Annotated in this window: 49 protein-coding genes and 1 pseudogene (2 of these 50 running past the window's edge); 20 read left to right on the top strand and 30 right to left on the bottom strand. The window is 38.8% G+C overall.

Annotation, left to right across the window (positions count from 1 at the left end; translation table 11 throughout):
- The 7 genes from AM608_RS03115 to AM608_RS11995 all read right to left on the bottom strand — a co-directional run.
- On the bottom strand, nt 1–23 hold the beginning of the coding sequence (locus AM608_RS03115; RefSeq protein WP_053580738.1) for an ABC-F family ATP-binding cassette domain-containing protein. Its footprint begins 1,843 nt before the window's first position; 23 of the gene's 1,866 nt are visible here — the first part of the coding sequence; the start codon lies at nt 21–23; its stop codon lies off the left edge, out of view.
- Nucleotides 24–46: 23 nt separating this feature from the next.
- Nucleotides 47–1,357: a (Fe-S)-binding protein gene (locus AM608_RS03110; protein ID WP_053580737.1), complete on the bottom strand. Its 1,311-nt coding sequence runs from the start codon at nt 1,355–1,357 to the stop codon at nt 47–49.
- Between the two features lie 9 nt (nt 1,358–1,366).
- A complete protein-coding gene (locus AM608_RS03105) occupies nt 1,367–2,317 on the bottom strand; it encodes an MlaD family protein (protein WP_009411846.1) in 951 nt (316 codons plus the stop codon).
- A gap of 20 nt (nt 2,318–2,337) precedes the next feature.
- Nucleotides 2,338–3,459, bottom strand: coding sequence for an N-acetylmuramoyl-L-alanine amidase (locus AM608_RS03100; RefSeq protein ID WP_053580736.1), 1,122 nt, complete (start codon nt 3,457–3,459; stop codon nt 2,338–2,340).
- Between the two features lie 149 nt (nt 3,460–3,608).
- Nucleotides 3,609–4,355, bottom strand: coding sequence for a 2,3-diphosphoglycerate-dependent phosphoglycerate mutase (gene gpmA, locus AM608_RS03095; RefSeq protein WP_002672496.1), 747 nt, complete (start codon nt 4,353–4,355; stop codon nt 3,609–3,611).
- A 22-nt stretch (nt 4,356–4,377) separates the two neighbouring features.
- Entirely contained in the window at nt 4,378–7,056 is a 2,679-nt protein-coding gene (locus AM608_RS03090; RefSeq protein WP_053580735.1) for an AsmA-like C-terminal region-containing protein, read from the bottom strand.
- 235 nt (nt 7,057–7,291) lie between these two features.
- A complete protein-coding gene (locus AM608_RS11995; RefSeq protein ID WP_053580734.1) occupies nt 7,292–7,471 on the bottom strand; it encodes a hypothetical protein in 180 nt (59 codons plus the stop codon).
- A gap of 345 nt (nt 7,472–7,816) precedes the next feature.
- Between AM608_RS11995 and AM608_RS03080 the strand changes: the two genes are divergently transcribed.
- From AM608_RS03080 to AM608_RS03070, 3 genes are read left to right on the top strand one after another with little or no spacing between them, the layout of a single operon-like run.
- Nucleotides 7,817–9,235 (top strand): L-serine ammonia-lyase, encoded by a 1,419-nt coding sequence (locus AM608_RS03080; RefSeq protein WP_009417314.1) that lies wholly within the window; start codon nt 7,817–7,819, stop codon nt 9,233–9,235.
- 25 nt (nt 9,236–9,260) lie between these two features.
- Nucleotides 9,261–10,079, top strand: coding sequence for a dihydropteroate synthase (folP, locus tag AM608_RS03075; protein WP_053580733.1), 819 nt, complete (start codon nt 9,261–9,263; stop codon nt 10,077–10,079).
- Nucleotides 10,076–10,852, top strand: coding sequence for a diadenylate cyclase (locus tag AM608_RS03070; protein ID WP_002672484.1), 777 nt, complete (start codon nt 10,076–10,078; stop codon nt 10,850–10,852). The genes folP and AM608_RS03070 overlap by 4 nt, the downstream gene beginning before the upstream one ends.
- 97 nt (nt 10,853–10,949) lie before the next feature.
- Here the strand turns inward: AM608_RS03070 and AM608_RS03065 are convergent, their stop codons facing one another.
- Nucleotides 10,950–11,561 (bottom strand): fumarylacetoacetate hydrolase family protein, encoded by a 612-nt coding sequence (locus AM608_RS03065; RefSeq protein WP_053580732.1) that lies wholly within the window; start codon nt 11,559–11,561, stop codon nt 10,950–10,952.
- Nucleotides 11,562–11,972: 411 nt separating this feature from the next.
- On the opposite strand from AM608_RS03065, the gene AM608_RS03060 reads away from it, so the two are divergent.
- Nucleotides 11,973–14,318, top strand: a complete 2,346-nt coding sequence (locus AM608_RS03060) for a thiamine pyrophosphate-dependent enzyme (RefSeq protein ID WP_053580731.1) — start codon at nt 11,973–11,975, stop codon at nt 14,316–14,318.
- Here AM608_RS03060 and AM608_RS03055 read toward each other — a convergent pair.
- Nucleotides 14,313–14,699 carry an RNA-binding S4 domain-containing protein gene (locus AM608_RS03055; protein WP_053580730.1) on the bottom strand — a complete coding sequence of 129 codons (387 nt, stop codon included), beginning with the start codon at nt 14,697–14,699 and terminating at the stop codon, nt 14,313–14,315. The two genes, AM608_RS03060 and AM608_RS03055, sit on opposite strands and share 6 nt — an antisense overlap.
- Nucleotides 14,700–14,779: 80 nt before the next feature.
- Here AM608_RS03055 and AM608_RS03050 point away from each other — a divergent pair, with 80 nt between their 5' ends.
- Together AM608_RS03050 and AM608_RS03045 are read left to right on the top strand one after the other, a co-directional pair.
- The gene (locus tag AM608_RS03050; RefSeq protein ID WP_053580729.1) at nt 14,780–15,613 is read left to right on the top strand and encodes an FKBP-type peptidyl-prolyl cis-trans isomerase; all 834 of its coding nucleotides are present in this window, start codon (nt 14,780–14,782) and stop codon (nt 15,611–15,613) included.
- Nucleotide 15,614: 1 nt separating this feature from the next.
- Nucleotides 15,615–16,319, top strand: a complete 705-nt coding sequence (locus tag AM608_RS03045) for a phosphatidylcholine/phosphatidylserine synthase (RefSeq protein ID WP_053580728.1) — start codon at nt 15,615–15,617, stop codon at nt 16,317–16,319.
- On the opposite strand, the gene AM608_RS03040 is transcribed toward AM608_RS03045, so the two are convergent.
- The 3 genes from AM608_RS03040 to AM608_RS03030 all read right to left on the bottom strand — a co-directional run bounded on the left by AM608_RS03040 (nt 16,305) and on the right by AM608_RS03030 (nt 21,717).
- Entirely contained in the window at nt 16,305–18,215 is a 1,911-nt protein-coding gene (locus AM608_RS03040; protein WP_053580727.1) for a ComEC/Rec2 family competence protein, read from the bottom strand. The genes AM608_RS03045 and AM608_RS03040 overlap by 15 nt on opposite strands.
- The gene (locus AM608_RS03035) at nt 18,212–19,120 is read right to left on the bottom strand and encodes a C40 family peptidase (RefSeq protein ID WP_053580726.1); all 909 of its coding nucleotides are present in this window, start codon (nt 19,118–19,120) and stop codon (nt 18,212–18,214) included. Before AM608_RS03035 ends, AM608_RS03040 begins: the two co-directional genes overlap by 4 nt.
- Nucleotides 19,121–19,185: 65 nt before the next feature.
- Nucleotides 19,186–21,717, bottom strand: a complete 2,532-nt coding sequence (locus AM608_RS03030) for an ATP-dependent Clp protease ATP-binding subunit (protein ID WP_015783069.1) — start codon at nt 21,715–21,717, stop codon at nt 19,186–19,188.
- Between the two features lie 200 nt (nt 21,718–21,917).
- Here AM608_RS03030 and AM608_RS03025 point away from each other — a divergent pair, with 200 nt between their 5' ends.
- The 8 genes from AM608_RS03025 (at nt 21,918) to rlmH (ending at nt 30,738) form a co-directional block, all read left to right on the top strand.
- Nucleotides 21,918–22,727, top strand: coding sequence for a M48 family metallopeptidase (locus tag AM608_RS03025; protein ID WP_009410124.1), 810 nt, complete (start codon nt 21,918–21,920; stop codon nt 22,725–22,727).
- A gap of 843 nt (nt 22,728–23,570) precedes the next feature.
- Nucleotides 23,571–24,521, top strand: coding sequence for a hypothetical protein (locus AM608_RS03020; RefSeq protein WP_053581822.1), 951 nt, complete (start codon nt 23,571–23,573; stop codon nt 24,519–24,521).
- A 51-nt stretch (nt 24,522–24,572) separates the two neighbouring features.
- Nucleotides 24,573–25,655 carry an undecaprenyldiphospho-muramoylpentapeptide beta-N-acetylglucosaminyltransferase gene (gene murG, locus AM608_RS03015; RefSeq protein ID WP_053580725.1) on the top strand — a complete coding sequence of 361 codons (1,083 nt, stop codon included), beginning with the start codon at nt 24,573–24,575 and terminating at the stop codon, nt 25,653–25,655.
- A 5-nt stretch (nt 25,656–25,660) separates the two neighbouring features.
- Nucleotides 25,661–26,569, top strand: a complete 909-nt coding sequence (locus AM608_RS03010; protein ID WP_053580724.1) for a hypothetical protein — start codon at nt 25,661–25,663, stop codon at nt 26,567–26,569.
- 54 nt (nt 26,570–26,623) lie between these two features.
- Complete coding sequence (gene murC / locus AM608_RS03005) at nt 26,624–27,976, top strand: UDP-N-acetylmuramate--L-alanine ligase (RefSeq protein ID WP_053580723.1); 1,353 nt, start codon at nt 26,624–26,626, stop codon at nt 27,974–27,976.
- A 60-nt stretch (nt 27,977–28,036) separates the two neighbouring features.
- Nucleotides 28,037–29,452 (top strand): S1C family serine protease, encoded by a 1,416-nt coding sequence (locus tag AM608_RS03000; protein ID WP_053580722.1) that lies wholly within the window; start codon nt 28,037–28,039, stop codon nt 29,450–29,452.
- A 303-nt stretch (nt 29,453–29,755) separates the two neighbouring features.
- Complete coding sequence (locus AM608_RS02995; protein WP_053580721.1) at nt 29,756–30,220, top strand: macro domain-containing protein; 465 nt, start codon at nt 29,756–29,758, stop codon at nt 30,218–30,220.
- Nucleotides 30,221–30,264: 44 nt separating this feature from the next.
- Complete coding sequence (gene rlmH, locus AM608_RS02990) at nt 30,265–30,738, top strand: 23S rRNA (pseudouridine(1915)-N(3))-methyltransferase RlmH (RefSeq protein WP_053580720.1); 474 nt, start codon at nt 30,265–30,267, stop codon at nt 30,736–30,738.
- Here the strand turns inward: rlmH and AM608_RS02985 are convergent, their stop codons facing one another.
- The 3 genes from AM608_RS02985 to AM608_RS02975 all read right to left on the bottom strand — a co-directional run bounded on the left by AM608_RS02985 (nt 30,739) and on the right by AM608_RS02975 (nt 33,422).
- The gene (locus AM608_RS02985; protein ID WP_053580719.1) at nt 30,739–31,533 is read right to left on the bottom strand and encodes a 1-acyl-sn-glycerol-3-phosphate acyltransferase; all 795 of its coding nucleotides are present in this window, start codon (nt 31,531–31,533) and stop codon (nt 30,739–30,741) included.
- A 185-nt stretch (nt 31,534–31,718) separates the two neighbouring features.
- Entirely contained in the window at nt 31,719–32,669 is a 951-nt protein-coding gene (locus tag AM608_RS02980; protein WP_053580718.1) for an electron transfer flavoprotein subunit alpha/FixB family protein, read from the bottom strand.
- A gap of 6 nt (nt 32,670–32,675) precedes the next feature.
- Nucleotides 32,676–33,422 (bottom strand): electron transfer flavoprotein subunit beta/FixA family protein, encoded by a 747-nt coding sequence (locus AM608_RS02975; protein WP_053581821.1) that lies wholly within the window; start codon nt 33,420–33,422, stop codon nt 32,676–32,678.
- Nucleotides 33,423–33,579: 157 nt separating this feature from the next.
- On the opposite strand from AM608_RS02975, the gene AM608_RS02970 reads away from it, so the two are divergent.
- A complete protein-coding gene (locus AM608_RS02970; protein WP_053580717.1) occupies nt 33,580–34,239 on the top strand; it encodes a trans-aconitate 2-methyltransferase in 660 nt (219 codons plus the stop codon).
- Nucleotides 34,240–34,254: 15 nt separating this feature from the next.
- Here the strand turns inward: AM608_RS02970 and AM608_RS02965 are convergent, their stop codons facing one another.
- The 8 genes from AM608_RS02965 to lepA all read right to left on the bottom strand — a co-directional run bounded on the left by AM608_RS02965 (nt 34,255) and on the right by lepA (nt 43,649).
- A complete protein-coding gene (locus tag AM608_RS02965; protein WP_053580716.1) occupies nt 34,255–34,989 on the bottom strand; it encodes a shikimate dehydrogenase in 735 nt (244 codons plus the stop codon).
- Nucleotides 34,990–35,057: 68 nt separating this feature from the next.
- On the bottom strand, nt 35,058–36,038 hold the full coding sequence (locus tag AM608_RS02960) for a polyprenyl synthetase family protein (RefSeq protein ID WP_053580715.1): 981 nt from the start codon (nt 36,036–36,038) through the stop codon (nt 35,058–35,060).
- Nucleotides 36,035–37,885: a DNA topoisomerase IV subunit B gene (locus AM608_RS02955; RefSeq protein ID WP_053580714.1), complete on the bottom strand. Its 1,851-nt coding sequence runs from the start codon at nt 37,883–37,885 to the stop codon at nt 36,035–36,037. The genes AM608_RS02960 and AM608_RS02955 overlap by 4 nt, the downstream gene beginning before the upstream one ends.
- 79 nt (nt 37,886–37,964) lie before the next feature.
- Nucleotides 37,965–38,870, bottom strand: coding sequence for a hypothetical protein (locus AM608_RS02950; protein WP_053580713.1), 906 nt, complete (start codon nt 38,868–38,870; stop codon nt 37,965–37,967).
- A gap of 39 nt (nt 38,871–38,909) precedes the next feature.
- Nucleotides 38,910–39,299, bottom strand: a complete 390-nt coding sequence (locus tag AM608_RS02945; protein WP_157466234.1) for a hypothetical protein — start codon at nt 39,297–39,299, stop codon at nt 38,910–38,912.
- A 745-nt stretch (nt 39,300–40,044) separates the two neighbouring features.
- Entirely contained in the window at nt 40,045–40,434 is a 390-nt protein-coding gene (locus AM608_RS02940) for an HU family DNA-binding protein (protein WP_053580711.1), read from the bottom strand.
- Nucleotides 40,435–40,457: 23 nt separating this feature from the next.
- Nucleotides 40,458–41,789: an FRG domain-containing protein gene (locus tag AM608_RS02935; RefSeq protein ID WP_053580710.1), complete on the bottom strand. Its 1,332-nt coding sequence runs from the start codon at nt 41,787–41,789 to the stop codon at nt 40,458–40,460.
- Between the two features lie 63 nt (nt 41,790–41,852).
- Complete coding sequence (lepA, locus tag AM608_RS02930; RefSeq protein ID WP_053580709.1) at nt 41,853–43,649, bottom strand: translation elongation factor 4; 1,797 nt, start codon at nt 43,647–43,649, stop codon at nt 41,853–41,855.
- 316 nt (nt 43,650–43,965) lie between these two features.
- On the opposite strand from lepA, the pseudogene AM608_RS02925 reads away from it, so the two are divergent.
- Nucleotides 43,966–45,149: pseudogene (locus AM608_RS02925) on the top strand (L-lactate dehydrogenase).
- 91 nt (nt 45,150–45,240) lie between these two features.
- Here AM608_RS02925 and AM608_RS02920 read toward each other — a convergent pair.
- Genes AM608_RS02920 through AM608_RS02910 form a run of 3 tightly spaced genes read right to left on the bottom strand, consistent with a single transcriptional unit; the run spans nt 45,241 to nt 48,133 of the window.
- A complete protein-coding gene (locus AM608_RS02920) occupies nt 45,241–46,125 on the bottom strand; it encodes a Ppx/GppA phosphatase family protein (protein ID WP_053580708.1) in 885 nt (294 codons plus the stop codon).
- 7 nt (nt 46,126–46,132) lie between these two features.
- Nucleotides 46,133–47,191 carry a 4-hydroxythreonine-4-phosphate dehydrogenase PdxA gene (gene pdxA, locus AM608_RS02915; RefSeq protein WP_048748041.1) on the bottom strand — a complete coding sequence of 353 codons (1,059 nt, stop codon included), beginning with the start codon at nt 47,189–47,191 and terminating at the stop codon, nt 46,133–46,135.
- A gap of 24 nt (nt 47,192–47,215) precedes the next feature.
- Nucleotides 47,216–48,133, bottom strand: coding sequence for a leucine-rich repeat domain-containing protein (locus AM608_RS02910; protein ID WP_053580707.1), 918 nt, complete (start codon nt 48,131–48,133; stop codon nt 47,216–47,218).
- A 66-nt stretch (nt 48,134–48,199) separates the two neighbouring features.
- Between AM608_RS02910 and AM608_RS02905 the strand changes: the two genes are divergently transcribed.
- Complete coding sequence (locus AM608_RS02905; protein WP_053580706.1) at nt 48,200–49,099, top strand: GYDIA family GHMP kinase; 900 nt, start codon at nt 48,200–48,202, stop codon at nt 49,097–49,099.
- Between the two features lie 328 nt (nt 49,100–49,427).
- Here the strand turns inward: AM608_RS02905 and bshA are convergent, their stop codons facing one another.
- Nucleotides 49,428–50,552: an N-acetyl-alpha-D-glucosaminyl L-malate synthase BshA gene (bshA, locus tag AM608_RS02900; protein ID WP_053580705.1), complete on the bottom strand. Its 1,125-nt coding sequence runs from the start codon at nt 50,550–50,552 to the stop codon at nt 49,428–49,430.
- A gap of 100 nt (nt 50,553–50,652) precedes the next feature.
- Here bshA and AM608_RS02895 point away from each other — a divergent pair, with 100 nt between their 5' ends.
- Entirely contained in the window at nt 50,653–51,081 is a 429-nt protein-coding gene (locus tag AM608_RS02895; RefSeq protein ID WP_053580704.1) for a hypothetical protein, read from the top strand.
- Nucleotides 51,082–51,208: 127 nt separating this feature from the next.
- On the opposite strand, the gene AM608_RS02890 is transcribed toward AM608_RS02895, so the two are convergent.
- The 3 genes from AM608_RS02890 to AM608_RS02880 are packed head-to-tail and all read right to left on the bottom strand — an operon-like array spanning nt 51,209 to nt 55,556.
- Nucleotides 51,209–53,578 carry an ATP-dependent helicase gene (locus AM608_RS02890; protein ID WP_053580703.1) on the bottom strand — a complete coding sequence of 790 codons (2,370 nt, stop codon included), beginning with the start codon at nt 53,576–53,578 and terminating at the stop codon, nt 51,209–51,211.
- 22 nt (nt 53,579–53,600) lie between these two features.
- Complete coding sequence (locus tag AM608_RS02885; RefSeq protein ID WP_053580702.1) at nt 53,601–54,812, bottom strand: metallophosphoesterase; 1,212 nt, start codon at nt 54,810–54,812, stop codon at nt 53,601–53,603.
- Nucleotides 54,813–54,830: 18 nt separating this feature from the next.
- Entirely contained in the window at nt 54,831–55,556 is a 726-nt protein-coding gene (locus AM608_RS02880) for a copper homeostasis protein CutC (RefSeq protein WP_053580701.1), read from the bottom strand.
- Nucleotides 55,557–55,739: 183 nt separating this feature from the next.
- On the opposite strand from AM608_RS02880, the gene AM608_RS12395 reads away from it, so the two are divergent.
- Together AM608_RS12395 and AM608_RS02870 are read left to right on the top strand one after the other, a co-directional pair.
- Nucleotides 55,740–56,318 carry a hypothetical protein gene (locus AM608_RS12395; protein WP_253273505.1) on the top strand — a complete coding sequence of 193 codons (579 nt, stop codon included), beginning with the start codon at nt 55,740–55,742 and terminating at the stop codon, nt 56,316–56,318.
- 1,140 nt (nt 56,319–57,458) lie between these two features.
- Nucleotides 57,459–57,671 carry the beginning of an AGE family epimerase/isomerase gene (locus tag AM608_RS02870; RefSeq protein WP_053580699.1) on the top strand. Its footprint extends 957 nt past the window's final position, so 213 of the gene's 1,170 nt are visible here — the first part of the coding sequence; it begins with the start codon at nt 57,459–57,461; the stop codon falls past the right edge of the window.

The following is a 57,671-nucleotide window of genomic DNA, read 5'->3' as shown; positions in this document are numbered from 1 at the left end:
TTTTCTACGGATAGTAAGTTCATTTAATTTAGATAATAAATTAAAATTAATTTGTGATGTTTCTATCTGCTTGGCTATACGCCCAAGGGGCTCCGTTGTTCTCTATATTAGTCATCATCACATTGAGTTCGGTAGGGGCTGCCGATTCTTCCATTACCAAATACTGCCTCATATCCATAATAATAGATAACGGACTGATACTCACAGGGCAGACCTCCACACAAGCATTGCAAGTGGTACAAGCCCATAGTTCTTCAGGAGTAATGTAGTCGCCTAAAAGTTGCTTACCGTCAGGTTCAAAAGTACCGTGTTTGTCGATATTGCGCCCTACCTCTTCTAAGCGGTCACGTGTTTTCATCATAATCGCGCGAGGAGAAAGCTTTTTACCAGTGAGGTTCGCCGGACATTCATCGGTACAACGCCCACACTCGGTACAAGTATAGGCGTTCATCAGCTGTAACCAAGTGAGGTCGGTCACGTCCGAAGCTCCAAACTTATCAGGAGGGACTGTGTCTTGTGGTGTTGCAAAAGGGTCGACATTGGGGTCTAACATTAGTTTCACCTCTTGTGTTACCGCTGGGTTTACCCTAGAAGCTCCTAACGGACGAATAGGTGCGTAGTACGTATTAGGGAAAGCTAACAGTATGTGTAGATGTTTGGAGTAATACAAGTAGTTTAAAAAGCATAAAACCCCAGTAATGTGTAACCACCAACAACTGCGTTCTACAACTATAAGAGTGCTTACCGAAGCGTTTTCTAACAAGGGGCGTAACCATTCGCTCACAGGAAAAGAACCTGCTTGCACATAGTGGGTTACGTGTAATGTTTGTAGCTGACCATCGGCAGCGTTCATCAGTAGGAAAAGACTCATCATTGCCATTTCGGCATAAAGGATATTGCTTGCATCTTTTTTTGCCCACCCTCTGATTTCTGCCTTGCGAAAGCGTGGTAGTTTTAGTACGTTTCTCCTTATCCAAAATACGGTTACTGCTACAATCACTAAGAGAGCCAATACCTCAAAAGAAGCTATCAAGAAGTTGTAAAACGCCCCTAAGGGGGCAAATATGCGGTGGGTTCCTATGATACCGTCAGTAATAATCTCTAAAAGTTCGATGTTGATAATCAAGAAACCTGCATATACAATAATATGCAACACACCCACTATGGGGCGCACCAACATTTTTCGTTGCCCTAAGGCGAGCCACAACATATTTTTGAGTCGCTCTTTGCGGTTGCCAGAAGTGTCTTCCAGCTTGCCTAAACGGATATTCCTAATGAGTTTCCGTAGATTATAAATAAAAAAGCCTCCTCCTATACAGAGAAGTATTATAAATACTATGTTAGGAAAGAAGCTCATCAATACAGTTTATTCTCCTTTTTCTTCGTCTTGAGGCTCGTATGTTTTAGCTTTTTTACCAAAAACGGAGAAATGAAGATAACGCTTAGGATTTAAACGAAGGTCTTGTAAGAGCAATTCGAGCTGTTTAGCCGATTTGTCTAAATCTTTATAGAGCGTTTCGTCTTTTAGTAATTTTCCAATAGTACCCTTGCCTCCTTCTACTTCAGCCAAAAGAGTATTGAGGTTGTTAAGAGTTGTTTGTGCATTGGCAATTACTTTATTAAGTTCAGCTTCCGAAAGCTGTCCTGATACTTTTGATAGATCGGTAGTGATTTTATTAGCATTGCTTAAAGTAGCATTCAAATTGGCTTGATTAGCTACCAACATCTTATTGAGGTTTACTGATGCCTGATTTAGGTTGTGCATTGTCGCGCTCAGTTCGGCAATGGCAATTTTTAAATTGTTAGTAGTTTTAGCATCTAAAACACTGTTCACCCCTGTAAGAGTGGTATCGGCTTGTCCTAAAAGGCGATTGAGCTTATCTTGTGTAGGTTTGATTGACGAAGAGATAGAGGCGAGCATATCTTCTTGTACACGTGCTTCTAATACATCTCCCGATACGGCTATAGGAGCATTATCGAAGGCGGGAATAATTTGCAGTCCTGCACCTCCAAGCAAACTGTTGTAAAGCTCGGCTACACTATTCTTAGAGAACTTAAAATCGTCTGAACACTCCATCGTAATTTTTATCTTGGCACTTTTCTCTTCTAAGTCCACTGCTTCCACACTCCCTACTTTCACCCCATTCACAGTGATTTGTGTACCTGTTTTTAACCCTCCTGAATGAGGAAAATAAGCGTAATAAGTATTCGTTTTATTAAATAATGATTTAGACTTCAAGAAGTTAAAGCCTATATAAAAAGCGGCAATACCCGCCACAACTATAATAGCTGTTTTTATTTCTCTGGATAGTTTCATCAGTTTCTATTTGAATAAGTTTACTTTTCTATTTGTTTAGCTCTTTCCACTGTAATGCGTTTCTTTTGGTAAAAAGCTACGATATAAGCATCTTTATACCCTTTTTTTTTTGCTTTGTTCAGTAGCTCAAGGGCTTCTCTGTGCTTCGAAGTATCACCATAGTAATACACATATACACGCCCGTCTTTTTCAACCGATATAGGCGAGAGTCCTTTGAAATTAAAAGCCTTTGTTTCTAAATTTTTAGGGCTTGATGATATCTGTACTTTATAGCTCAAATCGCTGTTGTTGATAGTGCTATTACTTGTACTTTGTCTTGGGGTATTACTTTTTTCTCTTACTTGTGAAATACTGTCGTCAGGGGTAGTATAAGAACTTTTGTCTTCTATCCATTTCTTGTAAGCGAGTATCGCCTCGGCAATGTTCTCTGCAAATTCTTCTTGCCCCTTAGCCGAGGTAAGGAATTTGCGTTCCTCGTTGTTAGTAAGGAATGCTGTTTCTATAAGAATACTGGGCATATAGGTTTGGTGCAAGACGATGAATCCCGCTTGGCGTACGCCTCTGTTAGTGCGTTTCATCACTCCTGTGAGTTGGTTTTGCACTAACTTAGCTAGCTGAATGCTCTGCTCCAAGAACTCTTCTTGCATAATAGATAACCCTATTACCGATTCAGGTGAGTTAATATTGTACTTAGCGTATTTCTTTTTGTAATCATCTTCCAAGTAGATTACTGAGTTTTCGGCTTTGGCAACCTCAAAGTTCTGCTGGTTGGCGTGTAGCCCTAATACATACGTTTCCGCACCGTCTACTTGTGTTTCGTGAGCGTTGCAGTGTACTGAAACGAATACATCGGCTTTGTTCCTGTTGGCAATAGCTCCACGCTCATAAAGGTCAATTAGCACATCGGTTTTGCGAGTGTAAATCACCTTTATGTCAGGGTAAGCCTCTAACTTTTTGCCTACTAATAATACTATTTTCAGCACCACATCTTTCTCAAAGATGTTTTTCTGTACTACTTTACCGGGGTCTTTACCTCCGTGCCCCGCATCTAAAACTACTTTAAACACAGGGTTCTTCTGTCCATAAAACAGACTAAAAGTACTACTGCATAGTGAAAAAAGAAAAATGTATATAAATTTCATTAATATATGTTCTGCTTAAAATTGGTGCAAAGGTAATTATTTTACTCGAATATACAAAAAGCGTGACGTTAAAGTTTCATTTTTAAAAGAATAAAGGAGGTTATCTGCAATAAATAACCTCCTTCTTCTATCAATATATCAAGCAAATTTTATTTTGATTTACCTTGATTTGCCACGCTGTTGATAGCGGCTGCAATAGCTTCTTGGTCGCCTAAATAATAATGTTTGATAGGTTTCAAATTAGCATCGAGTTCATATACCAAAGGTACTCCCGTTGGGATATTGAGCTTTAAGATTTCTTCTTTTGAAAGCCCGTCGAGATATTGTACCAAAGAACGCAAGCTGTTACCGTGTGCTGCGATAATCACACTCTTGCCTGCTTTAATGTCTGGCGCAATTTCGTTAAACCATATAGGCAACATACGGTCATAGCAATCTTTCAAACTTTCGCCTGCTGTTTTTTCTTCTTTGGTAAGTGAAGCGTAACGACGGTCATGTGAGGGGTGACGTTCGTCTGATTCTTCAATAAGTGGAGGACGAACATCGTAAGAGCGTCTCCACAAAAGTACTTGGTCTTCACCGTATTTAGCAGCAGTTTCAGCTTTGTTCAAACCTTGTAGCGCTCCATAACTCTTTTCATTGAGTCTCCAGCTTTTGTGTGTAGGCACCCAAAGGTCGCCCATTGCCTCTAAAGCATTGTTCAAGGTTTTGATAGCTCTTTTGAGCACTGAAGTATAGGCAACATCAAATTTGAAGCCTTCTTCTTTCATTACGCGTCCTGCTTCACGTGCTTCTTGTACGCCTTGCTCTGTTAAATCTACATCTTGCCACCCTGTGAATAAGTTGAGCTTGTTCCATTCACTTTGCCCGTGGCGTAAAAGTACTACTTTATACATATATATTTAATTAATTTTATTTTTATTCTTCTCCTTCTTTTTTACCCAAACCTCTGAGGAAATTGCCTATTTGTTTTTTGGCTTCTTTTTTAGCCTCTTCTTTGGCTTTCTCTTTCACTTTAGTCATTGTGCTGTCTTTGTTCTTCATCAGTCCTCCCACGGTTTTGGTTATTTCGCCTGCTGTACCCGAACTTGTTTTACCTCCTAAAGCCTTTTGTAGTGCGTCAGTGCCTTTAGCGGTAAGGTTGTTAATTTGGTTTTTAGCTATTTGGGTAGCCAAATTTTTTACTACGGCTTTAGCATCGGTGCTTACTTGTGGTTTTTTGAAAGTTCCACCTACGGTTGCTACCACAGGCAAGTTGTTTATCTTTTTCTGGTTTTCAGGAGTCAGTTTTGCTAACAAACCTTCTGCTTCTTTACCCAACATTTGAGGCGGTACATTAAAGGTGAGCTTGTAATTCATCTGTTGGTCAAATCCGTGAGAACCTGCTACCTCTATGGCTACATCTTTATATTTAATAGTAAAAGGCTTGATTTTCACTTTTCCATCTTCAAAATCAACCGCTGCTTTCACATCTTTCAGGTTGAGATTGGCTAAATTTAAACCTGTAAATTGGCTGTCTAAAGCTGAGAGTAGGGGAGAACCGTGGCTGTCAATCTTGGAGTCAATAAGTGCTGCGAATAGGTCGCCCGAGATACTGTTAATTTGAGGAGTTAAATCGTTTTTCAAATTACCTTTTACGTTGATAACCGTATTCACTTTTCCTTGTACAGCTTTAGCAATAGGCGCTATCTTTTCGAGCATAGTAATTTGCGTAAAAGCATCGGATATGTTAAGGCGGTTGAGGTTCAAGTCTACGTCAAAGGTAGGTACTTTTTCTTTGGTCGATACATCTCCTGCAAGAGCTATATTTCCTCCAAAAATATCCGATTTTAAGTTCTCTAAGGTTACTTTTTGGTCTTTTATAATCAGTTTACCCGATACATTACTTAATTTCAAATTGTCGTATAACACCGTATTGGCTTTTGCAGTAAGCGCACAATCTAAGAAAGCAGGCACTTTTATAGCCGCTTCTTTTGTAGGGGTCTTATTAGCTTTAGGCGCTTCTTTGGTTTCTTGTTTCGCAGGAGCAGACGATTCTGTTGCGGGTTGCATAAAATCGTTTACTACTAACTTGTTCGAAGATAGATTAAAGTTTCCTTTGAGGATTTCTTTTCTGAAAGCAAAACCGTACAGATTATCTATCGTTCCAGTAAGGTGTAAGTCGCTATCACCTGTGCGAGCATCAAATTTTGAAAGCCCAATGTGCGACGGATTAAAGGCTACGTTTAAGTTATCAATATGGAAAGGTTTTACAAACTCCTCACCTGCATATACAAACTGAGAAAGCGACAAATTACCTTGTGCTTTAATCTTTTGATAATTCTTAGCCTCTACCGATTTCATATCCAATTGTGTCGCTATATCAGCACGTAAGATTCCTGCCAACTTCTTGTTTAACGAAATAGGGTATGCTTGCGATAAGTTTGCCAAGTTGATAGTCCCTTTTACTGCCATATCCACAAACGGGTTTACTACCACATTGCTCACATTGGCACGAGCCGAAAAATGGTCTTGGTCGATGCTCATCGTAAATTTGTTGAGGTTTACTTTGGTATCGTTGGTAATACCCGTAGCGTTGTTTACTTTTAGGTCGATAGTGATGTCACGCACCGTTTTAGGCAGGTTCGGATATTTAAAAGAAGCATTGTCTGCATACATTTCAAGTCCGAAAGTAGGAATTTTATCACCTACCATATCACCTTTGGCAAAACCTTTCAAGGTCAGATTTCCTGTGGTCTTTACATTCTCAATGCTTTTAGAGTACTCTTCGGGAATGAGCGCTAAAAAGTTTTGAAATGAATTGGTAGGGGTGCTAAAAGTAAGGTCGTAATGTTGTCCTTCCTCCAATAACTGAATAAAACCATCGAATACCAAATCCAAACGATTTACAGTAGCTTTGTTTTGCTTGAAAGTATATTTCTGATTTTTGAGGTCGATGCCCAAAATAGCCTGCAAGGTGATAGGCACTCGCTTCATAAAAGTACTCTTACCCATTGCAAAAGTTAGGTTGGCTTTCGTCTGAGTGTCTAAGTCCAATACCTCTTCGGCAAAGTTTCCTTTCCCGCTGTGGTAAATATCGGCTGCTTCCATAAAGAGGTTGCCGTCGTCCATTTTGAAAGTAAATTTCAGGTTTTCTACATTGTACCCCTGAATATCTAGCTTGATAGGTGCTGACTCTTCCTCAGGTTTATCCGAAGGAATAGCTATATCATAGTTGCCTTCTCCCTCCTTGTTAAGGTGTATATACACCGAAGCATCTTTCACATTAGCTCCTAACAAATTGTAGTTGCCCGCTAATAAATCTTTGATGCTAAGCGTTACATCTATATGTTTAGCAGCAAAAAGTGTATCACCTACGAAAGGCTCTTTGTTTACCAAAACAAAATCGTTGAGGGTAACGCGTGCCTTAGGAAAGTTTTTAAACAGACTAATATCAACATCTTGTAATCCGATGTTCGCCTTTAAGTTTTCATTTGCCATCTCAATAACCTTTTCCTTGATAGTATCTCTAAAGAAAAAAGGAATAGCAATCATTGCGATGATGAGGAGTAGTAGGGTTATACCTCCCCATTTCAGTATTTTTTTAGCTATTTTCATTCGTGTTTTAGCAATTATGTTTTCTGAGCGCAAAGATACGAAATAATTAACAATTAGCAATAAATTCTGAAATAATTATTTTGTTCTTTGTTTTTATAGTCTACCAGAATTGGTCTGCGGATTTTCACCTTGCACTTTACCAAAGTTGAAATCCACCAATATCCTCTTTTTTAACTCTCTCTTAGCTTTAACTTTCCTTTGCTTTAGCGTCGCTTTTCCTTCGTCATTTGTTCGTTCATTGTTCGTTCATTGTTCGTCTTTTCTTCGTCTTTTCTTCGTCTTTTCTTCGTCTTTTCTTCGTCTTTTGTTCGTTCATTGTTCGTCTTTCCTTCGTTATTTGTTTATCTGCCCGTGCGGCTCGCACCGTCATTTGTTCGTCTTCTGTTCGTCTTTTGTTCGTCTTTTCTTCGTTCATTGTTCATCTTACTTTTTCCGTTATTACACTCCCTCTCCTTGGGAGAAGTCTCCGAATAGGAGAGTATGTGATTGGGGAGAGGATATTATCTTCGTCTTACTTTTTTCCGTTACTACACTCCCTCTCCTTGGGAGAGGGTTGGGGAGAGGATATTCTGTCCACTGATTCTTCGTTAGAGGTTTAGAGAAAATTTTATTAATCATTTTTGTTCAATTTCTACACCCAAGCTATACTTCTTTTACTTCACTAATTTAGTGTGTTTTATCTAATATGCTAATTTTCAAATTTGCTAATTTGCTAATTTCTCTCTATTTTTGCATTCTTATAAAGTCTTATAACGAAAAAATGGAGCAGATAAGTGTATTCGATATGCTAAAAATAGGGGTAGGTCCTTCCAGCTCTCACACTTTAGGTCCTTGGCGTGCTGCTGAGGCTTTCCTTAAAGAATTGAGAGAGAAGCACCTCCTAACCCGCACAACCAAAGTGCACGTAGATTTATACGGCTCACTCTCTCTCACAGGCAAAGGTCACGCTACCGATTTGGCAGTAATGTTAGGTCTCAGTGGTGCCGACCCTGAGTATGTGCCTATTGAGAGTTTAGATGTGATTATTACGGCTATTACTAATAATCAAGAGCTCTATTTAGGTAATGAGAGCATCATTAGCTTCAATCCTAAGGAAGATATTATTTTCAATAGAGATTTTTTGCCTTTTCACCCCAATGGTCTTACTTTTACAGCTGAAGGCGAGGGGTTCAGTTATGCTTCTACTTTCTACTCAGTAGGGGGTGGTTTTATAGTAAAAGAAGGAGAACAAGCAACAGTCAAGGAAGATACTCAGCGAAATTTCCCTTTCCCTATTGATAAAGCTGAGCAACTGATTAGCTATTGTTGCCAAGAAGGAAAGAAAATATCCGAAATCGTCTATGAAAACGAAAAAGCCTTGCGTACTGAGGAGCAAATCCATAGCGAACTGATGCGTATATGGCATACAATGTTGGAATGTACTTATATAGGTTGTCATACCGAGGGTGTACTCCCTGGCGGTTTACACGTGCGCCGTCGTGCTTATGATATCCACAAGAACCTCATAGGGGTAGTCACCTACGATAGTCCAGAGAATTGGCTGAACTCTATCAAGAAAACGAATATCAAGTTTCGCGAAATCCTTAAATGGGTGAGTTGTTTTTCGCTGGCAGTTAATGAAGTGAATGCTTCGTTGGGGCGTGTAGTTACGGCACCTACCAATGGTAGTGCAGGGGTGATTCCCGCCGTGTTGCTCTACTACATAACCATCGAAAACCAACAAGCTACTGAGGAGCAAATTCAACAATTCCTATTGGTAGCGGGCGAAATAGGCAGTCTCTTCAAAAAAGGAGCAACCATCTCAGCAGCTATGGGCGGTTGTCAAGCTGAAATAGGGGTATCTTCCGCAATGGCGGCAGGTGCGCTCTGCGAACTCTTGGGTGGTTCTCCTGAGCAGGTACTCATCGCTGCCGAAATAGCAATGGAACACCACTTGGGGCTTACTTGCGACCCTATTGGCGGATTGGTGCAAATCCCTTGTATCGAGCGCAATGCTATGGGGGCAATCAAAGCAATTAACGCTGCCGAATTGGCTATCGAGACCGACCCTAAGAATGCGAAAGTACCCTTAGACAAGGTTATCAATACTATGTGGCAAACTGCCAAAGATATGAACTCTAAATACAAAGAAACCTCAGAAGGGGGCTTAGCGGTAGCTGTAAATATGGCGGACTGCTAATCTAACAACTAATAACTAACAATTAATGACAATAAACTGTAAAGGAGAGCTTCTCTCTATGGATACCCCGCGAGTGATGGGAATCCTTAATCATACCCCCGACTCTTTCTACGAAGGAAGTCGTGTAACCGAAAAAACACTCTTACAACGCGCAGAAACAATGCTCGTTTACGGCGCAGATTTTATTGATGTGGGTGGTTATAGCACCCGCCCCAATGCCCCCGAAGTCTCACAAGCTGAAGAACTCAGTAGGGTAGTGCCCGTAGTGCGCTCTTTGGTGCAACATTTCCCCGAGATACGTATCTCGGTAGATACTTTCCGCAGTGAGGTAGCACGCCAATCGCTCTTAGAAGGGGCTTGTATTATCAACGATATTTCTGCCGGACTCTTAGATGAGCAGATGTTGGCTACAGTAGCGCAATTTCAGGTGCCTTATATTGCGATGCACCTCGTAGGTACACCCCAAACAATGCAACAGCACACCGATTATGAGGATATCATCAGTGATATGCGCTACTATTTTTCTGAGCGCAAAGCCAAAGCTTTGCAAGCGGGGATTAACGATTTTATAGTAGATGTAGGCTTTGGTTTCTCTAAAACCTTAGACCAGAATTATGAAGTGTTGAAGCACTTAGAGCTATTCCATAGCTTTGGTTGTCCGCTATTGGTAGGTTTTTCCCGCAAGTCGATGTTGTACAAATTGTTAGAAACTGACCCTGCTGGTGCGCTGAATGCTACGACAGTAGTCAATACCATAGCCCTGATGAAAGGGGCACACATTTTGCGGGTACACGATGTAAAAGAAGCTAAAGAATGTGTAACACTCTTTGAAAAAATACAATGAAACTATTCGATATTTTAGACTTTACAATCGTCGATGCGATTGACATAGTGCTGTTTGCAGCCCTCTTGTACTACCTCTACCGATTGATTCGAGGCACGGTAGCCATTAATATTTTTATGGGTATTGTGATTATCTACTTGATATGGAAGATTACCGAAGCTTTGCAAATGCAGTTGCTCAGTAGTATATTAGGTCAGTTCATTGGGGTAGGAGTCTTCGCACTGATAGTTGTATTCCAGCAAGAAATACGTCGCTTCTTGCTCACCATTGGTTCTACCAATATCACTGCACGCAACAAGCTACACCGTGCTTTTCACTTCTTCAAAGAGAAGGAAATTCTGCTTAATATTGAGAGTTTGATAAATGTATGTCAGAAGTTAGCCAGTACCAATACAGGGGCGCTTATCGTTTTGGAGCACAATATGCCTCTCGACTTTGTAACCCAAACTGGCGACAAGGTGAATATAGAGTTCTCCGAGCCTATTATCGAAAGTATCTTTTATAAGAATAGTCCGCTACACGATGGAGCTATCGTGATAAAGGGTAACCATATTATAGCTACAAGGGTAATACTGCCTGTTGCAAGTGAAATCAACTTACCTAAACGCTATGGTTTGCGTCATCGTGCCGCCATTTCTATCACCGAGAAAACAGACGCTACTGCCTTAGTCGTTTCTGAAGAAACCGGACACATTTCCTACTTCAAGAATGGCGCCTTTGTAAAGTTCAAGAATAACGATGAACTCATCAAAGCTGTACAATCCGATTTTTAATTGCTTGTTGCGCTACAACCTTTTTCAGATAGCGAGCTTCAAGCATTCACTGGCTTTGGGCTTTTAGGGCTAATCGTTAAATTTGCTAATTTCTAAATCATCTAATTTTTAAACTAAATCCTTTCTCTCCCATTAAAAATCCTTCTAACACATCACCTGTTGTAACTTTCCCTGCACCTTTAGGTGTTCCTGTAAAGATAAGGTCGCCTTTGCGAAGGGTAAAGAACTGCGATACCTCCGAGATGATAACGTCAAAATCTCTAAGCATTTGTGTTGTATTGCCCTTTTGTACAGTAGAGCCATTTTTGTCTAAGTGAAACTGAATAGAGGAAGAACTCTCAAAAGTTTCTTTAGAGACAAACTTTCCTACGATAGCTGAGCCATCAAAAGACTTCGCCAGCTCCCACGGTAGTCCTTTTTGACTCAATTCCACTTGCAGGTCGCAAGCAGTAAAGTCAATGCCCACAGCAATCTCGTCGTAATACTTATGTGCAAATTTTTCCGAAATACACTTTCCATTCTGGTTGATTTTGAGTACTAACTCTATTTCGTAGTGCAAATCCTGTGTAAAATCAGGAAGGTAGTAAGGAATCTCAAGGTTGTGAATAGCCGTATCAGGCTTCATAAATACCACTATGGGCTGAACCGTTGTTTTATCAAATTTTTCGATAGTCTCGCGGTAATTTTTACCTATACAAATAATTTTCATATTTATTTTAATGTGAGTTTGATATAAAAATACTTATTTTCAATCGCTTTTACGTTGTTACAATTCCTTTTTATAGGAATAAGGTCTATGAGGCAAAAAGCGCCTTTCTTTATTATTTATAATTTGGTTTTCTCTCCTTTGGGAAGGGTTTTATTTTATAAAATCTGTGAGAGGTTTTAAAGTAACAAAACACCTATTTGTTCAATTTGAAAAATAGTTTATTGTGATAAGAATACGCTTCATATGCAATGATTTCCCATTACTGAAATATAGCTTATAGATTGCAAAAGTAAAAATAAAAACTGTATTATGTTTGTATATTTAAAAAAAAGTAATACATTTGCCCGAGTTTTTTATAACAAAACAAAAACGATTGTGAAATAAAACAAATATTATTTTAAGATATAACCAATGAAAAAAGAAGATGTTTTAGAAGACTATGGCATCGCTGTTCTCAGTAGAGAATGTAGCTTGATGGGAAAGAAAGAAGTGCTTACTGGTAAAGCAAAATTTGGTATTTTTGGTGATGGGAAAGAAGTCCCCCAAGTAGCAATGGCGAGAGCCTTTCAGTATGGAGACTTTCGGAGTGGTTATTATCGAGACCAAACCCTTATGATGGCTCTTGGGGTACATACAGTTGAAAATTTCTTTGCTGGACTGTATGCTCACGCTGATATAAAAGCAGACCCCACCAGTGCCGGACGCCAAATGGGTGGACACTTTGCTACTCATAGTTTAGATGAAGAGGGAAATTGGAAAGATTTGTTAAAACAAAAGAATAGTAGTAGCGATATATCGTGTACTGCGGGACAAATGCCTCGTTTATTAGGTTTAGCGCAAGCCTCTAAAGTATATCGTGAGTTACCAAATGCTGAAAGTAAAGGCTTCTCGAATCACGGTAATGAAGTAGCTTGGGGTACTATTGGTAATGCAAGCACCAGTGAAGGACACTTTTTTGAAACTCTTAATGCTGCGGGCGTAATGCAAGTGCCAATGGTAATTTCGGTTTGGGACGACGAATATGGCATTTCAGTCCCTAAGGAATACCATACTACTAAAGAGAGTATCTCTGAAGTGATGAAAGGCTTTCAACGAGATGCTAACCACAAAGGCTTTGAGATATTCGTTGCTAAAGGTTGGGATTATCCCACTTTGTACGATATTTATCAGAAAGCAGCTAAAATTGCTCGTAAAGAGCACGTGCCTGTGTTGGTACACGTAAAAGAACTTACACAACCCCAAGGACACTCTACCTCAGGCTCTCACGAACGTTATAAAAGTGCTGAACGTTTGCAATGGGAAAAGGATTTCGACTGTATTACCAAAATGCGTGAATGGATATTAGCGAAAGGATATGCTACTGAAGAGGAATTGCAGACAATAGAAGAAGCAGCTAAAAACCGTGTACGTGATGGCAAGAAAAAAGCTTGGGAAGCGTATATGAAACCTATGGAAACAGAACGCAAGGAACTTTTACAATTACTCAATAGCATACAACCTAAAAGTATCTTTGCTACTGAACTATCTCAGATTCCAACTCTTTCTCGTAAGGTAATAATGAATGTAGCACGTAAAGCATTGCGACAGTTCTTAAAAGAGAATAAAGAAGTATCGAACTTGCGTACTTGGATAACTAACTATATAACAACTAATGAACCTAAGTATAGCAAACACTTGTATACTGAAGGAACTCATAATGTTATGAAAATAGGAGAAGTAGCTCCTATATATGAGCCAGATGCTAAACTTGTTGATGCAAGACTGATCTTACGTGAGAACTTTGATGCATTACTTACCAAGTACCCTAACCTTTTGATATTTGGCGAAGATGTAGGTAATATAGGCGATGTAAACCAAGGTTTGGAAGGTTTACAAAAGAAACACGGAGCTATAAAAGTAGCTGATACAGGTATTCGTGAATCGACTATCGTAGGACAAGGAATAGGCTTGGCTATGCGTGGTTTACGTCCTATTGCCGAAATTCAGTACTTAGATTATATTCTCTACGGTCTTCAAACTCTTAGTGATGATTTAGCTACCTTACATTATCGTACCTTTGGTAGACAATCAGCCCCTTTGATTGTTAGAACACGAGGGCACCGTTTAGAAGGAATATGGCACGCTGGTTCACCTATGGGGATACTTTTACACGCTCTTCGTGGTGTGTGTATTCTTACTCCTCGCAATATGGTGAAGGCAGCAGGGTTCTACAATACACTCTTAGAAGGTAATCAACCTGCGGTAGTGGTGGAATGTCTTAATGGTTACCGTCTGAAAGAACCAATGCCTACGAATCTCACCGAGTTTAAAACGCCTATTGGAGTAGTCGAAACACTTCGTGAAGGAAAAGATATTACAGTCGTATCTTATGGCTCTACTTTGCGCATCGTGTGTGAAGTTGCCGATGAGTTAGTTTCTATGGGTATTGATATAGAGATTATAGATGCACAATCCTTAGCACCATTCGATGTGCGTCACGATATAGTGAAGAGTATACAGAAAACCAATCGACTGTTGGTTGTAGATGAAGATATGCCTGGGGCTACTTCGGCATATATTTTGCAGAAGATTGTAGAAGAGCAAAATGCTTATCAGTATTTGGATAGTGCGCCACAAACCTTAGCAGCAGGTAATCACCGCCCTGCATACGCAACCGATGGTGATTATTTCTCTAAACCTAATGCCGATAGCATTATCGAGAAGATATACAGTATAATGCACGAAGCTAATCCTGAAAAATATCCAACCTTGTTATAATTCATTATCTTCTTGAAAGTCATTCAAGAGATTATCAATAGCACGGCGGTCTTTTTTAGTAGGGCGACCTTCGCCTTTCTCGCGATAATAGTCTTGCGCAAGTTTTTGTATTTCAGCTTGTTCAAAAGCCTCAGGAGGCGTGTTGTCTTGGCGATAAAGGTCTACTAACTTAGCCCCCACACGGCTCTCAGGGATATCTAAAACCTCTATTTGGTAGTTGATTTGGTTCTTACGCACTACTATTTGGTCGTTTTTATAAATTTCCCTTGAGGGTTTTCCAGTCTCACCATTCACTTTGATGTGTCCTTTTTTGCAGGCTTCAGTAGCTATATTACGTGTTTTGAAGTAACGCACACACCATAAGTACTTATCAATTCGCATTCTTTTGTGAATTTAGAAAAATAATAAGTGCAAAAATAATAAATAATTGTATCTTATACTAAGAAATAAAGAAATTTTATATGATGAATAAATTTATATTTGCTATTAGCACAATAGGTTTGCTATTTGCTGTTTCGTGTAAGAAAAATGAAAACTCTAATGTAACACCTCCACGTGATGTTACAGAGGTGAGAAATGAGAATAATCAAAGTATTGAAACATTCTTGAAAACGCATACTTACACTTTTTCAGTAACAACTACTATTTCTGAAACGGTTACCTTTGCAACAACCTCTAATACTACAGCGTCTATCTTCAATGATAGCAAGCTAAAACGATTGGAATTAGATGTCTATGATGCTAATAATACTCTTGTACGTCATACGCTTTACTATCTTATTTTGCAAGAGGGGACAGGAACTACCACTACTATTGCTGATTCAGTATATGTGAATTATAAAGGACAATTATTAGATTTAAGTGTATTTGATGAAACAACAACACAATCTACTTCTAATTGGATAGATCTTATAGGTAATATTGTTACCAACAAGCCTTCAGGTACTATTAGAGGTTTTAGGGAGGGTGTTGCTCAATTAAGAGCATCGGCTACAGGACTTACAAATAATAGCGATGGTACTCTAAATGCTCCTACTGATGGAGGAGTTGGAGTTTTCTTTATTCCTTCAGGTTTAGGCTATTTCAATAACAGCCAAGCTAAAATACCTGCTTATTCACCTTTAATTTTTACAGTAAGACTTATTGCTACACGTCGTGCCGACCACGATCACGATGGTAAACCTTCTATAAATGAGATTGTGCGTAATGAATATGGCGTGGTAACTTATCCTGATTGTGATGCTAATAAGGATACTTCATACCTTCCAGATTATTTAGATGCCGATTGTAAGTAGAATGAAGAAATATATTCCTAATCTTATCACTTTATCCAATCTCCTTTGCGGAACAGTAGCAATTGTCTTTGCCGTAAGAGGAGCGATTGATTGGGCTGCTTTGTTTGTGGCAATAGGCATCTTCCTCGATTTTTTTGATGGTTTCTTTGCTCGTTTGCTACACGTAAAATCCGAAATAGGCTTACAGTTAGATTCCTTAGCCGATATGGTTACTTCTGGAGTAGTTCCTGGCATTGTGATGTTTCAGTTGTTGAGTAATAGCACCTATGTATTACAAACTGAGGAGACTTTTGCTATGTTGTTGCCTTATGTTGGTTTCCTTATTACTTTAGCTTCTGCCTATCGATTGGCGAATTTTAATATAGACACACGGCAGACATCTGGCTTTATAGGGCTTCCTACTCCAGCTAATACAATGTTTATTCTTTCTTTGCCTCTTATATTACAATATCAGCCTACTGAATTATTCGATAGTTTATTGCATAATATGTGGGTCTTGTTAGGGATTACTTTGTTGAGTGCTTACTTGTTGAATGCTGAAATAGCACTCTTTGCGTTGAAGTTTAGCGATTATTCTTTTAAAAATAATGCGTTGAAATATATATTCTTAGCACTTTGCGTCATTTTACTTCTAAGTTTAAAAATAATCGCTATTCCGCTAATTATTTTATTGTACATTATTCTTTCCTTACTACCTAAGCGATAAATCTCGCTTCATTCTATCCAAATTGATTTTAGGTTTTTGTAAGAAAATAACACTATCAATAACTATTTGCTTGGATTTTGGGTATACCCCTAAACTATCCATTAGCAAGTAGTTTTTTTGTTTGAAATGCAATATATAAGGTATCTTCTTAAGCTCGATATTGCTGATACCTTTATTTTTTATGTAGTTCATTACTACAGGGTCAGGAGAAATTGTATCTGTTTGATAGATACTTAGTTTATCACCTTGTCTAATAGTGATTACTTTCTGTTTATATTTGCTGAAAACTAGCATTTCTTCAGTAGTTTCTAATTTATATTTGTAATAGAAAAGTACCCCTTGAAATAAAATAACAGATAAGAGAAGTGCTACCAATACTTTGTATTTCCTATAATGTACAAAAACAATGAGTATGAATACCGTCAATAAGGAAGAAAGAAGTAGGGGAGTAGTAAAAGGTATGTTGCGTATGATAAACATTTCTTGATGGGCTATAAATGCTACCAAAAAGTTCATCAAAGCGATTAATTTTTCTAAGACGAAGACTATGGCATAAGGCAGAATACCAAAACTTCCCAAACATAAGGCAATGATACCTCCTATGAGTATAGGTTGTAATAAAGGTACTACTACCAAGTTAGAAACGAAAAACAATATGGGAAATTGGTGAAAATAGTACAAACTGATAGGTAAAACTACTATTTGAGCAGATAATCCTACCAAAAATAGTGACCATATCCATTGTAAGTATTTATTCTCAGGTTGCCACCATTTGCGCATCACAGGGTAGAATTTCATTATAGAAAATACCGCTGCATAACTCAGCTGAAAGCCTACATCATACAAATAGTAAGGATTGATAAGCAACAGAAATAACATTGAGAGCATTAACGCATCAAACCTGCCTTGTTTTCTTCGCATAAGAGTACTCAATCCTATAAAGCTGAACATTACAGTAGCCCTCAGTACCGAAGGAGAGGCGCCTGCTATGAAAGCAAAAGTCCATAAGCCTGCTAATAGTATAAAGTATCGCAATGGACGATAAAAACCTAAATTAGGCATCTTTTGCAGTAATAAAAGGAGTATAGCAGTAATAATCCCTACGTGTAATCCCGAAATAGCTAAGATATGCACCGCTCCCGCATCAACATAATGTTGATAGACTTCGTTATCTAAATCAGTGCGTTTTCCTAAGAGTAGTGTTTTTAACAGAGCAGAAGACTCTTGATTAAAATATTTGTCTATTACAATAGCTAAATGAGAGCGTGTTCTCGCAATACTCCCCATAAAACCTGTTGTATTATTTTTTACAACAGAAAAAGCAACTACTTCTGTTCGCCCATATACACCTTTTCGTTCCATATACCGTTTATAGTTGAATTGATATGGATTTTTAGGAGGAGATATAGGAGTATATTTGCCTACAAAAACCAATCTATCTGTTGGAGCTAATGTTTTCACATCATCGGTAATTGTTTTAGAAGGAAAAAAGCACAGAATTTTTCCTTCTGTACTTGTATGGTTAGCCGTTAAGAGCTCGGCTTTAAAGGTAGTACCGTAATCTGTTTGTGAAGTTTGCTCTATTATGTCAGCTTCTAAAGTGTAATATTCATTGGCATTTAGTTTTTGTGTGTAATGCTTAGGGTTATAGGTGGGGGTATGAAGGATAGTTATCAGTATACCCACTGCTACAGAAGTGAGACCTACGTGTATTACAATTCCGTGACGAAAAGTATATCGTTTGGTAGCTAAAAACTGATGTATTGCCAAAGTGAGCAGTAAGCATATACAACTACTTATTGCAAATAAAAAAGAGGGAGCTATTACATCAGTAATAGCAATCCCTCCTATGAGTCCTAATAAGATAGTTAATATGGGAGTATTTACAAATCTCACATTACACGTTTTGCCATACGAAATGTTTTCTTGTAATATTCATCACTTAATGAAGAAATCACAACTCCTCTTTTAGAGGAAGAGTGTATGAATTTAATATCTCCATCTATATCTACTACCATACCTACGTGTGATATTCTGCTTTTCCTAGTCGTTCTGAAGAAAAGTAAATCGCCTACTTTTACATCTTCCAAGTCAATTTTTGTTCCTTGTGTAGCCATTTCTTGTGAGGAGCGAGATAATGGTACTGAAATAGATTTGAAAGTAGTACTTACAAAACCAGAACAATCCATACCATTACGGGTAACACCTCCGTGTCTGTAAGGAGTTCCTAAATATGAGAAAGCTGTATCTAATAATACTTTCTGTTGTTTGGTATCTACTTTACTTTTAGAGAGTGCAGTAAGCGCTATATCGGTAGTTTCATAGCTCTCAGGTTCCTCAAATAGTTCTTCGTCTTCTAAGTCGTCTTCCAATTCAGTGTCTGCGAGAGTATTTTCAGCGTATTGTTTTAAGGCTTTATTACCGGTGTGTTTTTTAGGAGCATATCTCTTACTCTTAGCAACAGCTATATCTGCTTTTACAGGCTTTTTCTTTTTATCAGTTATAGCTAAAGCTCTCTTAACAGGAGCTTTTTTTACAGACTTTTTGGCAGAATGATGAGCTACACTGCGTTTAGGAGGTAACTTATGACGTTTTTTAGTTGTTGTAGCCACTCTAGTAGTAGCTTTTCTCCCTTTCTTAGGAGGAGAAAATGTTTTCTTTTTAGGCTTGCTCTTATTTTCCACAGCCTTTGTGGTAGCTGTATTTACAACTACACTCTTTTCGGTATTCTTTACTGCCTCTGAAAAGGAAGATAAGCTGAGTAGTAGTGTAAATAAACCTAAAATTCTTAATACGTACATAGTAATTTGAGCGTTTAAATTCTGAACTTTGAGGAAACACCTAAAAGTTCAAAAGGTTGATGTTATTAAATAAGTTCTTTTTGCGTTATTATGAGGTTTTCTCCTTTCTCATCTAAATCAAAGTGAATGCTATCCCCTTCGTGCACTTGGTTAGATACTATTTCTTCGGCTAATATGTCTTCTACATATTTCTGAATAGCGCGTTTCAAAGGTCGAGCACCATATTGTTTGTCATAGCCTTTATCTGCAATGAATTCTTTTGCTTTCTGGCTGAGTTGTACCCCATAGCCTAAATCGTTGATACGTGAGTACAGTTTAGAAAGCTCAATATCAATAATTTTAAAGATATCTTCTTTGCTAAGAGGATTGAAAGTAATCACATCGTCAATACGGTTTAGAAACTCAGGAGCAAATACCTTTTTCAAAGCATTTTCGACGATAGATTTCTCATTGGCTTCGGATTGGGCTATTCTTGCTGAAGTGCCAAAACCAACACCTTGCCCAAAATCTTTTACTTGACGAGCTCCTATATTAGAGGTCATAATGATGATAGTATTTCTAAAATCAATCTTTCGTCCTAAACTATCAGTTAAGAAACCATCGTCAAGCACTTGTAAAAGCATATTGAAAACATCGGGGTGTGCTTTTTCTATCTCATCTAAAAGCACTACAGAATAAGGTTTGCGACGTATTTTCTCGGTGAGCTGACCGCCTTCTTCATAACCTACATACCCTGGAGGAGCTCCTATGAGACGAGAAACTGAGAACTTCTCCATATACTCACTCATATCAATGCGTACCATTGTTTCTTCTGAATCGAAAAGTTCCTTGGCAAGCACTTTAGCGAGTTGTGTTTTCCCAACTCCTGTTTGTCCTAAAAAGATGAAAGAGCCTATAGGTTTATTTGGGTCTTTTAAGCCTGTACGATTGCGTTTGATAGATTTCACTACCTTTTCTACCGCTTCATCTTGACCAATGATTTTAGATTTCATTATCTCGGATAATCCTGAGAGTTTGCTCATTTCAGTTTGAGCAATTCTGTTTACAGGTACGCCGCTCATCATTGAGACTACATCGGCAATATGGTCGGCGGTTACTACATCACGGTGTTGTTTAGATTCTTCGTCCCATTTCTTATTCATTTCGACTAATGAATTTTCGATAATTTTCTCGTTATCGCGCAAACGGGCAGCTTCTTCAAACTGCTGACGTGAAACAGCTCTGTTTTTGGCTTGAGTAGCTTGTTCTAAACGTTCTTCCAATTCCACGATATATTGTGGAACTTTTACTTGCATAATATGTATTCTTGCACCAGCTTCGTCTAAGGCATCAAGAGCTTTATCGGGCAAATAACGGTCGGTAAGATAACGATTGGTGAGCTTTACACAAGCCTCAATAGCCTCATCGGTATAGGTTACGTTGTGATGTTCTTCGTATTTTCCTTTTATATTACGAAGGATTTGTATGGTTTCATCTACGCTTGTTGGTTCGATGATTACTTTTTGGAAACGGCGTTCTAAGGCGCCATCTTTTTCAATAGATTGACGATATTCATCTAAGGTAGTAGCTCCAATACATTGTATTTCACCACGTGCTAAGGCAGGTTTAAACATATTAGAGGCATCTAAGCTACCTGAGGCACCACCAGCTCCCACTAAGGTGTGAATTTCATCAATAAAAAGAATGATATCTTTATTCTTTTCGAGTTCACTCATTATGGCTTTAAGGCGTTCTTCAAACTGTCCGCGATATTTAGTTCCAGCCACTAAGGAAGCTAAATCGAGTGTTACCACACGTTTGTTATACAATACTCGTGCCACTTTTTTCTGAATAATGCGCAAAGCTAATCCTTCGGCGATGGCACTTTTACCAACACCAGGTTCACCGATGAGTATTGGGTTATTCTTCTTACGGCGACTCAATATTTGGGATACGCGTTCTATTTCCTTCTCGCGACCTACTACGGGGTCTAAACTACCTTGTTCGGCTAAAGCAGTTAAATCTCTACCAAAGTTATCTAACACAGTGAGTTTTCGTTGCCCATATTGCCCCCCTTGATTGGGTTGCTGACCTTTGTAACCCGATTTGTTTTCGTGAGGTAAACTATAGTCTCGGTCGTATTCGTCAACTTCATCGGTGGGTGATGAGACTTGATAATTATCGTCGCGTATGGGTTGGAATTTATCTCTTGCTACTTCATAATTTACGCCTAGCTTGTTGAAAACTTTAGTAGTAGGGTCGTTTTCGTTACGCAAAATGCTTAGTAATAGATGAGCTGTATTAATCATATCATTCTGGGAGCGTTTTGCTTCTAAGTAAGTAGCCTGCATTGCTCTTTCGGCTTGTACGGTGAAATGAACGGCATTGAAGTTAGGAGGGTTGAGACCACGTGCAGAAGTGAGCGTGTGGATGTTTTGGCGCAGTCTTTCCATATCGATATTTAAACTGTGCATTAAATCGATTGCACTACCTTCACCTTCTTGCAATATGGCTAACACAAAGTGCTCAGTGCCTACCGTAGATTGCCCTAAGCGAATGGCTTCTTCTTTGCTATATGTGAATATCCTTTTAACTCTTGGTGAAAAGTTATCGTTCATAAATCTCCTCTTGTTTTGTATTAAATAGTTGGGTAGTAACAAAAACTATTCCATTTCTCCCTGTCAGGAAAAAAGGTAGTCTTCTACACTGCGGGCAAAGGTACGAAAAAAAATATTAATACGAAAGAAAAATATAAAAATATTTTGTTTTAACCATAGAAAAGCATAAATTTGCGCCATTATTATTAAAAGAATTTCAAATGAAAAATTTTATCTTAATTGCAATGTCTATAGGACTATTTTCTATGGGACAAGCTCAAAAAATCAATTTAGGGAAAGCCGCAAGTGCCGTTACAAAAGGAGCACAAGCTTTATCATTTACTAATGAAGATGCTAAAAGGCTTTCAAAGGAATCAGTAGACTGGATGGATGCTCATAATCCGGTAGCAGGCAAAAACAGTCCGTATACTAAACGCTTGAATCGTGTGTTTGGTAAACACCAAAATGAGGACGGTTTGAAGCTCAATTACAAAGTGTATCTGGTAACCGATATCAATGCGTTTGCTTGTGCTGATGGGAGTGTGCGTGTGTTTTCATCGTTGATGGATTTGATGACTGATGATGAATTATTGGCAGTTATCGGTCACGAAATAGGTCACGTGAAGAATGAGGACACTAAAGATGCTATCAAATCTGCTTATATGCGTGCTGCTGCACAAGATGCTGCAAGCTCAGCTTCGGGGGTTGTAAGAAAACTAAGCGACACTGAATTGGGTGAAATGGCTAATGCTATCCTTGATGCTAAACACAGTAAAAAACAAGAATCACAAGCCGATGAATATTCTTACAATTTTATGAAGAAACACGGTTATAATGTGGTGGCTGTTTATACAGCATTTAAGAAATTGGCTTTGCTTTCAGGTGGAGCAACCCAAAGTAAATTCCAAAAGATGATGAGTTCACACCCTGATAGCGAGAAACGTGCTGAAGCGGCTAAAAAAAGAGCTATCAAAGATGGGCTTTGGAAAGACCCAGGAGAAGTTACCTTGCCTAAAACGCCTATCAAATAAACTGTTTTATCAGTAAAAAGTACGATAAAATAAGAATACCTCCAAAAAGTGAATAGCTTTTTGGAGGTTTTTTATTAGTGATTAATGATTAGTGGTTAATGGTTAATTAGGTGGGGGCTTATACAAAGCTTATAGGATAGATGAATAAAGAGTGGGTCTACAGTGGGTCTACAGTGGGTCTACAGTGGGTCTACAGTGGGTCTACAGTGGTTTAAGAATGAACAAAAGACAAATTTAAAATAAGGATATAATGGAGGTAAGAAAGAGACTATTGGGAGCTTTCAACTTTGCCAAAAATACCAAATCAATGACGAGTGACAGTGTGGCGAAAGCCCCCGAACCCCCGAAGGGGGACAAGCTTTAAAAGAAAACCGATGCGAGGTCGTAGCACGATAGGCAGTGCGATCCGCACGGGCAGTCGTAGCACGACAGGCAGATAATGAAAAGACGAACAAAATATCCTCTCCCCAGCCCTCTCCCAAGGAGAGGGAGTGTAGTAACGGAAAAGTGAGACGAAGGAAAGACGAACAATGAACGAAGAAAAGACGAAGAAAAGACGAACAATGAACGAAGAAAAGATGAACAAATGACGAAGGTAAGTTAGAGTTGAAATAGAGATAAAAAGAAGGTTAGTGGAAGGCTTCAACTTTGCCAAGGTTTCAAATTTTGGTAAAATTCATAACACTAAAGCGAAGAAAGAATGGGGTAAATGCGAAAGCTGAGGGGGAAAGGGTAGATTTTGATTTTTCAGATGATTTTTTGAAGCAGTTTGTAATAAAAATAGTACCTTTGCACTTTCAGAATAAAATTGTTTAACAAATGAAAAGAATATTATACCTATGTATGGCAATCGTTTTTATAGCTTGCCATAAAAACAATGACGAAGTTCCCCAACCAGACCCTAATAAACCTACCCCTGATAAGCCAATTCCAGACAAACCCAAGCCTGATAACCCCAAACCTAATACCCCTACGAATGCCTATTTGTATGGCATTACTATAGACGACAGTTGGGATAAAACCAAAGTTACTGTTCAGCAGATTGTGAGTGCTATCAAGGCGATGCCAGTAAAGCCTACGGTGCGCATTGTGATGTCCAAGGGTACAGCGATAGCTAATTACAAACCGCTTTTTTCGGCTGTTCATCAAGTAGCTTATGTGATGGCAACACCTGCCGATTCAGAAGATATGAAAGGTTACAAAACTGTGGATAGTTATGTAAAGAGATTTCAAGATTCGTATAAAGAACTCTCGGCATATACGGATTTTTGGGAAGTGGGCAATGAAATTAACGGAGAAGGTTGGATGGGTGACAACCCTCAGTTTATTGCCGATAAGGCCTATGGTGCTTATAAGTTTATCCGCAGTAAAAATGCGAAAACAGTGCTTGTGAGCTACTATTTTAAACCAGGTGACCAAAAGGTGACGATGGAGGATTGGCTAAAAAGATATATCCCCGAAGATATGAAAAAGCAGTTGGATTACGTGTTAGTAAGCTATTATGAAGATGATAACGACAATTACCAGCCTAATTGGCAAGAAGTATTTAACAATTTAGAGTCTATTTTCCCGAGTGTTAAATTGGGCATAGGGGAGTGTGGCAATAACGATTATAAGAAGTACTCTGTACAGAGTAAAGTGCAAAGAGCTAAGCACTATTATTCGATGCCTAAATATGTAAAGAACTACGCGGGCGGTTATTTTTGGTGGTATTGGGTGCAGGACTGTGTGCCTCATCAAAACAGTGAAGTTTTTAAGGCTATCAACAGCAGTATTAAGCAAACGCTTAAATAATATTGCTTTTTGTGAAGATTTGCGTACCTTTGCACCAAATTAGAACGAGAAATGAAAAAGTTTATCATATCAGGAGGAGGTACAGGCGGGCATATTTTTCCTGCTATCGCTATTGCCGATGAATTGAAAAGACGTATTCCAGATGCCGACATTCTGTTTGTGGGCGCCAAAGACCGTATGGAGATGCAAAAGGTACCACAGGCGGGTTATCCTATTGAAGGGCTTTGGATTTCGGGTATTCAGCGTAAAATTACCTTGCAGAACCTGCTATTTCCCTTAAAATTCATCAGTAGCTTGCTGAAATCTTGGAGCATTATCAAGCGTTTTAAACCCGATGCCGTAATAGGTACCGGAGGTTTTGCTAGCGGTGCTGTGGTGAAGGTAGCTGGCGGAATGGGTATTCCTACTTTCATTCAAGAACAGAATTCGTATGCGGGTATTACCAACAAAATGCTTTCTAAAAAAGCAAAAAAAATATGTGTGGCTTACGATGCAATGGAACAGTTCTTCCCCAAAGAGAAAATCGTAAAAACAGGTAATCCTATTCGCGGTGGACTCTTGGATATAGCAAAGCACCGCACAGAAGGACTGACATATTTTCAGCTGAACCCTGAGCAAAAAACGTTATTGGTATTAGGGGGTAGTTTAGGAGCCAGGCGTATCAATCAGCTGGTAGAAGAGCAGTTGCCTTTATTTGAAAAACTTGGGGTGCAAGTGTTATGGCAGTGTGGCAAACTGTATTATGAAGAGTACAAGAAATATGAAAGCGAACGAGTGAAAGTTTTAGCTTTTATTGACAAAATGGAGTTGGCTTATGCTGTTGCCGATGTAATTATCTCTCGCGCAGGAGCCAGCTCGGTGAGCGAATTGTGTGTAGTGGGAAAACCTGTGATATTTATTCCTTCGCCCAATGTGGCAGAAGACCACCAGACCAAAAATGCACGAGCTATTGAGCAAAAACAGGCTGCTATTTTGATACGCGAAACTGATTTAGGCACTACTTTTGCTACTACTTTTACCGAACTCATAAACGACGAGGCAAAACAGCAGAGCCTGTCGCAACACATTAAGACGTTGGCTTTGCCTAATGCTACTGAGGAAATAGTAAATATTATCTTAGAAAATAAGAATTAAAACAGATGAAGAGACTTTTTACATTTATAGCACTGGGGTGTGCCGCATTTACTTTTGCGCAAAACCAATTGGGAAAACAGTTTTTTATAGATACTAAAAGCGATGAATTTAAAAGAGGCATCGTGGAAGTGAAGGAATACGTGAATTACGACGCATATTTGCAGTTACAAAGAAACCTTAAATCGGGCAATTCGGCAGGTATTAATAGCGATATGATTCGCCAAGCATATATGACGCGAAAGGTAGTTCTGCCGAAAGGGAATTACGTTATTGACAACGATGAACAGCGCTTTGAATTCGAGATAGGCAACAACGGGCAGTTTGTAGGTGAAGGGCAGTTTGAAAACAAGGAAAAAAACCTAAAATCTACCTATATCTTCGCCAATGGGAAGCTCTCGGAAATACACATATTCAATACCGAAGGTAGATTGCGCAAGAAAAACATCTTCAAAGGGAACATTATTGAAGGACACGTGTTTGACCACGCTGGTAAGCTCGCCCAAAAGATAGAAATACACACTAACTTGAAGGAAGGAGCCGACCAAATAGTTACTACTTACCACAAGAATGGCAATCCTAGCAAAGAAGTGAATACTATCAAGAGTACTACAAAGGAATTTTACCAAAACGGGAAGCTGAAATTAGACCAAGTGGATAGCAAAATCACTACTAAATATGACCCAACTGGGAAAATTACTGAAAAATGGTATGTTACTGAAAACGGCAATTGTCGTGAAACTTATGACAAAGGAGTAATTAGCCAAAAAACTTGTGAAGATCGCAGTACAAAAGAGACTACTGTTTCCATCTACAAGAATGGAAAATTAGACAATTATACTGTAACTGATACTAAGAAAAAGGAAGTTCGCAAATACGATGCTTCAAAAAAGCTAATAGAAACTAAAAAATTATGAGGTAATTGAGTGAAGAATTAAAAACTCTTACCTCTTACTTCGCATTTTATACAAATGGATTTACAACCTATACAGAACGTTTATTTTATAGGCATAGGGGGCATAGGAATGTCTGCCCTTGCTCGTTATTTTAATGCCAATGGCAAAAAGGTATGTGGTTATGACCGTACCCCCACTGAAATTACTGAAATGCTCGAAAAAGAAGGCATAAAAGTACATTTTACCGATGATGTAAATGCTATTCCCGCCTCTTTTAAAGACAAGCGCACTACGCTGGTAGTATATACACCTGCTGTACCCAAAGACCATAAGGAATTAAACTATTTTCAGCAAAATGGCTACGAAGTAGTAAAACGCTCGGAAGTATTAGGGTTTATCACCAAAAATACATTCTGTCTTGCGGTGGCAGGTACGCACGGTAAAACCACTACTTCAAGTATTCTCGCCCATTTATTAGTGGAAGCAGGAGCCTCAGTAAGTGCGTTTTTAGGAGGGATTGCTGAAAACTTCAACAGCAACTTAGTACTGAAAGGCAGTGAGTACACTGTGGCAGAAGCCGATGAGTTCGACCGTTCCTTCTTGCGACTCTCGCCCAATATAGCTTGTATCACCTCTATGGATGCCGACCATCTCGACATTTATGGCGATAAAGAACACTTGATAGAAGGTTTTAGAGAGTTTGCAGGTAAGATAAAACCAGGGGGAAGTCTTATAGTGCGCAATGGTTTAGATATAGAAGGTGAGACCTATGGATTGGAAGATAATGCCGATTATACTTTCCAAAATATAACGGTAAAGAACGGTATTTACCATTTTGATTTTCATTATAAAGGAGGCGTCTATAAAGACTATACTTTATTGAAGCCAGGAAGACATAATCTACTCAATGCCTTAGCAGCCGTATCGATGGCGGTAAAAGCAGGATTTGCCCCTGAAAAGTTACTCCCTCATTTGGCTACATTCAAAGGTGTGAAAAGGCGTTTCTCGTATATTATCAAGGGAGACAACTTTGCCTTTATAGATGATTATGCACATCACCCTTCGGAAATTAATGCGTTGTTCCAAGCGGTAGAGGAGATGTACCCACACACTCCTAAAACTATTGTCTTCCAACCCCATTTGTTCACCCGTACACGTGACTTTTTAGACGATTTTGCAAAAAGCCTATCACAGTTTGATGATGTAGTTCTATTGGATATTTACCCTGCTCGAGAGCTGCCTATTGAAGGTATTACTTCACAAGTATTGTTAGACAAAGTGACGGCTAAACAGAAAATATTGGTGAGCAAAGCAGAATTGATACCTTTATTGCTTAAAAAACAACCAAAATTATTACTTGCTGTAGGAGCAGGCGATATAGGAGCTGAAGTAGAGAAAATTAAAGAAGCTTTTACCGTCGGTCATTAAAATGGCACAATTGTTGCCTAATCGTTTTACGATATAAAACAAATTAGTAAAACAAAAAATATGATGAAGAATTATGCAACAATGATAGCTGCTGCCTTTCTCGGCGGGGCTATGACCTTAGGAGGATATAAACTCTTTATAGATAAACACGATGCCAAACAAGAAGCGCTTGATTTGCTTTCACGTCCTGCTTTGGTACAAACTAATCACACCACTCCTGAAAGAACGGTAGCAGGTGAGACCAACTTTGTAGAAGCAGCTAACAAAACGGTGAATAGCGTAGTGCACGTGAAGAACACTGTAAAATCACAAGGAGGCGTTACCTCTATCTTCGACCTTTTTTACGGTAATGCTGGAGGCGAACAAACCCAAGTAGGTACAGGCTCTGGCGTTATCATTACCCCCGATGGCTATATAGTAACCAATAACCACGTGATTGCCAATGCTACTACTTTGGAGGTTACCCTTAACAACAATAAAACTTATACAGCTAAACTTATAGGTACAGATGCTTCTTCGGATATTGCCTTACTGAAAATAGAAGCCGACGAAAAACTACCTTTCCTCACCTTTGCGGACTCCGATAATACGCAAGTAGGCGAATGGGTGCTTGCGGTAGGGAATCCTTTCAACTTAAATTCTACCGTTACTGCGGGAATCATCAGTGCAAAAGCGCGTAATATCAGCGATCGCGGTAGCGATAAAATAGAATCGTTTATACAAACCGATGCCGTGGTGAATATGGGAAACAGTGGGGGAGCTTTGGTAAACCTCAATGGTGATCTCATTGGTATCAATACTGCTATCTCATCTACTACGGGTGTGTATATGGGCTACTCGTTTGCTGTGCCTAGCAATATCGCTAAGAAAGTGGTAGAGGATTTGATAGAATACGGGAATGTACAACGCGGGGTTATGGGCGTACGCGGACAAGGATTAGACTCTGAAGTAGCCAAAAAACTCAATGTCAAAGAAACTGAAGGATTCTATGTAGATTCAGTAGACGATGAGTCAGGAGCAGGAGCTGCCGGACTTAAAAAAGGAGACATCATCAAGCAAATCGATAATGTGAAGATACATAAATACTCTGACCTTAGCGGTCACATCGCTTCTAAACGTCCTGGTGATATGCTAAAAGTAACTTACGTACGCGAAGGTAAAGAACGCACTGCCAATATCACACTTAAGAAAAATACTACTTATGTAATACAATCCTTAGGTTTGGAAGTGAAAAACCTTTCAGATGCTGACCACAAGCGATTTAAAACTAAAAACGGAGTGAAGGTTACCGCTGCGGGTCAGTTTTATGAGTACAATAATATCAATATAGTGGGGAAAGTGTTGCTTTCAGTGAATGGAAAGACCATTAAAGATGTAGATGAATTGAAAAATATAATGTCTACTCTTTCTTCACGTAATCGAAACTCGTTAGAAATCTTGAATGAAAAAGGAGAAAAAGAAAGATTCTTTTTCTAATGATAAAACAATAATGATAATCACTCTTGCATTATAAAAAAGAGATGAGAAAAGTCTCCAATCTCCTTCACATCACAAACTTTGTCAAAGTTTAAGTACTTTGACAAAGTTTTTTATGAATCTAAATAGTGTACTTGTATAATTTATTATAAGTATTCTGTTCCCTTATAAAAGTTTTTAATATAGAACTTGACTTAAATAGTAAAAAAAGAGTTGTTTATTGTGATGAAAGTAATAAAAAATTGTTTTTGTAGTGTTAATAAAAATTAGTTATCTTTGCCAAAATAACAAAAGATTTAAGCGATGATACATTATTTAAAAGCAGATGCTACGGTGCCACAAGCCGAAGGGAACATTGTTATCGCCCATATTTGTAATGATATAGGTGCTTGGGGGAAAGGATTTGTGTTAGCACTTTCCAAACGCTGGAAATACCCCGAAAAACAATACAAACAATGGTATAAAGAAGGTGAAAATTTTGCTTTGGGAGAGGTACAATTTGTGTCGGTAGAAGAGAAGATATGGGTTGCAAATCTCATTGGGCAACACAATATATACAATGATGAAAACGATAACCCGCCTATTCGTTACGAGGCTGTGAAAAGAGGATTGCAAATAATAGCCGATTTTGCTTATGAAATAAATGCCAAAGTGCAAATGCCTCGCATAGGTTGCGGATTGGCAGGAGGCTCTTGGGACAGAATTGAGAAACTTATAAGACAAACACTTTTAAGGAAAAACATCGAAGTATTTGTTTGTGATTTATAACCTTATTTTTATTTTTTACCTTTTAGCTTTTATCCTGAAAAATAATGAACATCAAACTTCTCGTGGTGGGCAAGACCGATAATCCTGCTTTGCAACAGCTTATTGATATGTATGAAAAACGACTTTCGTATTACATCAATTTTGAATTGCAACTCTTGCCCGATATTAAGAATAGCAAATCACTATCGGAAGAGCAACAAAAAGCAAAAGAAGGGGAGCTTATCCTCGGCAATGTAGCCTCGTCTCATCATCTGATACTCTTAGACGAACGTGGCAAAGAGTTTACTTCAGTAGCTTTTGCCGATGAATTGCAAAAGAAAATGAATGCCGGCATCAAGCAGCTCACCTTTGTGATTGGGGGACCTTATGGTTTTTCAAAAGAAGTATACGACCGTGCTAATGGCAAGTTGTCACTTTCCAAACTCACCTTTTCACACCAAATGATACGCCTATTTTTTGTAGAACAGCTCTACCGTGCTTTTACGATTCTCCGTAATGAGCCCTATCATCATCAGTAATTAGGGTTGTGGTGTTGTTACTGTTTTAGGAGCTTCTTCACCGTCTAATTTCTTAACTTTAAGGAATGATTCGTGTTGTTCGATAGCCATTTCTATTTTAGCTACAATTTCTTCAACCGTATCATTTTCGTAATCTATTTGCAAAGGCGATTTGATAATCATCGATTGTTGCACTCCTTTCTTTTTGATGTTTATTCCCTTTTTATCAAACGAGCGACGGAATCCATCGATTACGATGGGCACCACCACAGGTCTGTATTGCTTGATGAGGTGTGCAGTACCCTTGCGGATAGGTTTCCACGGCGAGGTAGTGCCCTGCGGGAAGGTAATCACCCAACCATCGGCAAGGGCGATACCTATGTTTTCTACATCAACTCGGCGGACTTCGCGATGTATTTCTTTACCTTTTTCGCGCCAAGTTCTGTTCACCGGTATAGCTCCTGCGTAACCTAATATTTTGGGCAGAATCCCTGATTTCATAGTCTCGGAAGCCGCCACGTAATAAATGTTGAGTTTCGGGTTCCACAGATAGCCCATATTATCTAAGGTGTTCTTACGTCCTTTAAGACTTGCATTGAACACGTGAAACATAGCCGTTACGTCGGCAAAATAAGTCTGGTGATTTGAAATGAACAGTACATTTTGTGGTGGCAATTCACGAATAACGTCCGAACCCTCAATCTTCAGTTGGTTAAAACCATCATACCTGCTGTGAGTAAGGATACCAAAAACGCGGATGAGCCATCGTTTTACGAAAAGTGTATGTCCGAAAGGGTCTTTTTTAAATAAAGGCATTGTTCAATTTTTTGATTAGGTGATGAGCTAAAAAGTCAATTAGTATAGTAACAAATTAACTCATTAACTCATCAGTTTAGTTTATTGAAAAGTCTCTCTTGCTTTCTGCATAGCATTCTTTGTATTGGTTGTAAATCTTCACAGTTTCTTGGGCATTTCCCAGCCGTGAAAAGTTATTATAAAAATTAAAGTTTAGCTTTTAGTTTTTCTATAAGCTTGGGAACAACTTCAAAAGCATCGCCTACCACGCCGTAATCGGCAGCTTTAAAGAAAGGAGCCTCGGCATCGCTGTTGATAACCAGCTTCACTTTTGAGGCATTAACCCCTGCCAAGTGTTGTATAGCACCTGAAATGCCAATGGCAATATACAAGTTAGGCGCAACGGGTTTTCCTGTTTGTCCTACGTGCTCAGCGTGTGGACGCCAACCCATATCGGCCACAGGCTTAGAACAAGCGGTGGCAGCGCCGAGTACTTCGGCAAGATCTTCGATTATGTACCAATTCTCGGCGGCTCTTAATCCGCGTCCTCCTGATACCACAATAGAGGCATCGTCTAACGGTACTTTTCCTGTAGCCTTCTCGGTAGCGATTATCTTTATATCGAAATCACTATCTGAAAGGGTAGGGGAGAAGGGTTCTACAATTGCCGGAGTAGGATTTTCTTTTACTCCGAAGGCATTAGGAGCTAATCCTACTATTTTTATAGGTGTTGTGATTTTGTTTAAACTTACGGCTTTGTTAGAAAAGGCATTACTCTTAATAGTAAAATCGTTTTCAGGGAGTGAAATGGCGTTAGGTACATAACCTGCTTGTAGAGAAATGGCTAATAAAGGGGCAATATTCTTGGCTTGCGACGAGGCGCTGAAAAGCACCGTTGTACTCCCTTCTTTCTTCACTGCCTGTTGTAATATTTGTGCTACAGCCTTCGCCGAAAAGTGTTGTAGCTTTTCATCGGCTACGTTCAATACTTTATCAATACCATAAGTGCCTAACATTTCAGGATTATCAATGTTGATAGCTACTGCTACTATTTTGGTATTTTGTTTCTGAGCAAGAGTTTTGGCATAAGTAGCCACTTCATAACTACTTTTCTTTACTTTTCCGTTTTCGGAATCTATATATATGAGTATGGACATTTTTTATTAAATTACTTTAGCTTCGTTGTGTAATAAATCGATAAGAGTATCTAAATCATCAGCCGATACCATTTTTACAGGTTTTTTGGCAGGAAGTTTCTCAAAACCTATGGTTGTTACTTTCGTATCTGTATTTTCAGCAGGCAACACGGTAATTACTTTAGTGCGAGCTGCCATTAGGTTGCGCATATTTGGTATACGAAGGTCTTTCTCTTGGGTAAGTCCTTTTTGTCCCGCAATTACTAACGGAAGAGTTGCGGAGAGTTTTTCCTTACCGCCGTCTATTTCTCGTTCAGCTGTTACCTCTGTCCCATTGATATCTAAACCTATGCATTTGTTGATAAAGGGTAGATTTAGTAATCCTGCCAAAAATCCTCCCACCATTCCGCCGTTATAATCAATAGATTCCTTTCCTGTAATGATAAGGTCGTAATTTTCCTCTTTAGCTACTTTAGCCAACTGAGTAGCTACAAAAAAAGCATCAGTAGGAGTGGCATCAATACGGATAATATCGTCAGCACCAATGGCGGAAGCCTTGCGCAATACGGGTTCTGTTTCTTGAGTGCCTACATTCACAAGGGTGATAGTAGCGCCTAACTTTTCTTTAAGTAAGATTGCCTTAGTGAGGCAGAATTCATCGTTAGGATTGATGATAAACTGCACTCCTGTAGGGTCAAACTTCTTATTTTCATCAGTAAAATTTATTTTCGAAGTAGTGTCGGGGACGCTACTGATACATACTAATATCTTCATAATCTTATAGATAATATAATTAAAATGATATATTAATAACCAAAAGGTGGTTATTTTTGAAGCGGTAAAAGTACTTCCTTTTGTATAACTGTGCAAACTATTATGCGAAAAAAATGTACCTTTGCCGTCTAACTATTTGAAATACTAAATAGAAATAATGAATCCTCCAGTAACCGATATGCAACTTTTAGGACAGTTATTGCGTTGCCCTAGCGGAATATATGCAAAAGAAGTAGGTGAATATACTTTCTTTTCCAATCGCACTATGATTTTCAATACTATTGATTATTTATCACTTTTGCCCAATAGCAATGTTTTAGAAATTGGCTTTGGCAATGCCAGCCATTTACCTTATTTATTTGAAAAAGAGCCAACCATTCACTATACAGGAGTAGAAACTTCTGGGGAAATGATAACTGAGGCTACTGTAAGCAATCCCGAATTGGTAGCGCAACAATCTGTTTCTTTTCTGCAAGTACAACCGGATGAGAGACTTGAGTTTAATATACTTTTTGATGTTTGCTTTTCAGTCAATACACTTTACTTTCTTAAAAGCCCTACTCGCTATTATCGCAATATTTATCAGTTGCTCAAGCCTATGGGAAAGGTAGTGATTACTTTTATTGATAAGTCAGTAGGAGAGAAAGCTCCTTTTGCACAAGTGGGATTTAAGTTTTATACTGTTCCCGAAGTGCGAAAGATACTCTTACACATAGGGTTTAAGAATATCAAAGAGTATACTTTTGAAGAAACACTTGTTTCTAAGAGTGGCAAGAAAATACGTCGTCCTTATTGCATAATGATGGGAGAAAAATAAAAAACTCTCTGCTTTTTATTCTTTATTCCATATTTCCCACGCTTTTTCAGCTTGAAGTTCTAACATTAGTTGCCCATTACAAATAATAGCTCCCTGCTTTTCCCCTCTGTGTAGAAATGTAGTTTGTGAAGGATTATAAATAAGGTCATAAAGTAAGTGCTCAGGAGTGAGATGCTGATAAGGAATAGGAGGACAGTCGTTAATATTAGGAAATGTACCTAAAGGAGTACAGTTAATAATAAGATGATAATTTTCTATAATCTCTTTGGTAAGTTCTGCGTAAGTAAACTGATTTATCTGTGGTGTGCAGGATACAAAACGATAATCAATATTTAGTTGTTTGAGTGCATAAGCAACAGCACTCGATGCACCTCCCGTGCCTAAGATAAGAGCGTGAGTATGCTCTGGTTGCAATAAGAGAGATAATGATTTGCTAAAGCCATAGTAGTCGGTATTATAGCCGACGAGTCCATCAGGAGTAACTTTTATAGTATTTACAGCTCCAATGGCTTGTGCAGTAGCATCAACGGCAGTAAGTAGCTTCATTACTTCTCGTTTATACGGAATGGTAACATTCATTCCTCGTAAATTGGGAGTGCTTTTTAAGAGAGCGGGTAATTCATTGAGATCTTGTATATCAAAATTGATATATTCACAATCATTAATACCTTCTCGTTTAAATTTCTCAGTGAAATATTTTCGAGAAAAAGAATAGCCAATATTACGACCCACAAGAGCAAAAATTGTCATAAGAAAACTTTTTTAATAGATAAACTATACAATATTATCTATATACTGAATGTTACCTCTTACCTAACTTAAATTTTCCTATCAATCACGTAATTTACCATTAGGGTTAAGGCTTCTTTATAAGGTGAGGTTGGGAATTCATCCAATATATTTAGGGCTTTTTGTTGGAACTCTTTCATTTTATTCGTAGCGTATTCCAGCCCTTTATGATTCTTTACAAATTCAATTACTTCCTTTACGCGTTTTTTGTCTTTGTTGTATTTTTTTACCGAATTGATAAGCCATTGTTTTTCTTCTTCAGAACAAGTATTGAGTACATAAATAAGTGGTAGGGTCATTTTTTGTTCTTTAATATCTATACCCGTAGGTTTGCCAATTGCGTCTTCGGTATAATCAAAAAGGTCGTCTTTTATTTGGAAAGCCATTCCTATGTATTCGCCAAAGAGTCTCATTTTCTCTATCACTTCGGTTTGTTCTGGCTGTACCGAACAAGCTCCCATCGCACAACAAGCGGCTATAAGCGTCGCGGTTTTCTGACGGATAATCTCGTAGTACACCTCTTCTACAATATCTAACCGGCGAGCTTTTTCTATCTGCAAGAGTTCGCCTTCACTCATTTCACGTACGGCTACCGAGATAATACGTAATAGGTCGAAATCACCATTGTCTATAGAGAGTAGTAAGCCTTTGGAAAGTAGGTAGTCACCCACCAATACAGCTATTTTGTTTTTCCATAAGGCATTGATTGAGAAGAACCCTCGGCGCTTGTTGCTGTCGTCCACTACATCATCGTGTACAAGGGTAGCAGTGTGTATGAGCTCTATTACCGATGCTCCCCGATAGGTGCGTTCGCTCACCTTACCTCCCGATACCATCTTAGCTACTAAGAACACAAACATCGGTCGCATTTGCTTGCCTTTGCGATTTACAATATAGTAGGTAATACGATTCAGTAAGGCAACCTTAGACGACATCGAGCTACGGAACTTCTGTTCAAAGAGTTCCATTTCTTCACGGATAGGTTCTTTTATTTGAGCTGTTATCTTCATTGCTCGAAGTTATCAATTTCTACTTTTAGATTGTTGATGATAAACTCTTGACGGTCAGGAGTGTTTTTGCCCATATAGAACTCCAAGAGCTGTTCGGTATGGATAGTTTTGTCCATCATTACAGGGTCTAAGCGTATATCTTCTCCTATAAAATCTTTAAACTCATCGGGAGAGATTTCTCCCAATCCTTTGAAACGAGTAATTTCAGGTTTGCCTTTTAACTTGTCTATGGCTGCTTCCTTTTCTTCTTCGCTGTAACAATATATTTTTTGCGTTTTGTTGCGCACACGGAATAGAGGTGTTTGCAGTATATATAAGTGCCCTTCTTTGATGATTTCGGGGAAGAACTGCAAAAAGAAAGTGATAAGCAAAAGACGAATGTGCATACCGTCTACATCAGCATCGGTGGCTACCACGATGTTATTGTAGCGAAGGTCGTCCATAGAGTCTTCAATATTTAGGGCGGCTTGTAATAGGTTGAACTCTTCATTTTCATACACTATTTTCTTACTCATTCCGTAGGTATTCAAAGGTTTACCACGTAGTGAGAAAACGGCTTGTGTGGTTACATCACGCGATTTGGTAATAGAGCCCGAAGCTGAATCTCCCTCAGTAATGAACAAGGTACTTTGTAGGGCACGCTCGTCTTTGGTATCGGTGAGGTGCACGCGACAGTCGCGTAGTTTACGATTGTGTAAGCTTGCTTTTTTAGCTCTTTCTTTAGCTAATTTGCGAATACCTGCCAAGTCTTCACGTTCGCGTTGTGCCTGCATAATCTTCCGTTGTAGCGCATCGGATATCTCAGGGTTTTTATGTAGGAAATCATCTAAGTGGCGACTGATGAAATCATTGATATAGGTGCGTACAGAAGGCATTCCTTCTCCCATTTCGGTAGAACCGAGCTTGGTTTTCGTTTGGCTCTCAAACACAGGTTCCATCACTTTGATTGAGAGACCTGCGATGATAGACTTACGCACATCGGAGGCATCATAGTTCTTTTTATAGAAGTCGCGAATGGTCTTTACATAAGCCTCTTTGAAAGCATTGAGGTGCGTACCCCCTTGTGTAGTATTCTGACCGTTTACAAAAGAGTAATACTCCTCGCTGTACTGAGTTTTGCTGTGAGATATGGCAATCTCAATATCTTCACCTCTAAGGTGAATGATAGGGTAAAGAAAATCCTCTTCATTGTTGTTTTCGGTAAGGAGGTCTTTGAGTCCGTTTTCAGAATAGTACTTTTCACCATTGTAGTTGATAGTAAGTCCCGGGTTCAGGTATACGTAGTTTTTGAGCATACGCACCACATACTCATTACGGAACTTGAAGTTCTTAAAGATAGTGTCGTCTGGAATAAAAGTTACGCTGGTACCGCGTCTTTTTTGGCTTTCTTCAATAGCGCTTTCTTCTTTTAGTAGACCTCTCTCAAAAATAGCCGATTTAGACTGACCATCGCGCACCGATTCCACTTTGAAGTAGGTAGAAAGGGCATTCACAGCTTTTGTACCTACCCCATTGAGTCCGATAGATTTCTTAAAAGCTCGGGAGTCGTACTTACCCCCCGTATTCATTTTCGATACTACATCTACTACCTTTCCTAAGGGAATACCGCGCCCATAGTCGCGTACTTCTACTTGGTTATCGGTGATTTTTACGTCGATGGTCTTACCAGCTCCCATCACGAACTCGTCTATACAGTTATCGATGACCTCTTTGAGAAGGATGTAAATACCGTCGTCGGCTGAAGAGCCATCGCCCAGCTTCCCGATATACATACCAGGGCGTGTACGAATGTGTTCTTGCCAGTCCAAAGAGCGGATACTATCCTCGTCATATCTAATTTCTTCCATAAAGTTTACTTTCGTTTTTAGATGTGCAAAAGTATTAAAAATTATTCATATCCAAAAAATAAATATCTGTCTCCTTTGCTTACAATTGTTTTGAAAAACAATTATAACATAAAGGTGTCGCTACCGTTACTTTCTTCTCCTCTCCACAGCAATGGCAGTACTTCTCTTCGTAGAAACGGTTGCCGAACTTCACCCACGCTTCATAACAGCTGTCGCACAAAGGCTTTGAAGGGTCAAAAGGAATAGCGGTATTACAACGAATACAGTGTCCTTTTTTCTCTTCTTGTACAGCATTTTCCTGAGGTGTTTCGGTTTCTACAGCTCTTTCAGGGGTAGGCTCGTGTTCTGCGAGTGGTCTGTTCTCGGCATTTGCGTAATTTTCGGGTACAAAAGAGGAGTAGCGGATAGGCTTCACCCCTCTGTTAGACAATACATCGTCTACCAAATCCAAATGCACAGTAGAGCCCACATAGTCTTTCGCCAGACCTAAAAACTTCTTGTTGTAGTTAGGACGTTTGGCAAAGATAGTGTAACCGCTGTCGAGTACACTCATAATGGTGTTTTTGGAAGTTTCGAAGAAATTGTTTTTGTTTACAAGGTCGGTGAGGGCTTTTTCGGCGAGTACGCCAAACTCTACCTTGTTTTCCAGCGAGTAATCCAAAAGGTTCATAGAGGTAATCACCGATTGCTTTTCGTTGGCATAATATTGTCCGTGTAACTGTGGAATATACACCATTGTGATATTCGGGAAGCCCAAGAAGTACTCAATATCTTCACGCTTACAATTTTCTCCTCCATTAGAGGTACTTTTACCAAACCCAATGAGTATATGCAGTTTGATGTTGTTTAAAAGCTGTTTAAAAACATTGTCTTTGAGGTAATCCCCCAGCTGAATATAAGGCGAAATGATAATAAGCTCCTTTTCCGCCTTAAAAAGGGTATCGTAAATAGTATCCGATAGTGGTTTTCCTGTTAAAAAGTCCATAGTGTATGATTTTGCTAAGTGTATGTTTATTAAAAGTGATTATAATAATAGTGTAGTATCAGTAACAGAAGATATTTCTTGTATTTCAGAAACTGGTTTAGTTATATATTTTCTTCTAAAATAATATTTCTCAACGCCATTCTTTTCTTGTTTTATAGTATCTTCCTGTATGAGAAATATAAAATCTGTTGTTTTATAGATGAAATATCTATTAGGGTCATTATCTCTTAAGATAGTATCATTATTTTTTAATACTATATTAAATGTCTTTCGTCCTTTTTTAACCTCTTTTGCCTCTTCTATTCCTATCATATATGAAGAGACAGAAAAAATAGCTATTCCTATTATAATAGCAAAAGTACTATCTAAAAAGAACCATATTATAACAATAAATACAATAACTAGGGCTATTATTCCTGTACTTTGCAATGATAGAAAATTAGACTTGTATAAAATAAACAAGCAAAATAAAAGAATAAGTATTAATAAGACTGCCTTTATAATATTTATTTTATTCCTTACATTATTCTTGCCCATCTGAATAAGAAAAGCTAAAAATGGAGTGCAAAAAAGTATTACAAATGATATTAGAAAATAGTATAATAGTGATTTTATATAAAGGAAATTTATGCAATCACTAATCTTAAAATACATTTCATAAGAAATACCAAACTCACCTAAAAAAGAAGTTAAATATATAAAACCTATAAATATAAAAATAGGTACAGAGATAAGACTTATTAGACCCCAATCATTTTTTTGTTGATTGATATTTTTTTATTTCTATTTTTCTCTAATAGAGAGCTACCTATAGAAGTATAATGCTTATTTCTTTTAATAATTCTCATTTCTAAAAGTATTTATGTAAGTTTAAAGCTCTATATAAAAGTCTTTTTTGAATTAGCCTTTTTCAACTTTACTACATTTAAAGTATCACGTGGCTTATACTGAAAATAATGATTCTTTATAGATAAAATTATAATATAATTTTTTATTTCATTAAATTTTATTAGCCGTTGATACACTCGTTACTTCACAGATATATACCCATCACTTCACAGGTATATACCCATCGCGTTACCAGTATATACCCATCGCGTTACCAGTATATACCCGTGAGCCCATAGGTATATACCCGTAGGCTCACGCATATATATCGGTGTGATACGGGGTGCTACTTCTTGTATTTTTCGTAATTAACGGTTTTGAGCATCTCGCGGAGGTCGGCACCTGGGCGGAATTGAATTTTGTTGCCCTTGATGAGCGAAGCTGTGAACTTCTCGGCGGTCGGAGCGCCCTCGCTGGTAAGGGTAATTTGGAAGTTACCAAAGTCGCCCAACTTTACGATTTTGCCTTCCGATAGGTGCCTAATGAGCACTTTGGTAAGGTCGTTAAGTACAGCCAACACATCGGTATCCGATACGGTGGTGCTACCCTGTGCAATTTCTTTGGCAAGTGCCTTCAAAGAGACTTCGCCATTGGCTTTGGCACTGGCATAAAACTTGGGAGCCGCTGTTTTATCTAACAGATTCTTACGCTCTACTACATTAAATTTTACTGGCATAAAATATAAATTTAAATGGTTAATTATTTGTTTCCCTTTTGAGTATACTTTTCTTTAATATAATCAGCTACTTTATCTATTTCAGGAAATAAAGAGCTTTCATTTATTCCTAATTTATCTAATTCTCTTATAATCTGTTCCTTATCTGAACTTTTAATTATTAATCTCTCTTTGACCTCTACCTGCTTATCAGACTTAGAAGAAGTATCTGTTCCTAAGTTATCAAATTCGTTTTCTTCAATTTCTACTTTTCCTCTTATTACCCATTCAGAAGGAACTTTTGCCATTTTCTTTAAAGGCTTTTCTTTAGGGTCTATTGTTAAATGAGTATCTTCAATTCCAAAGATTAAAAATGTTCCTTGTTGTCTTATTATACGTGGGTTGTCTAACTTAGGCTTAATTGCGAAAACACTTCCTACATCATCAGGATTAATTATGTTCTGAAAATAAGATTTATCTTCTTTTATGAAGTGTAATAGTTCCCCAAAAAAATTTTCATTAATATGCTCTCTTTCTTTCCATAAGAGATCTTCTGTTTTCTTCTCAAGTTTTTTAAGTAAAATGTATATTAATTGTTTTTTTTCTTCATCACAAGAGGACTGGAATTTATCTCTTATTATATTATTGATACATTCTTTTATTTCATTTGGATATAGATAGAAATTTTTATCTGTTATGTAATTGTCTATCGAATCTAATGACTCTTCTAATTTACTATCACAAGATTCTATGTGATTTTTGTTTTTTTCTTTTTCTACTTCATTTACATAGTTTTTGAGATGATAGTAATTCTCATTTTTGTAGAAAAAATCTTCTTTGCATTTAGCAAGATTAGCTAAAACAGCAATTCTATCACTATCAAAGTAGCGAATATTTTCGTTAGGAATATTAAGGATTATAACCTCTCCATCTATATTATCTTCTTTATAAAGAGGCTTTCCTTCCTTATTGAATTTAGGTTTCCCTTTCTTATCTATTTCTCTTTTAAATTTTTTAGATTTTTCACAAGCAAAATACAAAGCTACTAAAGCATTGGTTGTTAAGTCTAATAATCGTGTAGGGGCACCATAATGTTGCATTAAAGCTAATGACTCTATAGCACTCTTGCCGCTAAAATCATAAGGTACTTTAGAAATCACATCTCTATAAATGTTATGCTCATTTATAATAAACTTTTCTTCTCGATAAACATAAGGTTTTAATTCATAAATTATATCAGAGTGTCCTCTATAGAATAAAGTTTTTTCATCTTCTATATTCCCTATATTCCTTATCAGTTCTAAAAACTGACTTACATTTTCTATATATGTTATCTTTTCAATACTCTTTGTATTCTTTGGTTTGTCTGTGTTCATACTTTCATTTGTTAGATTTTATTCTTAACTCTTTACCAAAGCAACCGCCCGACCGTGCTACGGTCAATCATTCAACTTCAACACCGCCATAAACGCACTCTGTGGTATCTCTACGTTCCCCACTTGGCGCATACGTTTTTTACCAGCTTTCTGTTTCTCCAGTAGCTTACGCTTACGCGAGATATCCCCCCCGTAACATTTAGCGGTAACGTCTTTGCGCAAGGCTTTGATAGTCTCGCGGGAGATGATTTTAGCCCCAATAGCGGCTTGTATCGGAATGTCAAACTGCTGGCGCGGTATCAGCTCGCGTAACTTCTCACACATCTTTTTGCCTATATTATAAGCATTATCGGCGTGGATAAGGGCAGAGAGCGCATCTACCGATTGTGAGTTGATAAGGATATCCACTTTCACAAGGTTAGAAGCACGCATCCCAATAGGCGAATAGTCAAACGAAGCATAGCCCTTGCTCACTGTTTTAAGTCGGTCGTAGAAGTCGAACACGATTTCGGCAAGTGGCATATCAAAGTTCAGCTCTACACGCTCAGGGGTGAGGTAGTGCTGGTTGGTTATCTGTCCGCGTTTCTCAATACAGAGCGACATCACCTGTCCTATAAAATCGGACTTGGTAATGATGCTCGCTTTGATATATGGCTCTTCCACACGGTCTAATTTCGACGGGTCGGGTAGGTCAGAAGGGTTATTTACGATAATCGCTTTTTCGGGTTCTTTTTTGGTAAAGGCGTGGTAACTTACGTTAGGCACGGTAGTAATCACGGTCATACTAAACTCGCGTTCCAAGCGTTCTTGTACAATTTCTAAGTGCAACATTCCTAAGAATCCACAGCGGAAGCCAAAGCCCAAAGCGGCAGAACTTTCGGGGGTAAACACCAGCGAGGCATCGTTCAGTTGGAGTTTTTCCATTGAGGTGCGTAGCTCTTCGTAATCTTCGGTATCTACCGGATAAATTCCTGCAAATACCATTGGTTTCACGTTCTCAAAGCCGTCAATAGCTTCTTTACAACCGTCTACTGCCGAGGTAATCGTATCACCTACCTTTACCTCACGCGCGTCCTTAATACCGGTGATAAGGTACCCCACATCGCCGGTGCCAATCACTTGCTTGGGCACTTGGTTGAGTTTAAGCGTACCCACCTCGTCCGCATCATAAATTTTGCCGTTGGACATAAACTTGATTTTCTGCCCTTTGCGTATTTCACCGTTCATCACCCGGAAGTAAGTCTCCACCCCGCGGAAAGAGTTGTACACCGAGTCGAATATCAACGCTTGTAGTGGTGCCTTAGGGTCGCCAGTAGGGGCAGGAATACGCTCTATAATAGCCTCTAAAATTGCCTCTACGCCCAAACCTGTTTTACCACTGGCTGGGATAATCTCATCGGGCGAACAGCCCAGTAGGTCTACTATATCGTCTTTCACCTCTTCGGGGTTAGCACTGGGTAGGTCTATTTTGTTGAGTACGGGAATGATTTCAAGGTCGTTTTCGAGAGCCAAGTAGAGGTTAGAAATTGTCTGTGCTTGTATGCTTTGGGCAGCATCTACGATCAGGAGTGCCCCCTCGCAAGCAGCGATGGAGCGCGATACCTCATAAGAGAAATCGACGTGACCGGGGGTATCAATAAGGTTGAGAATATACGTTTCGCCTTTGTACACATATTCCATTTGTATTGCGTGGCTCTTGATAGTGATACCGCGCTCCCGCTCCAAGTCCATATTGTCGAGCAATTGGTCTTGTTTTTCGCGTTCGGTTACGGTTTGGGTAAAGTCGAGCAAACGGTCGGCTAAGGTACTCTTCCCGTGGTCGATATGTGCAATAATGCAGAAATTACGTATGTTCTTCATTTGTTTCTTAGTGTTTAGTTTTTAGTGATGAGTTGTGAGTTGTCTGTACCGAGAGACAACGAACTAATAATTTAAGGTGCAAAGATAGAAAATAATTGTCAATTCACAAATTGAAAGTTCTATCGTGCTTCAAAGAGGTTCTCATTTGTAGTCTGTCGGATTATTTGCAATATTTTTTTGATTGTAAATTTACTTTTTCAAAAGAAAAAGTTGCTAAATCAAAATTATTGTTTATATTTGCGACCAAATTAGAAAAAGAAAACAATATTTATTTCTTTAAAAGTATTAAGATTATCAATTTAAAAAACTTATCCAAATGAGAGATTTAACTAAAATGACAAACATTGAGGACTTGCGTGTGGTGTGTAAACGCAACGTCCCTAAGATGTTCTATGAGTATGTAGACACCGGCTCTTGGACTGAATCAACTTACAGAGAAAATGTTTCCGATTTTAATCCTATTAAATTCCGTCAACGCATATTAGTGGATATGGATAACCGTACCCTCGAAAGTACTCTTTTAGGGCAGAAGGTAAAGTTTCCCGCTATGACGGCTCCTGTTGGCTTTATGGGAATGATGTGGGCTGATGGTGAAATCCATATGGCAAAAGCCGCTCAAAAATTTGGAATCCCCTTTACGCTTTCTACAATGTCTATTTGCTCTATCGAAGATTTGGTAGAAGCAGGAGTAGAGCCCTTTTGGTTTCAGTTGTATGTAATGCGCGACCGCGATTTTATGAAAGACCTTATTCGTCGTGCTAAAGATGCTAAATGCTCTGCTTTAATGATAACCGTAGATTTGCAGGTGCTCGGCAATCGTCATCGCGATATCAAGAATGGACTTTCCACCCCTCCTAAGTTCACTATCCCTAATATGATTAACCTTTCTACTAAAATTCCTTGGGGGTTGCGCTATGTGTTTGGCAATCGCCGTTGGACATTTCGCAATATTGCAGGTCACGCGAAAAACGTATCCGACCTCTCTTCACTTTCCTCTTGGACAAAAGAGCAGTTCGACCCAAGTCTTAGTTGGAAAGATATCGCCGAAATTAAAGAATTGTGGGGGGACCTATCATCTTAAAGGGTATTATGACTCCTGAAGATGCTATCGAAGCTGTAAAATATGGTGCCGATGCGATTATTGTGTCTAACCACGGTGGTCGCCAAATGGACGATACTATTTCCACTATCAAAGCACTCCCCGATATTGTAAGTGCCGTAGGTAGCCAAACCGAAGTATGGATAGACTCTGGTTTCTATACAGGGCAAAATATGCTCAAAGCGTGGGCGTTAGGAGCCAAAGGTATTATGCTTGGTCGTGCTCCTGTATATGGGCTCGGTGCTTATGGCGAAGAAGGCGTAACACGTGCTTTGCAAATATTATATGACGAAATGGATACTACTATGGCTTTTTCAGGTCATCGTAACCTCCAAGATGTAGATAGTAGTATTTTAGTAGAGGGTACTTATCCTCTACCAAGCAATAATTTCCGAGTTTAGTTTAACTTTCATTGTAAAAAGAAAGAGCTTAATACATCATTCGTATTAAGCTCTTTCACTTTTTATTACAAACTATTAAAATTTAAACCACTTATTCTTCATTATAAATGCTCCTTACAATCCCGTCGGCAAGACCAATACGGGGTACGTGTACAATTTCTGCTCCTGACCATTTCATCGCATTGATGAACACTGTAAGTGCATACAGAATTACGTCGGCACGGTCGGGATTAAAGCCTAAGAGCCTGATGCGTTCATCGTAAGTAAATCCCGATACATAATTATAGTAATCGGTGAGGTACTGATAGCTCAGTGGTTCTCCTTCTCTGCTGTTGGAATTCTTGTGTATCTTGTTGATGTTCCCTCCTGAACCAATGGCTTCTATATGCTCACAGTCTTTCGTATGCTTTTTTATCCAGTGTTCTACTTCTTCCCACGTTTTATTGCTTACTTTGTTGTCTAATAAACGTACTGTACCTATGGGGAACGAACGCGACTTTTTTACCTTCCCCTTCGAGAAGACCGTAAACTCAGTACTACCCCCGCCTACGTCTATGTATAGGTAATCTTTATCTTTTTGTATTAAACTTGAAATATCGGTAGAAGCAATAATACCCGCCTCTTCGGCGCCATCTATAATATCTATGCGCACTCCTGTACGTTTGTATATCTCATCGGCTACTTGTTGCCCATTGGTAGATTCTCGCATTGCCGAGGTCGCACAAGCGCGATACTTTTCCACTTGGTTTACTTTCATCAGCAAACTGAACGCTTGCATCGTGTCTGCCAATCTATCGGTGTTTTCTTCTGAGATGAGTCCGTCTAAAAACACATCAGCTCCCAAACGGATAGGCACGCGCACCAAGCTGGCTTTGGTAAATTTCGGAGCTTCGTTAGGCTCTTCCAATACGTTCGAAATGAGCAATCTCACCCCGTTCGACCCTATGTCTATCGCTCCTAATTTTTTGATATTCATTTCGTAATTATTTGTCTTTGTCCATTTCTAAAGAGCGCACTTTTAGCGGGTTCTTAGTCAGTTCAGCGTATTCTTCACGGTTTCTAAACACATCTAAAGCAGTGAAAATAGCGTGACGGAACGACTCAGGATCGGCAATACCCTTGCCTGCTATTTCGTAAGCCGTACCGTGGTCGGGCGAAGTGCGTACTTTGCTAAGTCCTGCTGTATAGTTCACACCACTACCAAAGGCAATGGTTTTGAACGCGATAAGCCCTTGGTCGTGGTAAGGTGCTAATACCGCATCGTAGTTTCGGTAGGTTTGTGAACCGAAGAAACTATCGGCAGCAAAAGGGCCAAATACCAATATATTCTCATCGAAATACAGCTTTTTCAAGGCTGGGCGTAACACTTCGTCATCTTCGTTACCTATCACGCCTTTGTCTCCGCAATGTGGATTAATGCCCAATACGGCTATTTTAGGGCGTTGTAAGCGGAAGTCCTTAATGAGTGATTCGTTCATCAGGCGCGCTTTCTCCATAATGAGGGCTTCTGTAATAAGAGAAGAAACCTCTTTCAAAGGCACGTGGTCAGTAAGTAAACCCACTTTCAGGTCTTCGCTCACCATAAACATCAGGCTAGTACCGTTGAGCTCTTGTGCCAAATAATCGGTGTGACCAGGGAAGTGAAACGCGTCCGACTGTATGTTGTTCTTATTGATAGGAGCGGTTACCAGCACATCAATACTGTTGTTTTTTAATGCTTCCACCGCAGCTTGTAATGATAAAAAGGCATATTTGCCACCTTCTTCGGTTTCTTGTCCGAAGGTAACCGTAGGTGTTTCTTTCCAGCAGTTTAGCACATTTAGCTTGCCGTCAATAGCAGCTTCCACGCTCTCAATTCCTTGAAAATTGGCAGTGGTATTGAAATGTTTCTTCTGAAAAGAAACTAACTTGTTCGAAGCAAAAATAATAGGCGTACACAATTCCAATATTTGGTGGTCTTCAAAGGTTTTTAGGATAATTTCAAGCCCTATACCGTTCATATCACCAATGGAAATTCCTACTTTTATGGGTTTTTCTTTCATAAAATGAAATACATTTTAAAGTACTTATTCTTCTCTCTGAGTGTAGAATACGCTTATTCTGGGCAAGCGTTTTTCTACTTCTTCGTATTGCTGAGTAGTGAAATTACGGTTGTTGATGTACAAAACACCCTTCCACTGTATTTTCTCTATCGATTTTATAAACTGTTTGAAATCAAGCGGATTGTCGTTGATATTCACGTAAGTTAATCGTGGATTTTCAGCCAATGCTTGTGGTAATTTAGTGAGGTTGTTCGCATTGAAGTATACGTTTTCTAACTTTGGCAAACGTCCTACTGAGGCAGGTACTTCGCTAAGCGCAGCATTGCGCAACGATAGTTCTTCAAGTAGTGGCAACCTATCGAAGTTATCAGGAAGTACTTTTATTTTGTTCTTCGTGTCAAACTGACTGATGATAAGTGATTTCAACTTAGGTAAAGCAAACACTTGCTCTGGGAAATCTGTAAATTCAACTCCTTCAAACTTCAAATTTTCTAACTGTTTTAAGTTCATAAGTGACGCAGGCACTTCGGTAATCGGGTTATAGATATCTATAGTTTGCAAAGCCGAAAGACTGCCGATGTTCTCAGGTAATTTGCTGAGGTTATTGAGGCGTAACACCAATACTTTTAGTGTTTTATTTTCAACACTTAGCTCAGGAAAAGAGGCTATCCCCACTTCCTTTATTTCCAATACTTCAAGTTGCTGTGCTTCACTGAAAAGCCTTCTCAATAAAGCCTCACTTACTTGCACTTCATTATTTGAATTGCTATAAATTCTAACTTCTTTTAGCTTAGCAAAGTTAGTCTTCATAAGCTCTTCAGCGCTCCTGAAACTTTCTTCATCTCCGCTGGTAGTGGCAATTCTTATTTGCATAGATTGTGCCGCTGTAACAAACGGAAATGCGAGGGCAAACACGCATAAAAGTTGTTTTATTTTTTTCATTGTTCTATTTTTTATCTGTAAATAATTATTACTTTTGTCCTTTCAGAGTGCAAAGATATAAAAAATATGGGAGTAACACAAACTTATTCTTTTCATAGTAATGGTAAATTGCTCATTACGGGCGAATATGCGGTGCTCGACGGGGCGCTCGCTTTTGCTTTACCCACCCAAAAAGGACAGACGTTGAAGGTAATAGAGGGAGCAAACGAAAACCGATGGCAAGCCTTTGATGCCAACGGTGATTTGTGGTTCGACAGTGCGACACTCACTACTGAAACCGACCAACAAATAGCACAAACATTGCAAAAAATTCTCACTACGGCTACTCACCTCAACCCCAATTTCAAAGATAAATGGCTACACTCTCAGGTGCAAACTCATTTAGAGTTCCCTCGTTTGTGGGGCTTAGGCACTTCCTCTACACTCATCAACAATATAGCACAGTGGGCAGCCGTAAATCCATACGAACTGCTTTTTAAGAGTTTTGGTGGCAGTGGTTACGATATCGCTTGTGCCAAAAGCAATACCCCATTGCTGTATAAGTTGGAAGGAGGCAAACCACATAGTTACCCTTTGCGCTTTCTTTTTCCTCATACGCATCAAATCTACTTCGTTTATCTCAATCAGAAACAAAATAGTAAGGACGGAATTGCGCGTTATCGGTCAGTAACTAAAAGTAAACGCAAACTTGCTGAGAGCATTACTCGCCTTACTGAACAGTTTGTTTTAGCGCACACCGTAACCGATGTTTGTCAGATATTAAACGAACACGAAACCCTCATTAGCAACTACTTGTGTATGCCCACCGTTAAAGAACGCCTTTTTTCCGATTTTAACGGCACAGTGAAGAGTTTGGGCGCTTGGGGAGGTGATTTTGTATTAGCCATTTCCGAAACCGAAGATACCCCCGCTTATTTTGCCTCCAAAGGTTTTGGTACTTGTGTTCCTTACAACGAAATGATATAACATAAACCTCTGAATTGCTACTGTTGCATTTTTTCTGTTAAAATTGAGGTTTTACCCTTAATTTATTCAATATTTTAAAATCGTCTTATCTCCCTCTGATATTCAGTATAGTAAGCTCATTCCTTCGTCTTTCCTTCGTCTTAGGTTCGTCTTTCCTTCGCTTTAGCTTCGAGTTTCCTATAAGTTACCTATAAGATACGATAATGTTTAGTTGTACTGTTTTTCAGTACTTTATAAATTTGGAGCTAAAAAATATTTTACTGTCTTATTTTGAAGAAAAATTGGTGTTTTAGCTATTTTTAACAGAAAAAACGCAAAGGCACTTTCCCTATTCATTGCCGATAGCACTATAATAAAGTGCTTCATACATTGGCACTATTTTTTCCTCGTCAAAACGTTCAGCTACTTTGCGGGCGTTCTGTTTAAATTGTGCCAATCGGGCTTTGTCTTCAAGTATGTAAATAGCCTTCTCTGCCATTGCTTTTACATCGCCTATGGGGCACAGATAGCCCGATACGCCCTCTTCATTCACTTCTGGAAGTCCTCCGGTATTGCTCGATACTACCGGAACGCCTGCTGCCATTGCTTCTAATGCCGAAAGTCCAAAGCTCTCAGAGGCAGAAGGGAGTAAGAATAAATCGGTGAAACACAAAATGCGGTCTATATCAGAAGTATTACCTAAAAACAGCACTTTGCTCTTGATGCCTAAATCCTTGCAGAGCTGGTCGGCTATCTCGCGCTCAGGTCCGTCACCTACCATTATGAGCTTAGCGGGAAGTTTCTGCTGAATGCCATAAAAAATTCTCACCACATCGTCTATACGTTTTACCTTCCTAAAATTACTAATGTGTGTAACGATGAGTTCCTCAGGCTTTGCCATTACAGTGCGTTTGCAAGGAGAAGTTTCTTTGGATTTTTTTATATTTGTGAAGTTAGGAATTACCTTAATATCTTTATCTATACGGAAAAGTCTTAGAGTATCTTGCTTCAAACTCTCCGACACTGAAGTTACAATATCCGATTCGTTAATGCTAAACGTGACTGCCTCTTTGTAAGTAGGGTGGTTGCCCACAAGGGTAATATCGGTGCCGTGAAGGGTCGTTACCATAGGTACTTCTATCCCTTCCCGTTTGAGCATTTGTTTAGCCATATAACCTGCATAAGCGTGCGGAATAGCGTAATGCACGTGCAAAATATCTATGTGATAGGTTTTTATCACATAAGCCATTTTGCTGGACAATGCTAGTTCGTAAGGCTGGTAGTGAAACAAGGGGTATTCCTCTACGTGCACTTCGTGAAAGTGAATGTTCATCTCCAAGAAGTCTAAACGCACGGGGTAACTATACGTGATAAAGTGCACCTGATGACCTTTGCGAGCTAAGGCAAGCCCGAGTTCGGTAGCTACAACACCACTCCCCCCAAAGGTAGGGTAACACACTATGGCTATATTCATATTTGATATATATTAGAGAGGCAAAGGTACTAATTTTTCTGTGGGTATTGAAAATATTAACAAAAAATTATATCTTTGTACTCACTAAATAGCGTTCTATATGAAAACTTTAGATTCTTTTATAAATATTAAAAACGGCGATTTTCTTCTTATAAAAGGAGAGACCATCACTGCCGATACTACTTTTGCAATTCTTAGAGAACGTTTTCCTAATAACAAAGTATGGGACGTAGGGACAGGCTATTATTGGTTGTATTTCAGCGATTGTTCTTTTGAGGGGAAGTTATTTAATGTGTCGCTTTGTTTTGAAGGAGAACAGCTAAAATTCTTAGGTTTTGCAATGAAGAATGAAAAACAAACCTCGTGGGACGATTGGAGTGAAGCATACGAATTGCAGACTGAAAAATACTATGACCAATGGCTTACAACACATATAGGCAAGGAACGCACTTTCTCTTGGGGAACTATTAAGTCTATTTACGACCACAAAGGAGGGGGTACAGCTATTTGGGTGAATTATAACAAATAAAAGAGGCTTTCTATAAAGTTATAGAAAACCTCTTGTTATCGGGTGAGCCTCTCAGTGAGAGGAATTGGTACCTCAGCTTAAAAGCTATAATGCTCTTTAATTCGAAATGACGAATAGGTAAAGCGGGTTATAAATCTTCGTTCAAACTATCAATAATAGTTAGTTTAGCAAAGCGTAATAATATATTTTTTAAACCTCCTGTCTCGAAATTTATTTGCGCCTTTTTATCATTTCCTGTTCCTTCCAATGAAATTACTTTACCACGACCGAAACGTTCGTGATAAACTACTGTTCCTATATCCAGTCCGTTATAAGTATTTTTATTATTACTATTAGAATTATACAAAGCATTCACAGGTTTTAACTTCCTGAGTTTTTGTTGTTCTTCTCCTGTTGGAGCGTTTTTATGAGGAGGTATTCCACTTATAGGTTTCTGCAAACGTAGTTTACTTTTATCTACTTCACCAAAAATATCCCTATCAATAAGTGGTTTATAACGATAATTAGGATTAGAAATAGAAGGGGTAAGATACTGCAGATAACGTTCATCTATTTCTTCGATAAATCTACTTGGCTCGGCATCAGAAAGTTTTCCCCAACGATAACGGTTTTCTGCATAAGTTAAATAGGCTTGTTTCTCAGCACGGGTGAGTGCTACATAAAATAACCTTCTTTCTTCTTCCAAATCATTACGTGATTGTATGCTCATTGCCGAAGGAAACAAATCTTCTTCCATTCCTACCACGTATACATACGGAAACTCCAATCCTTTTGCCAAGTGAATAGTCATCAAAGCTACACGGTCATCATCGCCTATCTCTTTATCCATATCAGTAGCCAAAGCAACATCTTCTAAATATTCTGAAAGACTTGCCCTGCTATCTGCCACATCTTCTTGTCCTTCTACAAAATCTTTCATACCATTAAGCATCTCTTCGATGTTTTCCATTTTGGCTATACCCTCGGGGGTACCATCTTTTTTAAACTCTTGCAAAAGCCCTGTTTTCTTTGCGACTTGTTCGGCAACTTCAAAAGCATTTGCTTTTTGATTGAGTGCTTGAAAGTTAAGAATCATTACCACAAAATCAGTAAGTTTTTGCTTTGTAGTAGTGTTGATGTGCAATTCTGGAAGTTTATTGATGTTATACATTATCTCGAAGATAGACTTCTTATAATGATTTGCTGCCAAAGTAAGCTTTTCCATTGTAGTTTCTCCAATGCCTCGTGCAGGAAAATTGATAATACGCACCAAAGCTTCCTCATCATTTGGATTGATGATAAGTCTTAAATAAGCAAGCATATCTTTGATTTCCTTGCGTTGGTAGAATGACAATCCGCCATAGATGCGATATGGAATATCACGTTTTCTAAGAGCATCTTCAATAGCACGCGATTGTGAGTTAGTGCGATAAAGCACCGCAAAATTACCATTAGGAAGCTGGTATTGCATCTTGTTTTCAAAGATAGAGCTCGCTACAAAACGACCTTCATCAGCATCAGTAGGACTTCTATGCACTTTAATAGGTTCACCTAATTCATTTTCGGTGAAAACTACCTTTTCCAATCGTATTTTATTGTGTTCTATCACGCTATTAGCTGCTTCCACAATGTTTTTTGTAGAACGGTAATTTTGCTCTAACTTATATTCTTTTGCCTCTGGATAATCATTTTTGAAATTGAGAATATTATTGATGTTTGCTCCCCTAAAAGCATAAATACTTTGCGCATCATCTCCTACTACACAAATGTTATGAAAACGGTCAGCCAAAGCCTTCACGATAAGATATTGAGAGTGATTGGTATCTTGATACTCATCTACAAGAATATACCTAAACCTATTTTGATATTTTGCCAATACATCAGGATATAGATTGAGGAGTTCATTTGTTTTCAGCAATAAATCGTCAAAATCCATTGCTCCTGCTTTAAAACACCTATCTACATATTCTTGATAAATTTCTCCTAAACGTGGTTGTCTTGCCATTGCGTCAGCTTCCATCAGTTCAGGATTATTAAAATAGGCTCTCACGGTAATAAGACTGTTTTTAAAGGAAGAAATACGCGATTGTATTCGTTTATACTTATAGATATCCTTGTCCAACTCCATCTCCTTAATGATGCCATTAATAAGGCGCTGAGAGTCTTGAGTGTCATATATAGTAAAATTTTGAGGATATCCCAATTTATCGGCTTCGATGCGCAAGATTTTGGCAAAAACAGAGTGGAATGTACCCATCCATAGGTTCTTTGCTTCGTTGTTGCCTACAAGACTAGCAATACGCTTTTTCATTTCGTTGGCAGCCTTATTAGTAAAGGTAAGAGCAAGGATATTGAAAGCATCTACTCCTTCTCGCATCAAGTTGGCTATGCGATAAGTAAGCACGCGAGTTTTACCAGAGCCTGCTCCTGCTATCACGATGATAGGTCCATCTTTTTGAAGCACGGCAGCACGTTGAGGAGCATTTAGACTTTCTAATTCCTTTAAAAATGTATCCATAATAATCTTCGCAAAAGTTATATTATCCTCGTTTGAGTTCTATGACAGTAATTTCAGGCCATACGCCTAATCTTCCAGGGAATGCGTGATACCCAAACCCACGATTTACGTTTAAATATTGTGCTCCTTCTTGATACATACCACCCCAATATTTATAAATATATTGTGAGGGACTCCACCGCCATTGGGGTATTTCAATCCCGCACTGCATTCCGTGTGTATGACCGCTAAGGGTGAGCGCTATGTTCTTTTTCTCGGGCAAAACAATTTCTTGAAAATGAGTAGGGTCGTGGCTCATCAGTATTTTAAAATCTTCTTCGTTTACTCCCTCCATAGCTTTATTGAGGTCGCCGTATTTAGAGAATCTACCGCGCCCCCAGTTTTCAACGCCTATAAGGGCAATCTTTTCGCCATTGCGTTCTAAATAGCGGTGCTCATTGAGGAGCAAGTCCCAACCCATTTCCTTTTGTAAATTAAACAAGTGTTCTAAGTTCTTGCGCTTGGCTTCAACGCTTTCCCAAGAAGAGTAATCGCCATAATCGTGGTTACCCATAATAGAAAAGACACCATCAGGAGCGTGCAACGTAGCAAACAAGCTTTTCCAATTGTGAACCTCCTCTGCCAAGTTATTTACCAAATCGCCTGTAAAAAGAATGACATCACTCTTTTGAGCATTGATAAGTTCTACCCCATAACGTATCTTTTCATAATTGTCAAAACTTCCACAGTGAATATCCGAGATTTGAGTAATTCGATAGCCATCGAACGCCTTAGGAAGGTCGCGAAAATAAAGGGTATACTTCCATACCTTGTAATTGTACTTTCCTTTAAAAATAGCGTAGAGGATAGAGGCAAAAGGAATAGCCGCCAAGCCCCAACCCAGCATACTGATAAACTTGCGTCGTGAGGGCAAACGAGGAGCGTTTTGCTTTTTCTTGCTGAAAAAAGCGCGTATAAGCCGAGTAATATCTTCTATAAGCAAAGGCAAACTGACAAACAAGCAGATGATGAGCCACGTAAGCAGTCCTGCCACAGCATATTGCTGAGGAGCACTCCACACCGTTTTACCTCTGTTGAACCAATGATAAAGAAGGTTGAGAACAATCGCTACTGCTATTCCCCAGAAAGTCCAATGTATCCATCGTGCTACGGCAAGTGTCTTTAAGCTTCTGCTAGCATAAAAACTCAATAAGAAATACAGCGTAAAGATACTGATAAGTATAATATAAATCATAGAATATTTGCCTATTCGTTAATTTGCTAATTTGCTAATAATCTCACGAATAATTTTAACGTTAGAAATAGGTCTTTTTCTTTCATCTAAAAAACTTTCTGTTTTGAACGAGAAAGGTAAGGTAGTGCCTAAATCTTCGAAAACAGTACCTGAGAAATGTACTTCGGTAAAACCGGCAGCTTTTATCTGCACGATACTTTGCGCATTGATGCCACCACCGGGCATAATAGTAGGTTGTCCTCCGCCAATGCGATTGAGTTCTTTTAGAAGAGCGAGCCCCTCAATAGCCGATTTCTTACCTCCTGAGGTGAGAATGCGTTTCACTCCCAAACGCTTCAAGGTTTGAATAGCTACAATGGGGTCGGGGGCACAGTCGAAAGCACGATGATAGATAAATTCCATATCACCAGAGGCTTCAATGAGGCGTGTGGTGCGCTCTTCATCAATAGTATTATCGCGGTGCAACACACCCGTTACTACGCCCATACAACCTAACTTACGGCAAAGAGCAATATCGCGCAACATTACATCGAATTCTTCTTCGGTATAAGTGAAATCGCCACTGCGTGGACGTATCAGCACACAATTGCCGATGCTCAGTTCGTCCATTACTTTTTTAATCAATCCGTAGCTTGGAGTGATGCCTCCTACTCCCAATTCACTGCATAATTCAATGCGAGTAGCACCTGCTTCTTGTGCATTTTTAGCCGACTCGAATGAGCTGGCACATATTTCGTAAATCATAATGTCTTTGTTAATTTGGAGTGCAAAGGTAGAGAATAATTAGCAAATAAGCAAAATTTTAATTAATGGTTAGTGGTTAATGACGAATGTAATGCGGAGGGGGGATTTCAACTTTGATAAAGACAGTAAGGGAGGTGTGGCGACGGAAAGGCGAATGATGAGTGGGTTTACAGTGGGTCTACAGTGGGTCTACAGTGGGTCTACAGTGGGTCTACAGTGGGTCTACAGTGGGTCTACAGTGGGTCTACAGTGGGTCTACAGTGGGTCTACAGTGGGTCTACAGTGGGTCTACAGTGGGTCTACAGTGGGTCTACAGTGGGTCTACAGTGGGTCTACAGTGGGTCTACAGTGGGTCTACAGTGGGTCTACAGTGGGTCTACAGTGGGTCTACAGTGGGTCTACAGTGGGTCTACAGTGGGTCTACAGTGGGTCTACAGTGGGTCTACAGTGGCTCTACAGTGGCTCTACAGTGGGTCTACAGTGGCTCTACAGTGGCTCTACAGTGGCTCTACAGTGGCTCTACAGTGGCTCTACAGTGGCTCTACAGTGGCTCTACAGTGGCTCTACAGTGGCTCTACAGTGGCTCTACAGTGGCTCTACAGTGGCTCTACAGTGGCTCTACAGTGGCTCTACAGTGGCTCTACAGTGGCTCTACAGTGGGTCTATAGTGAGTCAAGAATTAACAAAAGACAAATTCAAAATAAGGATATAATGGAGGTAAGAAAGAGACTATTGGGCGCTTTCAACTTTGCCAAAGTCTGAAACTTTGGCAAAGTCCATACTGGAAAAGGGAGTGTAGCGACGCAAAGACAGTGCAAGCTACATAGGCAGGTGTTATTAGCAGATTAGCAAATTTGAGAATTAGCAAATGGGGGTGGGAGAATGAAATAATGTAGATATGGAGAGCTTATAGGAAAGACGAACAAAAGACGAACAAAAGACGAACAAAAGACGAACAAAAGACGAACAAAAGACGAACAAAAGACGAACAAAAGACGAACAAAAGACGAACAAAAGACGAACAAAAGACGAACAAAAGACGAACAAAAGACGAACAAAAGACGAACAAAAGACGGTGCGAGCCACACGGGCAGATAGAGAAAAGACGAACAAAACCTTTCCCTAACCTGCTCCAAAGGGAAAAATAAAGCGACGTAAAGACAAACAAATGACGAACGAAAAAAGAAGGTAAGTTAAAACTAAGAGCGAGATAAGAAGAAGGTTATTAGTGGATTTTAACATTGCCAAAGGTTTGAAATTTTGGCAATGTTCATACAAACAACGGTACGAGTGATACGGGCTGATAATGGAACAATGAAGGAAAATAGGTTTTGCGAAGTAATATAAGTGTTGAAATATAGGGAGTGGTTTGTAAGCGATTGATATATAATGTGTAACAGAAAAGAGAGAGACTCTATTGCAATAGGAAAATGATGGATTTATTCTTGAAAATAAATTATAGTACGAAGCTATGTGCTTTGCTTTATACATATTAATATAACTCTTCTGTTTTATTATTATGCGCTTTATTTTCTATTTCAAATAAATTAATAGGCTGTTATTAATTAAAAGTTTTATTATTTTAGTTTTTATGCTTTGTAGAATTTGTAAAATAAAATATTTTTAAATATTCCTTATGATAGATTTTTGAATGAAATAGAAAATAAAAAGATTGTTTATAGTTGTTTTTTCGAAATAATACGAAAATGCAATACTTTCCGTTTAATTTTGATGTATATGTAAATCAGTTTGTTATATCTAAAATCAATATTTCATAAAATTTATATATAAAAAAACTTTATTAAATATTTGGTCATATCATTTTTTATTTGTTATTTTGCCCCGTCGATTAAAGAAGAATAAAAACTAAATCACAATTAAAACTAAGATACTATTTTAATAATGGATTTTAAACAATTAGAAAAACAATATCGCGATGAATTGTTACAAAACGTGATTCCGTTTTGGCTAGAGAAATCGCAAGACAAAGAATATGGTGGTTATTTTACTTGTCTTGACCGCCAAGGAAATGTATTTGATACCGATAAGTTTATTTGGCTACAAGGGCGTGAAGTATGGCTCTTTGCAATGATTTATAACCGTGTAGAAAAACGT

Origin of the sequence: Capnocytophaga sp. oral taxon 323 (genome assembly GCF_001278825.1) — a bacterium.
In the GTDB taxonomy this organism is placed as follows: domain Bacteria; phylum Bacteroidota; class Bacteroidia; order Flavobacteriales; family Flavobacteriaceae; genus Capnocytophaga; species Capnocytophaga ochracea.
Note: the sequence above shows the minus strand (reverse complement) of the source record. Positions and strands in the feature narration are given on the sequence as shown.

What these genes read in the sequence shown, in the direction of transcription:
- AM608_RS03110 (WP_053580737.1), bottom strand. Translation starts at nt 1,357, where the DNA reads ATGAGCTTCTTTCCTAACATAGTATTTATAATACTTCTCTGTATAGGA.
- AM608_RS03105 (WP_009411846.1), bottom strand. Translation starts at nt 2,317, where the DNA reads ATGAAACTATCCAGAGAAATAAAAACAGCTATTATAGTTGTGGCGGGT.
- AM608_RS03100 (WP_053580736.1), bottom strand. Translation starts at nt 3,459, where the DNA reads ATGAAATTTATATACATTTTTCTTTTTTCACTATGCAGTAGTACTTTT.
- gpmA (WP_002672496.1), bottom strand. Translation starts at nt 4,355, where the DNA reads ATGTATAAAGTAGTACTTTTACGCCACGGGCAAAGTGAATGGAACAAG.
- AM608_RS03090 (WP_053580735.1), bottom strand. Translation starts at nt 7,056, where the DNA reads ATGAAAATAGCTAAAAAAATACTGAAATGGGGAGGTATAACCCTACTA.
- AM608_RS11995 (WP_053580734.1), bottom strand. Translation starts at nt 7,471, where the DNA reads ATGAACGAAGAAAAGACGAACAAAAGACGAACAGAAGACGAACAAATG.
- AM608_RS03080 (WP_009417314.1), top strand. Translation starts at nt 7,817, where the DNA reads ATGGAGCAGATAAGTGTATTCGATATGCTAAAAATAGGGGTAGGTCCT.
- folP (WP_053580733.1), top strand. Translation starts at nt 9,261, where the DNA reads ATGACAATAAACTGTAAAGGAGAGCTTCTCTCTATGGATACCCCGCGA.
- AM608_RS03070 (WP_002672484.1), top strand. Translation starts at nt 10,076, where the DNA reads ATGAAACTATTCGATATTTTAGACTTTACAATCGTCGATGCGATTGAC.
- AM608_RS03065 (WP_053580732.1), bottom strand. Translation starts at nt 11,561, where the DNA reads ATGAAAATTATTTGTATAGGTAAAAATTACCGCGAGACTATCGAAAAA.
- AM608_RS03060 (WP_053580731.1), top strand. Translation starts at nt 11,973, where the DNA reads ATGAAAAAAGAAGATGTTTTAGAAGACTATGGCATCGCTGTTCTCAGT.
- AM608_RS03055 (WP_053580730.1), bottom strand. Translation starts at nt 14,699, where the DNA reads ATGCGAATTGATAAGTACTTATGGTGTGTGCGTTACTTCAAAACACGT.
- AM608_RS03050 (WP_053580729.1), top strand. Translation starts at nt 14,780, where the DNA reads ATGATGAATAAATTTATATTTGCTATTAGCACAATAGGTTTGCTATTT.
- AM608_RS03045 (WP_053580728.1), top strand. Translation starts at nt 15,615, where the DNA reads ATGAAGAAATATATTCCTAATCTTATCACTTTATCCAATCTCCTTTGC.
- AM608_RS03035 (WP_053580726.1), bottom strand. Translation starts at nt 19,120, where the DNA reads ATGTACGTATTAAGAATTTTAGGTTTATTTACACTACTACTCAGCTTA.
- AM608_RS03030 (WP_015783069.1), bottom strand. Translation starts at nt 21,717, where the DNA reads ATGAACGATAACTTTTCACCAAGAGTTAAAAGGATATTCACATATAGC.
- AM608_RS03025 (WP_009410124.1), top strand. Translation starts at nt 21,918, where the DNA reads ATGAAAAATTTTATCTTAATTGCAATGTCTATAGGACTATTTTCTATG.
- AM608_RS03020 (WP_053581822.1), top strand. Translation starts at nt 23,571, where the DNA reads ATGGCAATCGTTTTTATAGCTTGCCATAAAAACAATGACGAAGTTCCC.
- murG (WP_053580725.1), top strand. Translation starts at nt 24,573, where the DNA reads ATGAAAAAGTTTATCATATCAGGAGGAGGTACAGGCGGGCATATTTTT.
- AM608_RS03010 (WP_053580724.1), top strand. Translation starts at nt 25,661, where the DNA reads ATGAAGAGACTTTTTACATTTATAGCACTGGGGTGTGCCGCATTTACT.
- murC (WP_053580723.1), top strand. Translation starts at nt 26,624, where the DNA reads ATGGATTTACAACCTATACAGAACGTTTATTTTATAGGCATAGGGGGC.
- AM608_RS03000 (WP_053580722.1), top strand. Translation starts at nt 28,037, where the DNA reads ATGATGAAGAATTATGCAACAATGATAGCTGCTGCCTTTCTCGGCGGG.
- AM608_RS02995 (WP_053580721.1), top strand. Translation starts at nt 29,756, where the DNA reads ATGATACATTATTTAAAAGCAGATGCTACGGTGCCACAAGCCGAAGGG.
- rlmH (WP_053580720.1), top strand. Translation starts at nt 30,265, where the DNA reads ATGAACATCAAACTTCTCGTGGTGGGCAAGACCGATAATCCTGCTTTG.
- AM608_RS02985 (WP_053580719.1), bottom strand. Translation starts at nt 31,533, where the DNA reads ATGCCTTTATTTAAAAAAGACCCTTTCGGACATACACTTTTCGTAAAA.
- AM608_RS02980 (WP_053580718.1), bottom strand. Translation starts at nt 32,669, where the DNA reads ATGTCCATACTCATATATATAGATTCCGAAAACGGAAAAGTAAAGAAA.
- AM608_RS02975 (WP_053581821.1), bottom strand. Translation starts at nt 33,422, where the DNA reads ATGAAGATATTAGTATGTATCAGTAGCGTCCCCGACACTACTTCGAAA.
- AM608_RS02970 (WP_053580717.1), top strand. Translation starts at nt 33,580, where the DNA reads ATGAATCCTCCAGTAACCGATATGCAACTTTTAGGACAGTTATTGCGT.
- AM608_RS02965 (WP_053580716.1), bottom strand. Translation starts at nt 34,989, where the DNA reads ATGACAATTTTTGCTCTTGTGGGTCGTAATATTGGCTATTCTTTTTCT.
- AM608_RS02960 (WP_053580715.1), bottom strand. Translation starts at nt 36,038, where the DNA reads ATGAAGATAACAGCTCAAATAAAAGAACCTATCCGTGAAGAAATGGAA.
- AM608_RS02955 (WP_053580714.1), bottom strand. Translation starts at nt 37,885, where the DNA reads ATGGAAGAAATTAGATATGACGAGGATAGTATCCGCTCTTTGGACTGG.
- AM608_RS02950 (WP_053580713.1), bottom strand. Translation starts at nt 38,870, where the DNA reads ATGGACTTTTTAACAGGAAAACCACTATCGGATACTATTTACGATACC.
- AM608_RS02940 (WP_053580711.1), bottom strand. Translation starts at nt 40,434, where the DNA reads ATGCCAGTAAAATTTAATGTAGTAGAGCGTAAGAATCTGTTAGATAAA.
- AM608_RS02935 (WP_053580710.1), bottom strand. Translation starts at nt 41,789, where the DNA reads ATGAACACAGACAAACCAAAGAATACAAAGAGTATTGAAAAGATAACA.
- lepA (WP_053580709.1), bottom strand. Translation starts at nt 43,649, where the DNA reads ATGAAGAACATACGTAATTTCTGCATTATTGCACATATCGACCACGGG.
- AM608_RS02920 (WP_053580708.1), bottom strand. Translation starts at nt 46,125, where the DNA reads ATGAATATCAAAAAATTAGGAGCGATAGACATAGGGTCGAACGGGGTG.
- pdxA (WP_048748041.1), bottom strand. Translation starts at nt 47,191, where the DNA reads ATGAAAGAAAAACCCATAAAAGTAGGAATTTCCATTGGTGATATGAAC.
- AM608_RS02910 (WP_053580707.1), bottom strand. Translation starts at nt 48,133, where the DNA reads ATGAAAAAAATAAAACAACTTTTATGCGTGTTTGCCCTCGCATTTCCG.
- AM608_RS02905 (WP_053580706.1), top strand. Translation starts at nt 48,200, where the DNA reads ATGGGAGTAACACAAACTTATTCTTTTCATAGTAATGGTAAATTGCTC.
- bshA (WP_053580705.1), bottom strand. Translation starts at nt 50,552, where the DNA reads ATGAATATAGCCATAGTGTGTTACCCTACCTTTGGGGGGAGTGGTGTT.
- AM608_RS02895 (WP_053580704.1), top strand. Translation starts at nt 50,653, where the DNA reads ATGAAAACTTTAGATTCTTTTATAAATATTAAAAACGGCGATTTTCTT.
- AM608_RS02890 (WP_053580703.1), bottom strand. Translation starts at nt 53,578, where the DNA reads ATGGATACATTTTTAAAGGAATTAGAAAGTCTAAATGCTCCTCAACGT.
- AM608_RS02885 (WP_053580702.1), bottom strand. Translation starts at nt 54,812, where the DNA reads ATGATTTATATTATACTTATCAGTATCTTTACGCTGTATTTCTTATTG.
- AM608_RS02880 (WP_053580701.1), bottom strand. Translation starts at nt 55,556, where the DNA reads ATGATTTACGAAATATGTGCCAGCTCATTCGAGTCGGCTAAAAATGCA.